A 56087-nucleotide genomic window follows, 5' to 3' on the forward strand; every position below is an offset into this window, starting at 1 on the left:
CGTGGCACCGACCCCGGCATTTCGAGGAGCTGGGCGATGAGGTGGTTGACCTGGTCGGCGATGGGTGCCGGGGCCTGGGGTCGGGGTGCGCCGTCCTCCGCTTCGCCGGCGTCGGCGGTGGGCGCCGTGGGCGCCGCAGGAGCCGGGAGCGTGCGTTCCTGCTCGATCCAGCGGGTGATCGCCTCAATGGTGACGATTTCTTCGAAGAGCTGGACGACGGTGATGTCGACGCCGAAGGTGTGCTGGATTTTGTCGGCGAGTTCGATGAGGACGAGGGAATCCGCGCCCAGATCGAGCAGCGGAACATCCCGTGGCACCGACCCCGGCATCTCAAGGAGCTTGCCGACCACCTCGTCAACCTGTTCCACAACCTGTTCCACGACGGTCATTGCAACAGTCCCCCTTTACTTGCGCGGTGCCCGGGCAGGGGCAACGATCGCGTGAACATTGGTGCCACTCATGCCGAACGCGCTGACGCCCAGAACCGGTTCGACGTCATCCGGCAGCGCGGTGTTCTCCTGTACCAGCGCGATGTTCAGTCCCGCCCAGTCCACCAGCGGGCTGGGAACTCCCTGCGACCGTGTGCCGGGAATCCTCGCGGTGCGCAGCACGCAGACGCCCACCAGGAGGGACAGCAGACCTGAGGCGGCCTCAAGATGGCCGAACCGCGGTTTGTTGGAGCCGATCAGCAGCGGCGCCGGGGAATTGCGGGTGGCCGTTTCGTACGCGGTGGCGAGTGCCTGTACCTCGATGGGGTCGCCGAGTTTCGTCCCCGTGCCGTGCGCCTCGACGTAGACGACCTCGTCGCTGCCGACGCCCGCCCGCTGCCGGGCCCGGGTCACCACGTCCTCCTGCGCGACCTTGTTCGGTACGGCCAGGCCGGCGGTGCGCCCGTCGTGGTTCGCCGCCGACGCGACGCGCGCGTAGCCTCCGCCGGCGGGGGCGGCACCGGTGGCCTCCGGTTCGAGTACGAACGCGATGACGCCCTCGCCCACCACGAACCCGGCGGCGTGGTCGGTGAACGCGTTGCAGCGTGACGCGGGGTCCATCGCACCGGTGGCCCGGCGCAGGGTGCGTCCCTTGTCGCTCCGCACCAGGTGCGACGCCACGACCAGGGCGCGGTCCACCTCGCCGTCCCGCAGCGCGGCGGCGGCGAGGTGCAGCGCCAGGAGCCCGGAGGAGCAGGTCGAGTCGAGCTGCATGCTGGGACCGTGCAGGTCGAACGCGTACGAGATGCGGCCGGCCGCCACCCCGCGGTTGTTCCCGACGCCGACCGAACTCAGGTTGGACTCCGGGACGTCCGCCAGATCGATCCCGGTGAGATGGTCCGACTCCGTCATGCCGACGTAGACACCGGTACGCGATCCCCGCAGGGACTCGGCGGGCAGCCCGGCGTCCTCGAACGCCCGGCGGGCCACGTCCAGCAGCAGCAGATGCTGCGGATCGGCGAATCGGGCCTGGCGCGGCGATATGGCGAACTGCACCGGGTCTATCAGAAGTTCGTGGTCGGCGAACGCCAGAGTGCTCTCCGGCGAGTCCGCCGGAGCGTAGAGAAGGTGCTCGAATTCCGCGAGGGAGCGCACATCGCCTGGAAGTGCGACACCCACGCCCGTAAGGTGCGCATAGGGCATGATCAGTCTTGGATCTTCCGACTCAAATATTCTGAAGCCGGCCGTTCATCCGCGTATCACCGCGCGGCTGACATAACGGGGCCGACTCTCGCCTGGTGCTTGACTGCCTTGCCCGTCACGCGTCTCGCGTCGGGCAATGAAGGGCGAAAGAATACCGTAACGTCGTGGCCAAGATCGCCGCCCCCGAATGAAACATCTGTAAAGAGATTTCCATCATCCAGCATGAGTGTTGCGGCGCCTCTCTGAGCATGTCAAGTCTCGCATGTCTCAACTCTCTGTGGTAAGAAGCGGTTCCGCTTGAGGGGGCGGTGGGTGGGCAGCGGGGTTGGCGGTCTCGCGGGACGCGCGCTCCGGGGATGGCAGGTCGCGGGCGCAACGAACGGCGGCGGCCGCCGAGTTCGCCGGCAGGCGTGCGGCCCGGCCGGCCGCCGTTCCGGTCGCTCTCGTCTGCGGCCGTGCTGCGAGGCGTCGTTGGGCCGTCGCACGCGTTGACGCCGGGGCTGGGGCGAGCCGGGTCGGCCCCGCGTCCTCCGCCGGCGGCGCGATGTGCCCTGCGGCCGCGGGACGTGGTGAGTTTCTTTTGGGTCCGCGCCCGGAGTTCGTCGCCAGGTCGGGCCGGCTTTGCGGCGGACGGCGGCCTGGACGGGCTCAGTTTCGAACCGTGGAGGGTGCATTGACCTGCGGTGACTTCATGCGGCCAATGGCAACTTTCCTGATTTGAGTTGAGCTTTCCGGGTGTTTAGGTTTGCTGTCATCACATGGCCCGCACGGTGGGCAGGGGGCGGCAGAGATGCGTGTGGCACTGTCGGTGGAATCAGGTGCTGCGGACGGCGAGATGCGTTCGCTGTTCGACTGGCTGTGCGAGGACTCGGCGGCGCGGCGGCACGGACGGCCGCAGTGGGAGGCGAGCACTCCGCACCGTCCCGACCTCATGGGCGGGGTTTTCGACGTCATCACCCTGGCACTCAACTCCGCCTTCAGCGCCGGGCAGTTGCTGTTGGCGATCGCCCAATGGCGGGCCGGTCGCCGGGGCGATGGACCGGCCGTGACGGTGACGTATCCGGACGGGGTCACCATCACCCTGAGCGGCCCGGCGCCGCAGAACGTCGAGGAACTGGTGTGCCGGCTGACCACCATGTCGCGGGGATGAGACGGGCATGACCGGTGCGCCTGATGCCGGGCCTTCCCGCGCGCTGCTCATCGGGGCGGGCGGTTACGCCGCGCTGCCCGCCCTGCCGGCGGCGGTGAACAACGCGCTCGCGTTGCGTGACGTGCTGATGTCGGACGCCGTGCTGGGGGTGCCTCCGGAGAACTGCCGGGTGGTGCTCGATCCCCGGGCGCGGCTCGTCCTTTCCGAGGCCGTGCGAGAGGCCGCGGCCGCGGCGCAGGACACGCTGCTCATCTACTATTCCGGCCATGGGATCGTCGATCCCGAGGTCGACGGGCTGCATCTGGCGGCGCACGACAGCGATACCGGGGAAATCGACCTCACGGCCTTGCCGTACGAGTGGATCAACCGGGTGCTGAAGGCCTCACCGGCCACGCGGCGCGTCATCATTCTGGACTGCTGCTTCAGCGGATTGGTGTTGCGGAATTACGGTGCTCTCGGTACCGATGGGACCTACATCCTCACGGCCACCTCGGCCAGCCTGCCCGCCCATTCCCCGGTTGGCGAGACACATTCGGCTTTCAGCGGTGCGCTGCTCCAGGTCCTGCGCGAGGGAATTCCCGGGGCCGGCCCCTGCCTGACGCTCGGCCGGATCTACCAGGCGATGTGCGAGATCCTGCGCGAGGCGGGCCGACCGCAACCGCGGTGCCTGGACGGGAACGGCGCGGGTTCGCTGCCCTTCGTCGGCAACCCGGCGCACGGAGCGGTCCGTTCGCCGCCGCTTCCTCCTGCGCCGCTTCCTCCTGCGCCGCCTCCGCCGCAGCCGTGGTGGCGGAAGGTGCTCCCGGTCGTCGCCGGGGCCGGTGAAGCCGCTGCGGGGGCGATGCGTCATCCCTTCGGGTCGGCCCGGCGTGCTGTCACGGTGGCCCTGTGCCTGGCGGCCGTGGTCGCTCTCGGCAGCCGGCTGTGGTGGCCGCACCACGTGGAGCGGGAGGTGCCGCCGAAGACTCCCGTGCGGGCGGCCGTGATGGAAGGCGACCCCCGAACGGCCGACCCGTGCGCGTTGCTCAGCCCCACGTCGTTGAGCCGCTTCGGCGACGCCTCGATCGACCCCGCCTACGGGGCGCCGGAGAGGTGCGACGTACTGGTGAAGGCGTCCGACGGTGAAGTGACCGACGTCAACGCGGAGTTCGCGCTGACCGACACGGCGCGGGCGCCGACCGGGGTGACGCGTTTCCAGCACGTCAGGGTCACCATGGAGACGGCTGACGGGAGCGAGTGCGACCGGGACATCGGGTTGCCCGGCGGCTTCCACATCGCGATCACCGCCAAGCAGGGCAAGGCCGCCGACCGGTGCGCACTCGCCGACGCCGTGACCGACCATGCGGTCGACCTGCTCAACGCGGGCCCGGTACCCCGGCGTTCGGCACCGTCGGCCGCCTCCCTCATGGCGAAGCCGGCCTGCTCCCTGCTGGACCGCACCGCGTTGGGCAAGGTCGCCTGGCTCGGCACGCCGCAGCCGGAGCCCGGTTTCGCGGGGTGGAGTTGTGCGTGGGACAGCGACACCGCCGGCGCCGGTGTCCAACTGCGCTTCGATCTGGGGCAGTTGGACGACCTGGGGCAGCCGACCGTGCTGGGCGGCCGCCGCGCCTACGTCCTGCCGGCGAACAACGGCCCCGACGACTGCGGCGTCGTGGTGGTCCACCGCGTCACGGACGCCGACGGCGGCGACAACGCGGAGACCGTGCGGCTTGATGTGTCGGCAGGGCGTTCGACGACCCAACTCTGCGACGCCGCCAAGGTGTTCGGGACCGCGGTGGCCGGGAAACTGGCGGACACCTGACGTCGGGCCCACTCCATGCCGGACATCCGCTCACGGGCCGGCCCCGGATGCACCGGGAACCGGCCCCGGATGTACCGGGAACCGGACGCCGTGAAGTCAGGGCGTGCGCCGGGACGTCCGGACTCCGACGGCGTCGATGGCCTGGCGGGACCACTCCCACTGGTCGCCGGGCGTGCGTTCGGCGAGGATGACGTGGTGCAGCCGGGCCCAGACCCGGCCCCGGCGCCACTCGGCGAAACGCCGGTAGACCGTCGGCCACGCCGGGCCGAAGACCGTCGGCAACTCCCGCCAGGTGCAGCCGGTGACGGACACGTACACGATCGCCGCGAGCACCTCGCGGTCACCGGTACGCCGTCGGCCACCGCCCTGCGGCCGCGTCACGACCGTCTGCGGCACCACCCGCCGGAACAGCTCCCACAACTCGTCCGGTACCAACCGCTCGGTAAGACCACTCATACGCGGTAGAACGACCGGGCGGACCAAAGGAAACGCCGGCGCGCCCGCCGTGTCGGCTCCCGTGCCAGAGGGGGTCTGCCCACCCGGGCAGACCCCCTCTGGCATGAAGCACCGTTCCTGTGACCGTTTCCGGTCAGGTCGTGCCGGTACCGCTAGACGACCTGGATGTTCTCCGCCTGCGGGCCCTTCTGGCCCTGCGTGACCTCGAACTGGACCTTCTGGCCCTCAAGCAGCTCGCGGAAGCCCTGGGCGTTGATGTTGGAGTAGTGGGCGAAGACGTCGGGGCCGCCGCCGTCCTGCTCGATGAAGCCGAAGCCCTTTTCGCTGTTGAACCACTTCACGGTGCCGGTTGCCATCAGTCCAGATCCCTTGTCCCAGTACCACGGTGCGACCACGCCGCACCGACCACAGCCGCCTCGCGCGGCTCCGGCGCAGAGAACATTCCCAGCCGAGCGAGCATCCGAACACCCGTCCTCACACAAGTGCCTCACGAGTTACCCGAACACGCCACAGGACAGGGGATCTTCACGGTGGAAACCGGTGGATACCGGCCAGGTGACCGCTTCGGGTCGAACGGGACTCGTCCACGTGACGTGCCTTCCCCGAGGCGGGACACCCCGCCGGCGCGGTGAACGGCGTCAGCCGCGGGTTCCGTCCGCGCTGACGGTGACCGTGCCGGACCCGCCCCCGCCCGACCGCCACTTCGCCAGGGCCGCGCGGGCCGACGGTGCGTACAGCGGGCTGAAGTGCGGGTTGATGGCCAGGGCCGCGGTGAGGTCGGACCGTGCCGCGGCGGCGTCGCCCAGGGCGTGTTCGATCATGCCGCGGTGGTAGTGGAACAGGGCGTTGCGGGTGCCCTGGGCGAGGGCCCGGTCGTCGGCCGTGAGCGCTTCGCCGTCGCGGCCGTTGGCGTGCAGGGCCCAGGCCAGGGCGTCGTAGGTCTCCAGGAAGGGGCGGCTCCTCAGACCCTGCCGGGCGATGCCGAGGGCCCGCCGGGCGTCGCCGTGGTCCGCCTCGAAGAGCGCAGCGTCGGAGTCGAGCGCCACGCCGTTGTCGGTGAAGAGCTTCTGCTCGGCCCGGAAGACCCGGTACTCCCGGCCGGCGTCACGGGTGCGGCCCAGTGACTGGTACAGCTCGCCGAGCTGGAGTACGTACTCGGGCTGCGGGACCCGTTCCACGGCGCGGGTCAGGTCGGTGATCGCCGCGCCCGTCCTGCCGAGGGCCGCCTCGGCCCTGGCCCGCGCCTGCCACAGGGCCGTGTAGCCGGGGGCGACGCGCAACCCGGCCTGCGCCTCGGCGAGTTCGGTCGCGGGATCGCCGTTGTTGAACGCCAGCTCCCCCAGGTAGTAGTGGGCGAACGCCTCGTCCGCGGGACCGGTGGAGTCCTGGAGCGCCCGCCGCATGTCGGTGCGGGCGGTGCCGGTGTCGCCGCGCAGTTCCGCGACGTAGGAGGCGCGCGACAGCGACGGCGATCCGGGCCTGAGGTCGACCATCGTCTGGACGGCGTCGGCGGCGTCGGAGTAACGGCCGAGCTGGGTGTAGGCGTCGGCGAGCGTGCCGTACAGCGAGGAGCTGTAGGGATCGACGGCGACGGCCCGCCGCGCCCAGCGCAGTGCCTGCCCGAAGTGGTGCCGGGCCGCCTCCAGCGCCGCCATCCCGCCCATGGCGGTGAAGTTGTCCGCCGGGTCCAGCTCCAGGGAACGCCGCAGCACCGCCTCGGCCGTGGGGTAGTAGGTCGGGTCGACGGTGTTCTTCGCCTGCTGGACGTAGTCCAGCCCGAGGGTGCCCAGGGCGACGGCGTCCCGCGGGTCCTGGCGCAGGTGCGTCTGGATGCCGCTGATGTCCTGGCCCAGCGGGTCCGCGGCGGTGATCGCGGCGCCGGTGTCGCGGGATGTGTCCGCGGTGCGGCCGGTGTGCGGTGCCGGCCGGGGCGCCAGGCCCGGAGCGCCGGCGAGGAACAGCCCCACGCCCAGCACGGCGCTGACGGCGGCGCAGAACAGCATGCGGCGCCGGCGCTGCGAGCGCCGGCGGGAAAACGTGGTCAATTCCCGCTCCGGTGGGGGAGTGCTGAGGGTGGTCCTGTCCCGTCGGTACGCCCGGTCGTGCCGGTGGCGTGGACGACGAGGTCGGCGCGGTATTCGGCTTGCCGCCGGTCGTAGGTCCCGCCGCAGGTGATGAGCCGCAACGACGGGGTGCCGGTGGCGGCGTACACCTCGTCGTCGGGGAAGGTGTCCTTGTCGTACTGCCGCAGGGCCCGCACGGTGAAGGTGGCACGGGTGCCGTCGGCGCGGTCGATGGATATCTCGTCGCCGGGGCGCAGGGTGGACAGGCCGTAGAAGGCGGCCGGGCCGGTGAGCGAGTCGACGTGGCCGACGATGATCGCGGCGCCCGGGCGCCGTGCGGGCGGTGAGCGGTGATCCCGTGAGCGGTGGTCCCGATGGCCGTGAGCGCTGAGCCGACCGCCGACCGGTGCGGTCCGGGCCCGGGGCCGGGCGTTCCGTGGGCCGCTTCGGTGGCCGTGTTGGGCTGCGGGGGTGACGGGAGCGGCCGGCCGGCGAACGGGGGCGGGGTACCGGGGTACCACTGCGTTCACCGGGGCGGGCGGTGCCGTCGATGCCGTACGGCGTCCTCCGCCGTCCCCCACCGCACCGACGCGGAGGCGTTCCATGCATGGCGGTCAGCTCGGACGGCGTGCGGCGGCCGTGGCCGGCATCGCGCTCTGGCTGCTCGGCGCGGCCCCCGGCGCCCAGGCCCACCCGCTCGGCAACTTCTCGGTCAACCACTACACCGGGTTCACCGTGCGGGCCGACCGCCTCGACGTGCTCGCCGTGACCGACACCGCCGAGATCCCGACGCTCCAGGCGGCGACCGCGGTCGACACGGACGGCGACGGGCGGCAGAGCGGGGCCGAACGCGCCGCGTGGGCCACGGCACGCTGCCGCGAGACGGCCGCGCGTCTGCGCGTCACCGGCGGGCGGCGGCAGAACCGTACCGTCCGGGCCGTCTGGACCGTTGATTCGGCCGTCTTCGCGTACCGGCCCGGCCAGGCGGGGTTGCGCACCAGCCGCCTGGAGTGCCGGCTGCGGTCCCCGCTGAGGCTGACCGGGAGCCCCCTGGAACTGCGGGTGGACACCGGTGCGGACCCGACGCGCGTCGGGTGGAACGAGATCACCGCGACGGGCGCGGGCGCCCGGCTGGCGGAGTCCACCGTGCCGCGGACCTCGGTCACCGACGAACTGCGCCGCTATCCGCGCGATCTGCTGTCCACGCCCCGCGGTGACACCCGCGCCCGCTTCACCGCGGTCGCCGGCGGCGGCGCGTCGGGTGCCGCCGGCGTGGCGGACGGGCCGGGCTCCGCCGACGGTCCGACCGGCCGGGTCGAAGCCCTGTCCCGGCGTCTGACGTCGCTCACCGGCGCCCGGCGCCTCACCGTGCCGGTGGGCCTGCTGGCCGTGCTGCTGTCGATCGTCCTGGGTGCCGGCCACGCGCTCCTGCCCGGTCACGGCAAGACGGTCATGGCCGCCTACCTGGCCGGCCGGCGCGGCAGGACGCGGGACGCCGTCACCGTCGGCGCCACCGTGACCGTCACGCACACGGCGGGAGTCCTCGTCGTCGGCCTGTGCCTGACGGTCTTCTCCTCGCTGGCCGGCGACAGCCTGCTGAACTGGCTGGCGGTGCTCAGCGGCGCGCTGGTCGCCGCGGTCGGCGTGACGCTGCTGACCGACGCGGCCCGGCGTTCACGCCGCCGCCCCGAGCCCCCAGGCGCCCCCGTCACCGGCCCGCCGCGTTCCGTCCCGGTGCCGTCCGGCGCGACGGGTCACGTCACGATCGGCCTCGGCGACCCCGGACCGGGCAACGGTCCGGGCTCGACGCCGGGCAACGGTGCAGGCTTGACGCCGCAGGAACACGCGCGCCTGACGCCTCCTGAGCACGTACGCCCGACGCGGCAGGAACACGCGCACGCGACGCCGCATGCGCACGATCACCTGACGCCGCAGGAGCGGCCGGCCGGTCATGCTCACGACCACGCCATCGGTCATCCGCACGCCCACCCCCACGGCCCGGCCGACCCCGACCTCTCCCTCCATCCCCACGACCCGACGCCAGCCGCCACCCGCCTCCACTCCCACGGCCCGGCCGACCCCCATCCCCACTCCCACGGCCCGGGCGAGCCGCACCGCCACGGGTTCCTCGGCGGTCACCGGCACCACCACACCCACGCGCCGACCGCGCCGGCCGCCTCGTCCCAGGCCCAGCCCTTCACCACGCGGGGGCTGGTCGGCCTCGGCGTCGCCGGCGGCCTCGTGCCCAGCCCGTCGGCCCTGGTCGTCCTTCTCGGAGCGATCGCGCTGGGCCGGACCGTCTTCGGCGCCTTCCTCGTGGTCGCCTACGGCCTCGGCATGGCGGCCACGCTCACCGCGGTCGGACTGCTCCTGGTGCGGCTCGGTGGCCGCGCCGAACGGCTCGGCGGCCGTTCGCTGGTCGCGCGGGTCCGCCGGCTCGCCCCCTGCACCGCGTTCCTCACCGCCACCCTCGTCCTCGTCGTCGGCCTGGGCATGATGGCCCGGAGCCTGCCGGCGGTCTGGTGACCACCCGGGAGTTCCCATGGCATACCGACCGTTCCTCACCCTCGTCGCGCTGTTCGGCGCCGTCGCCCTCGGCGGCTGCGCCGGACCGGGCGACGGCAACCTGGACGCGCAGCCCGGCAACCCCTACCCCAGCTGCCGGGTCCACCAACTCCAGCCCCCGGGCAGCCGGTACACCTCCGGTGCCCAGGCCGACCCGCGGTCCGTGCTGGAGATGCTGCACTACTACACGGTCAACGGCAGGAAGCCCTTCTGCGACGGGAAGGCGCCCACCGACTTCGACGACCGCTGGGCCGGCCTGTACGTGAAACTCGGCGGTCGGCCGGACAACGTGACCCTGCGTCAGGACGGGGTCGGGCGCGTCGCCGGGCCGTCCCACGCGGGCACGGATCACCTCTGACCCTTCCGCCGCGCGTCCGTCGTGCTGTCCGGGGGACCGGTGACCGCGGGGCGGCGGTGCCAGGAGCGCACCGCGTAGCACAGCGCGGACAGGGCGAAGAGCGCGGCGGTGATCAGCAGCCAGTGCTCCCAGAAGCGGTCGGCCGGCAGCCCGGTGGCCGCGGTGTAGTGGCCGACCAGGCGGAGGACCAGGGGGAACCAGACGAGCAGCAGCAGGCCGGACAGGAACACCGGGACCCGGACGTAGTTGACGGCCGTGCCACCGCCGGCACGCCGCCCGCCGCGGCGGCGGGTGACGCCCTGCAACGCGCGGTCCAGCACGCCGTAGACCGGCAGCAGGACCAGGTCGTGCAGGACGGCCGCGCCGACGAACCAGATGACGACGCCGAGCGTGTCGCCGTTCAGCAGCCGCACACCCGCGTAGCCGGCGAGGGCCCAGGAGCACAGTGTCAGCAGCAGGTGCAGCACGGAGGCGCCGTAGCGGCGGCGGAAGGCATTCACGCGGGCTCGCCGAAGCTGAGGCGGGTCACCCATTTGGTGTTGTGGACGCCGGGGGCGCCGGGGACGATGATCCGCGCGGGGTAGCCGTGGTCGCGCGACAGGACGCCGCCGTTGACGCGGACGGCGAGCAGGGAGCGGTCGTCGCGCGCCTGGGCGGCGGCCAGCACCACGGAGGAGAAGGGCCCGCCGCGCTGGACGGACTCCACCAGGACGTGCGGTGTGCGTTCGCGCAGCCCGACGAGGCCCGCCAGGTCGGTCAGCCGCACGCCGCTCCACAGCTGGTCGTCGGTGGACCAGCCCTCGACGCAGGCGATGGGCAGCGCCGCCCGGTGCCGGGGCAGCGCGAGCAACTCGTCGTAGGTCAGGACGGCCTGCCGGCCGCCGCCGCGCACGGTCAGCCGCCAGTGCGGCCCGATGTCGGCGTCGCGGATGCCGACGGCGGCGGCGGTCTTGTTGATCTGGAAGCCGTTCTCGCCCGGTCCCGGGTCCTGGCCGTGCGGGGCGAGCAGGGCCGTCGTGCGCAGCGGACCGCCGACGCTCTGTCCGACGGTGACCACCAGGAGGGCGGCGGACCCGGCGCCGACCATGCCGAGGGCGCCACGCCGCGACACCGTCGGCGGCGCGGGGGCCGGCGTGACGAGCCCCGAGTCGTCGGAGGCCGCGTACTCGCCCGCGGGGCCCGCTCGCACCGCCCGCAGCGCGCGGCCCAGCCGGAACGCCACGTGGACCACGAAGGCGCCGGCGAACACCCAGGCGCCGTAGAAGTGCAGGGTGTAGAACGAGCCCGGGAAGACGTAGTACAGCTGGATGTTGAGAATGCCGGTGACGAACTCGAAGATGACGCCGCCGACCAGGAGCAGCAGTGAGACACGCTCCAGCGCCTGGCCGGCCGAACGGACCGGCGGCCAGGCGAACAGCTTCGGGATGACCGACCACAGCTTGGCCAGCAGCACCGGCACCAGCACGATGCCCAGGGTGACGTGCACGCCCTGGGTGAGCCGGTACAGCCAGTACGGGGACGTCGGCCAGTCGAACAGGTAGAAGCCGAGCAGGCCCTTGTCGGGGGTCTGGTCGTTGAGGCGGGCCAGGTCCGGGTCGTAGGCCGCGTAGGACAGCAGGCCCGTCACGAACATCACCACGACGCCGCCCAGGAGCACCAGTCCGAGGACCGCCGTCAGCCACGGGCCGCGCAACGGGCTGCGCCAGAACTCCGGCCGTGCCGGGCCCGGTGGCGGCCGGTCGCCGCCGGGCCCGGGGCCGGCGGTCGGCCCACCGCTGTCGACCGGCTTGTCGGCTTCCCGCATGGGGCTCCCTCCCTCGGCGCTCCGCCCGGTACGGCGGACGGTTTGCGACGTTATGCGCCGAGGGGGCCCGTATGCCGCAGGAGACCGTCCGCACGGCCCGAGTTGAGCCGTTCGGCGGGCACGCGCTGGTCGGCCCGGCCGGAGCCGCCGCCCGTCGCCGCGCCGGTGCCGCGGTCGGGCTCCTCGGCCGGACGAACGCCAACGCGCCGGTGCGCCGGGCCGGTTGGGCGCCGGGGAGGGTTCAGGCCGCGTGGTGGGCCAGGAGGGTGTGGGGATCGGCGCCGTGTGCGACGTGGTCGGTGTGGACGGTGGCGGCGGTCAGGCGGGGGACGGCGTGGATCAGGGCGTGTTCCGCGGCGACGGCGCGTTCGTGGGCCTGGACGACGGTCAGGTGCGGGTCGACGACGATCTCGGCCTCGGCGCGCAGGGCGTGGCCGATCCACCGCATGCGCACGGTGCCGATGTCCAGCACGCCGTCGACGTCGCGCAGCGCGGTCTCGGCGGCGTCGACGAGGGCGGGGTCCACGGAGTCCATCAGGCGCCGGTAGACCTCGCGGGCGGCGTCCTTGAGGACCATGAGGATGGCGGCGGTGATCAGCAGTCCGACGATCGGATCGGCCAGCCGCCAGCCGATCGCCGCGCCGCCGACGCCGAGCAGGACCGCCAGCGAGGTGAACCCGTCGGTGCGGGCGTGCAGTCCGTCGGCGACCAGCGCGGCCGAGCCGATCCGCCGGCCGGTGCGGACGCGGAGGCGGGCCACCCATTCGTTGCCCGCGAAGCCGGCCACCGCGGCCAGGGCGACCGCGGGCAGGTGGGTGATGTCCCGCGGCGCGACGAGGCGTTCGACCGCCTGGTAGGCGCTGAACCCGGCGGAGGCGGCCATCACCAGCAGGATCGCGATGCCGGCCAGGTCCTCGGCCCGGCCGAACCCGTAGGTGTAGCGGCGGGTGGCCGCCCGCCGGCCCAGGACGAACGCGACGCCCAGCGGGACGGCCGTCAGCGTGTCGCCCGCGTTGTGCACGGTGTCGCCCAGCAGCGCCACCGAACCGGAGGCCGCCACGATCACCGCCTGCACGGCCGTGGTCAGGCCGAGGACGACCAGCGAGACCCACAGCGTGCGGATGCCCTCGCGGGAAGTCTCCAGCGCGGAGTCGACCTTGTCCATCGCCTCGTGACTGTGCGGCCTGAACAGGTGCGCGACCTGGTGCCGGAGCCGCCGCGCCGGTCCGGCGGCGTGCTCGTGGCGGGGGTGGCCGCTGCCGTGGCCGTGACTGTGGTGGCGATCGATGTGACCGCCGTCGCCACCGTCGTGGTCGGGGTCGTCGCTCCGGCCGCCGTGGCCGTGCCCGTGGGGCCGGACACCGTCGTGCCGGTGCCCGGCCCGGGTGTCCGGCTGTTCGTGGTGGTGGGACTGCTCGTTCACGGCGTGACACCTCTCGGCTCGGATCTCGGCTCGGAACTCGGTTCGGCGCTGGTTCGGCTGGACCTCCCGGAGCCATTGAAGCATCATGTGCGTATGGACGCACGCATGCACCTATCAGGTGCGCAAGGGTCGCAACAGCCAACAGATGGCGAGCGTCTCACCGTTGCCGTCGAGGTGCTGGGGCTGCTGGCCGACCGCACCCGGCTCGCCCTCGTACGACGGCTGGGGGAGGGCGAGGCCGACGTGACCACGCTGACGGAGGCGGTGCCCGGCGCGGCGCGCACGTCGGTCAGCCAGCACCTGGCCCGGCTGCGGCTGGCCGGCCTCGTGGTCACCCGTAAGGACGGCCGCCGGGTGATCTACGCCCTGCGCCTGGGCCACCTGCGCCGCCTCGCCGACGAGGCGCTGAACGTCGCCGACCACCACATCGGCCACCTCCCGGCCCACGATTGACGCGTCGGTGCGGTGGCGGTCCGGAGCCGGAGCCGGAGTCGGGGGATGGGGGACGGGACGGGGGATGGGACCGTGCGGGGCAAGTGCGTGAGTAAATCGGCCGGCCATCTTGTTTTGCAAGCGGTTGCAGTTCCTTGAGGTAATTCGCTGTAAAACAGAGGTCACTTACGTAACTAACGTTAATTTCTTTCACTTCGCGCTCAGGTCTTTTCGGGGCGCGTTCGTGCAACTACCGTTCTGCCCGCCCAAGGTCTCTCCCCCCACACTTGGAGTGCCATGTACCGCCCCCTCGCGCCCCGCGGCGCCCTCGCAGCGCTCCCGGCCCTGACCCTCGTCCTGGCCGGAGCCGCCGGCTGGTCGTCGGCCGGTGTCTCGTACGCGTCCGAGACACCGCACGGCGGCGTCAAGCCCGCAGCCGCCGGCGCCAGCCTTCCCTACGACGAGTACCGCGCCGCCGACCAGCAGACCAACGGCACTGTCCTCAGCGCGAGCACCACCTACCCGAGCCTCGCCTCCGAGTCGAACGGCCGCAGCGCGGTGCAGCTCACGTCGACCGGCCAGTACGTCGAGTTCACCCTGGCGCACGCCGCGAACTCGATCGTGGTCCGCTACTCCATCCCCGACAACAGCGACGGCTCGACGGCCACCGCGCCGCTCGCGGTGTACGCCGGCGACACCCACGTCAAGGACCTGTCGCTCACCACCAAGTACTCCTGGCTGTACGGCGACGGCTACAACGACACCCACTCGCCGAGCAGCGGCGACGCCCACCACTTCTACGACGAGGCGCGGGTCATGATCGGCGATCAGCCGGCCGGCACCGTGATCAAGCTCCAGAAGGACGCCGCGGACACCGCCGCCTCGTACACGATCGACACCGTGGACACCGAGCAGGTCGCCGCGGCCGCCACCATGCCGTCCGGCTACGCGTCGGTCACCGACTACGGCGTGACCCCGGACAGCGGCGCCGACGACACCTCGGCGATCAACAGCGCGCTCGCCTCGCTGTCCGGCACCGGAAAGGGCCTGTGGTTCCCGGCCGGCACCTACGACATCTCGGGCCAGATCAGCCTGCAGAACGTGTCGGTGAGCGGCGCCGGCGAGTGGTACTCCACGATCCAGTCGACGGCCGAGAACGGCTCCGGCGGCCTGTACGCCACCGGCGGCACCAACAAGATCTCCGACCTGTCGATCTTCGGCGACCAGACCAGCCGCAACAACAACTCCGGCGCGGCCGGCATCGAGGGCGTCTTCGCCTCCGGTTCTGCCATCTCCAACGTCTGGATCGAGCACACCAAGGTCGGCGTCTGGACCGACGCCGGCACCTCCGGCCTGGACGTCAGCGGCGTCCGCGCCCGCGACATCTTCGCCGACGGCATCCACTTCAACGGCGGCACCACGAACTCCACGGTCGAGCAGTCCGACGTCCGCAACACCGGTGACGACGGGCTCGCGCTCGACACCGAGGGCGGCGACGTCACCGGCTGCACGCTGTCCGACAACACCGTGCAGGACCCGATCCAGGCCAACGGCATAGGTGTCTACGGCGGCGGCGGCAACACCGTCACCGGCAACGCGGTCTCCGACGTCGTCGCCTACGGCGCCGGCATCACCGTCAGCACCCGGTTCGGCGCCGGGTTCGACGGCACCACGACCGTCAGCGACAACACCCTGACCCGCACCGGCTCGTACAACTCCGAGCTCGGCACCAACCTCGGCGGCCTGTGGATCTACGCCGACCAGTCCGACATCACCCAGCCGGTCGACGTCACCGGCAACACCATCACCGACAGCACCTACCAGGGCATCATGGTCAGCGGCACCAAGTCGGTCACCGCCCTGACGCTCGACAAGGACACCGTCGACGGCGCCGGCACCTACGGCATCGACATCGAGGGCGTCGGCGGTTCGCTGTCCGCCACCAACACCGCCGTCAGCAACGCCGCCTCCGGCGGTCTGAACAACGCCGGCAACAACTTCACCGTCAACAGCGGCTCCGGCGACACCGGCTTCTGATCCCGGGTCACCCGCCCGCACGCACCTACCACGGCCGGCCGCCGCCCCCGACATCCCGGGGCGGCGGCCGGCCGTCGCGTCGGCGGGGTGCGCGTCCGCAGTCCGAACGCCTGCGCCTGCGCAAGCCGGCCGCGGCGCCCCCGCGTCAGCTGCTCGCGGCGGCCTTCGCCTGCGCGGCCTGCCGGGCGAGGGCGGTGAACTCCTCGACGCCGAACGCCGTTCCCGCCAGGCCCCAGCCACCCTCGGCGGCCTCGGTCAGGATGACCCAGGTGCGTGCGGCGAGGGCGGGGTCTCCGGCGATCCCGGCGACGATGGCGGTCGCCTCGCGGACGATCTGCCGCTGGCCGTCCCGGTCGAGCGAACCGGGCGGTGTGACGATCTGAACGCGGACGGCCCGCGCCGAGGCGGTGTTCGCCGTCGAGATCGCGGTGGTCGGCAGGCGGTGGACGAACGCGGCCGTGTTGTCCAGGTGGAACGGGCCCGGCTCGGCGACGCCTTCCGCACGCAGGACCGCGTGGGTGAGCTCGTTGCCGAGCTTCTCGTCCGCGTCGGCGGGGAAGAGGTCGGCCGGTGCGTAGACGTCGATCATGGGCATGGTGATCTCCTTGCCAGGAACTATGACGGTCGTCATAGAACGTAAAGTATGAAGATCTACATAGTCAACGCGGTGTCAGAAACCGCGCGAGCACGAGGAGGACGGCGTGGCCGGTGAGGTGCGCAGGCAGATGATCGAGGGGGCCGTCCAGCTGCTGGCCCGGCGAGGGCTTCAGGGCACCTCGTTCTCCGAGGTGCTGGAGCTGACCGGGGCGCCGCGCGGGTCGGTCTACCACCACTTCCCCGGTGGCAAGGACGAACTCGTCGGCGCCGCGGTCGACACCGCCGTGGCCCAGGTCGTCGCGTTCCTCGACCGCAAGGAGGGCGCGCCGGCCGTCGAGGTCGCGGAGCACTTCTTCACCGCCTGGCGCCTGCTGCTCACCCGGTCCGGCTTCCAGGCGGGCTGCGCCTTGGTGGCCGTCGCCGTGGCCACCGACTCCCAGGAACTGCTGGACCGCACGGCTGCCGCCTTCGACGCCTGGCGGCTGCGGCTCGCCGAACTCCTCGAACGCGGCGGTCTCCCGCCGGCCGCCGCCACCAGCTTCGCCGCGGTGCTGCTCGCCGCCAGCGAGGGCGCGGTCGTCATCTGCCGGGCCCGGCGGAGCCTGGAACCCTTCGAGAAGGTCACCGCGCACCTGCTGGACCAGATCCGGGCGGCGTCGAACGGCACGGGCTGACCGGGCACACCGGCGGGCGGCCCCTCGGGACGCCATGCCTGTCACGTGTCCGCCTGCTGCGTGTCGCCTGTTACGTGTCCACCTGCTGCGTGTCCGCCTGTTACGTGTCCACCCGCTACGTGCCCGTCCCCGCCGGGCACGCCGTGCGGCTGCCCGCGACCCGCCTGCTCACGGTCGGGCGACCGCTCCGGCCGCGGAACCGCGCCGAGTGCCGCCGGAAGGTGCGAGCGCGCCCGGTCAGCTGCTCCGGCGGGCGTTGAGCCGGGCCGCCTGGCGGGTCAGGTGGTCGCGTTCGGCGAGGTTGGACGCCTCGCGGGCCGCCTCGGCGTACAGCCGCGCCGCCGTCGCCAGGTCGCCGTCGCGCTCGCGGAGGTACGCCGCCACCGCGGTGTACCGGGGCAGCGAGCCGTCCAGCGCGGCCAGCGCCGCCAGACCGGCACGCGGTCCGTCGGCCTCTCCCACGGCCACCGCGCGGTTGAGCCGGACGACCGGGCTGCCGGTCAGGCGCGCGAGCTCGTCGTACCACTCGACGATCTGCACCCAGTCGGTCTCCCCGGCGGTGGGCGCGTCGGCGTGCAGCGCCGCGATGGCGGCCTGGGCCTGGAACTCGCCCAGCCGGTCGCGGGCGAGAGCCGCCTGGAGGATGCCGACCCCCTCGGCGATCGCCCCGGTGTCCCACCGGCCGCGGTCCTGCTCGGCGAGCGGCACCAGACTGCCGTCGGGCGCGGTCCGGGCGGCACGCCGGGCGTGGTGGAGCAGCATGAGGGCGAGCAGGCCCGCCACCTCCGGGTGGTCGATCGCGGCCGCCAGCTGCCGGGTGAGCCGGATGGCCTCGGCGGCGAGGTCGACGTCGCCGGAGTAGCCCTCGTTGAACACCAGGTACAGGACGCGCAGCACGGTGGCGACGTCACCGGGCCGGTCGAACCGCACGCCGCAGACGGTGCGCTTGGCCCGGCTGATGCGCTGCGCCATGGTCGCCTCGGGCACCAGGTAGGCCCGGGCGATCTGGCGGGTGGTGAGCCCGCCGACGGCGCGCAGGGTGAGCGCGACCGCGGACGACGGCGTCAGCGACGGGTGGGCGCACAGGAAGTAGAGCTGGAGCGTGTCGTCCACCGAGGACGCGGGTCCCGGCGCCGGCTCCTCGTCGAGGAGGTCCTCACGCCGGCGGCGGGCGGTGTCCGCCCGGGTAGCGTCGAGGAACCGGCGCCAGGCCACGGTGACCAGCCAGCCCTTCAGGTCCCGCACGGGCTCTCCCGTACCCGCGGAGCCGGGGGAGCCGGCGGCCGGCCGGACGCGGACCGCCTCGACCAGCGCGTCCTGCACGGCGTCCTCGGCCGCCGCGAAGTCGGCTCCGCGACGCACGAGGATGCCGAGCACGCTCGGGGTGAGGCTCCGCAGCAGCGCCTCGTCCACCTCGGAGGTCACTCCGTGACGGTGGGCGGCGCGGTCAGGAACGGGCGCAGTTCGAGCCACTCGTGGATCGGCTTACCGCCCGCCCCGGGGGCCGCCGACAGCTCCCCGGCCAGTTCGACGGCGCGGTCGTGGCTGTCGACGTCGATCACCATCCAGCCGGCGATGAGGTCCTTGGTCTCGGCGAAGGGGCCGTCGGTGACCGGCGGGCGGCCCTCGCCGTCGTACCGGACGAACATCCCCTCCGGTGCGAGCGCCTGGCTGTCGACGAACTCGCCGGTCTCCTCGAGGCGGGCCGCGAAGTCGTTCATGTACCGCATGTGGGCCGAGATCTCCTGCGGCGTCCACCGGTCCATGGGCACGTTGTTCACCGCGGCCGGGGCGCCGCGGTAGTGCTTGAGCATCAAATACTTGGCCATCGTGGTTCTCCTCGGTGCCGTGCGACCCATTGTGGTCGCGTTCACCCCGGGGACGGAGCCGGTCACGGGTTCTCGACATCCCCGCCGGATTTTTTTGCCCCGCGTGGACGAACCGGGTGAACCGCCGCACCGCCGAGTGCCGCACCGCTGCACCGCGGCCCCGCACCGCCTCCGTCCCGTCCGACCACGAGGTCCGATGCCGTGTCCACCGGGCCACGCTCGAACGTCGTGGCCCAAGGACGCCCCGCCCCGCCCGCTCGCCGCCCGGCCCGGCGCGGCGACGACGGCGGCGGCGCCGGGAAAAGATGCCGGGGGATGAAAGCCGCGCAGAGGTCGGCGGAAAGGCCGCCGGACGCACGACCCGGGAATCGGCGCGGAACGCGGCACACGGCGCAACCTCGAACTCGACAACGTAGCGCGGCAGTTCAAAAAATGCGGTGACCGTGCACCGGAATCGCCATGCGGCCTGACGGTCAGGCGGTCGCGCCATGACTCTTCGGAATGCGGACGCCGATGCGTACCCACGGAAAGTCATCGCGGAGGCACAAGGCCGCCGGGAATGCGGATTCGGCCTGATGGGCGCGTTGTCCGACACGTCGTCCCGCCTGACGCGGAATGCGTTTCCCGCTGACCCGACGTCTCGCCGGGCAAGGATGGCCGACGGATCGCCGAGCGGATTCCGATGCCCCGGTGCGGTCGGCGCGACGGGGCGTCGGACAAGGGGAGCGCTGCGTTCCGGGCCGGGCGGGTGAATGCGTCGGGGGCGGGAGAATGATTGCGGGAATCGACGGTGTCGCGCCGGCGGCGGACGCCGTCCGCCTGTTGCCGGCGAAAACGGCCGGAGCGGAATTCCGGGTGGCCGCGAACGTGTCCGCCGCGGCGTCGGCGCGGGTGCTCAAGTGAGGGGGTCCGGGCTCCGAAGTCCGCTGTGCGCACCGCTCTTGACCAGGTGATTGGTTCAGTCCAATAGTGATCGGGACCCGAACTATCCGGCAGGGACGGGTTACGGGGAAACCGTCCCTGTATCTCCCCCTCAGGAGGAGCACGTGCGTTCCAGACGGTCCTTCCTCGCAACGGCCGCCGCCGGCGTCGCCGCGGCGGCCACCGCACCCCTGTGGTCCGGCGCCCTGGCGCCGCGCGCCTACGCCGCCGGCGCCTCGCTGCCGATCTCGTTGCACAACAACTCCGGGAACAACACGGTCTACGCGTACATCAGCGGCTCCGACAGCACCGGCTGGCCCGGCTTCGTCGGGGCCAACGGGCAGTTCCAGCGCCTGCCGAGCCCGTCGTCGGTGCTCACCCCCGTCGCCGACTACTCCATCCCGCTCGGCGCGTCGGGCTCCGCCACCAACTTCACCCTCGCCGAGTACGTCATCGGCGGCCGGGTGTGGTTCTCGGTCGGCCAGAAGATCCAGTTCTTCGTCAACCCGCCCGGCGGCAACGGCGGCGTCCCCGGCCTCGTCCAGCCCGGGTTCACCAGCTCCGACCCCAACTGGCAGACGGACTGGACGTTCTGCGAGTTCACGTACAACAGCGCCAACCTGTACGCGAACATCAGCTACGTCGACCTCGTCGCGCTGCCGATCTCGATGGCCACCACCGGCAGCAGCGGGAGCCAGTCGGTGAGCCCGCTGCCGTCCGGGGCGCTCGCCTCCATCGCCTCCGGGCTGCGCGCCCAGCACGCCGCCGACGGAGCGCCCTGGGACCAGCTGGTCGCCACCGACTCGGCCGGCAACGTGCTGCGGGTGCTGTCGCCCACGCACTCGCCCACCGACTTCGGCTCCTACTGGAACTCCTACCTCGACTCGGTGTGGACCCACTACGAGACCAACACGCTGACCATCGACGGCCAGGGCAGCATCGGCTCGTACTCGGGCACCGTCTCCGGCAACGTCCTGACCTTCGCCGGCCTCAACGACGACGGCGTGGCGTTCACCAAGCCCAGCGCCGCCGACATCTTCGGCTGCGCCAGCGGCCCGCTGTACAACTCCGGCGGGGACGCCCGCGGCGCCATCGCCGCCCGGCTCGGCGCCGCGCTCAACCGCAGCTCCCTGCTGGTCAGCGGCGGCTCCTCGCAGCCGAGCGGCGTCAACGCCTCGCAGTACTACCAGGGCGCCACCACCAACCACTACGCCCGGCTGGTGCACCAGTACGCGAACGTCGGCTACGCCTTCCCCTACGACGACGTCGGCCCGACCGGCGCCGCGCCGGTCGACGGCCACCTCCAGGACGGCGCGCCCACCTCCTGGACGATCACCCTGGGTGCCGGAGGCGGCGGTGGTACGACCCCGCCGCCCACCGGGGGAACCGGCGCGTACGCCACCATCCAGGCGGAGTCCTACAGCGCGCAGAGCGGCAGCCAGACCGAGAGCTGCTCGGACACCGGCGGCGGCCAGGACGTCGGCTTCCTGTCCGCGGGCGACTGGCTGAAGTACTCCGGGATCGACTTCGGCTCCACCTCGCCCAAGCAGTTCGTCGCCCGGCTCGCCTCCGGCGCCGCCACCGGGATCAGCGGCGCGGTCCAGGTCCACCTGGACAGCACGACCGGGACCAAGATCGCCGAGATCGACATCGGCAACAACGGCGGCTGGCAGAGCTGGCAGAGCGTCCCGGCGAACACGACGGGAACCACGACCGGCGTCCACGACGTCTACCTGGTCTTCGCCGGCTCCACCACGGACTTCGTGAACATCAACTGGTTCACCTTCACCAAGTGACCTGCACCAGGTGGACCGCTCCAGGTGACTTCCACCAGGTGACTTCCACCAGGTGAACGTGGCGGGCGGCGGCCTCCGGAGCCGCCGCCCGCCCGGATCGTCCGCACCGGCGCGCCCGCCCGCGCCGCCCGGACGCCTATGGACAGGTCGAGGATGTGACCCACGTCACACTCCCTGTCGTCATACGGATCGCCCGCCTCGCACGTTCAGTGGGTGAGAGTTCGCAAAAGGGCATGAAAGCGGCGATATCACGCGCTGACGGCCCGTCACCGAACCTGCCCGGGGAGCCCGTTACGGGCTCCGAACGATCGCCTGTTGCGCGCCGGCCGCCGTGCGGCCGCGTGTTCAGCGGGTGGAAAGGCGAAGAACAGATGATCCGGAACAGAAGAGACGTCATCGGCGCCGCGCTCGCCACCGTCGTGGCAGTGGCCGGACTCGGCCTGGCGGCCGCCCCCTCGGCCTGGGCGGCCGGCACGGCACCGCGGACGGCCGGGGACTTCACCGCCACCGGAGTGCGCATCCACTCCGACTCCTTCAGCGGATCGCCCGGCCTGGGCGAGGGCAACCGGGGGGACGGCCTCACGTTCTACCGGGCCACCGAGGGCGAGTACGTCGCGGACTGCGGCAACGACCAGTGGGCCCTGATCACGGACAACCGCACGCACGTCCACGGCTGGGTCAGCGTCTGCTTCATCCACGTCAACGGCTGACGGCGCGTCGACGACGGGCGCCGCGCACCGGCGCACCACTTCTCACCACCACGAGGGAACCGATGACCCATACCCATCCGTGCCGTCTCGCCATCTGGGCGGCGGCCGTCGTGACGGCGCCGGCCCTGGCGCTGGCCGTGCCGATCGCCGCCGGGGCGGCGCCGGCGGCCGATTCGTGCGGCGTGCTCTCCTCCGGCGCGTCGGCCGCCGCGCAGGCCGCGGTCCAGGCGGCGTGTTCGCAGCTCGGGGTCTGGTACACCTGGGGCGGCGGCCACGGCGCCACCCCGGGCGCGACCTTCGGCTACTACGACGGCAGCGACCCGGCCAGCAAGGACGACGGCAGCCGTCGCGGGTTCGACTGCTCGGGGCTGACCCGGTACGCGTACTACCGGGCGACCGGGCGCGACATCCTGGACGGCACCGCGAGCGACCAGCACAGCAGTCCGCTGGCGGTGCAGCGCTTCAGCGCCGGGCAGGGAGCCGGGCCGCTGCTGCCCGGCGACCTGATGTTCTGGGGCGGCGGCTACGTCCACCACGTGGCGATGTACATCGGCGCCGGCCAGATGGTCGAGGCGTACGAGTCCGGCACCCGCATCCGGCAGACCGCGGTACGCACCGGTGGCGACTACGCCGGGGCGATCCGGCTGGCCGCCTCGCCCGGCAACCCGCCCCCGCCGCCGGCCGGCGGCGGCGCCGTCTTCCAGACCTGGGGCACCGGCGTACGCACCCACAACGCGCCGTCCACCGGCGCCGGGGTGGTCGACGACTTCGCCGGCCCCACCCAGGTCGGGGTGATCTGCCAGGAGCACGCCCAGAAGGTGACGGCCGAGGGCTACACCAACGACGCGTGGTCGAAGCTGTCCGACGGCTCGTGGATCACCAACATCTACCTCAAGGGCCCGGCGTGGCTGGCCGGGGTGGCCGACTGCGGCGGGACCCCGCCGCCCTCCGGCGGCATCACCGAGTCGACCTGGGGCAGCGACGTACGCACCCACAGCGCCGCCAGCACCGACGCCGGCGTCGTCGACCTGTTCCCGGGCCCCACCCGGGTCGGGGTGGTCTGCCAGGAGCACGCGCAGAAGGTGTCGGCCGAGGGCTACACCAATGACGCGTGGTCGAAGCTGTCCGACGGTTCGTGGATCACCAACATCTACCTCAAGGGCGACGCCTGGCTGGCCGGCGTGCCCGGTTGCTGACGCCGCTTCGGGGGCAGGCGACGAAGGAGGCCGAGCGGTAACGCGGTCGCGGCGGTCCACGGCCGGGTACCCGTGGACCGCCCCGGTCCGTTTACGCTCGCGGGTGAGACCACCGGACCCGAGGGGGAAGAACCCATGAGCGACAGCGGTCAGGACGGCGTGGTCGTCTACTGGCGACCCATGTGCACCTACTGCCTGAAACTCCTGCTGCTCCTGCGGTTCACCCGCCTGCGGTACACCAAGGTGAACATCTGGAAGGACCCCGGGGCCGCGGCGTTCGTCCGCTCGGTGGCGGACGGGAACGAGACCGTGCCGACCGTCACCGTGGCCGGCCGGCCGATGGTCAACCCCTCCAAGCGGCACCTGATGGAAGCGGTCCGGACCCACGCGCCGCGGTCGCTCCGCTGACGGGGCGCGTCCCCGGCGGCACCCCGCCCCTGTGCCGGGCGGCATCCCGCTGGTGTCCCTGCCGGTGCGCGTCCACCTCCCGCGCCGGCCGGTCCGCTACGCTGCCTTGCCCGTTGCCACGTCAAGGGGCCCGCGTCCACCGCCTGTCGAGCGGTCGGCGGTTGACCGAATATCCGGCCGCGGGGCACAGGGGCCCGGCGGTGACCCGATGCTTGGAGTTGGTGCGGGCATGCTGAGCGAGACCGTGTTCCGGAGCGAGGACCTGGCGGTGGCCGACCGGTTCGACGCCTGGCGGGCGTGCATGAACGACACGCACGCGCCCCTGGATCTGAGCAGCGATCACGCGGCGGACTTCCGGGCGCACCAGCGGCTCATCCGGCTCGGTGAGGCGTCGGTGTGGCCGGCGACCTTCCAGCAGCTGATCTTCCGGCGCACGCCGAAACTGATCCGGCAGTCCGATCCGGAGGTCTACCACCTCTCCCTGCTGGTGAAGGGGGAGGCGCGCGTCTCGTGGGGCCGGCAGGGAGCCGCCTACAGCGCGTACGACTTCCATACCAACGACTCCGGCCGCCCCTACGAGATATGGACCGGCGCGCAGCCGATCACCTCCGTGGGCGTCGAAGTCCCCAAGGCCCTGCTGCCGTTGCCCCGCAACAAGGCCGGCCAGGTGCTCGGGCGCCGGATGTCGGGGCGGGAGGGGATCGGTGCCCTGCTGGCGCAGTTCCTGGCCCAGATGGCGGCGGACACCAGCGCCTACCGGCCCGCCGACGGCCCCCGGCTCGGCCTGGTCCTGACCGATCTGGTCACGGCGCTGTTCGCCCACACCCTCGACGCGGACTCCAGCCTGCCGCCGGAGACGCGCACCCGGACCCTGACGCTGCGGATCAAGTCGTTCATCCGCCGGCACCTGCACGACCCGGAACTGACACCGGCCGGCATCGCCGCCGCGCACCACATCTCGCGCAGCTACCTGCACCGGCTGTTCCAGGCCGAGGACACCACCGTGTCCGCCTACGTCCGCCACCAGCGCCTCGAAGCAGCCCGCCGCGACCTCGTCGACCCGGCCCTGCGGACCACGCCCGTCCACGTCATCGCGGCCCGCTGGGGGTTCCCCCGCGCGGCCGACTTCAGCCGTGCCTTCCGCGCCGCCTACGGCTCGACGCCCACCAGCCACCGCCACCAGGCGCCGCACCCCGGTACCGGGCCCGGCCGCTGACCCGCGGCGCCGAACGCCGACGCCCGCGGGGAGCGGACCGCCCCGCACCGCGTGTGTGCCTCCAGTGCACTGATTGCAAAGCATCCGTGTACCGAGTGACAACGACAAGGGCCGCGCCACCGGGCAGTGTTGGCGCAGGCGCTTCGGCAACGCGGGGCCTGCGGGCCCGACGGCCCGTGAACGAGGACACCGGGGCGGGAGCCCGGTGACCGGTGGTGAACGGGCGACGGCGCGGCCGGTGCCCGACAGTGCAGTGACACAAAGGGGAGAACCGTGGTCCGTCACAGAAGAGTCCTGGCCCTCGCCGCGAGCGCGGCACTGATCGTCCTCGGCCTGACCGAGCCGGCCGGCGCGGTGACGCCGGCCGCCGAGGGCAGCTTCCCGATCGAGCTGTCCGGCTGCCATGTGACGGAGGAGATCGAACTCCAGGGGTCCCCGGCCCACGACTACATGCGCTGGGAGACCACCAGCAACTCCACCGGTTGTGAGGCCGCCATCTACACCAACGGCGCCGAGGTCGAGCACCAGGACATCACCACGTCCGGGTACCACGTCAGCGGCTGGTACTACGACGGTCCCGGCGACACCGACCAGGTGTGCGTCTCCTCGGGCGACGCGGGGAAGTGCGGACCGGCCAACTGATCCACCGACTCCCGGGGCGGGGAGCCCCGGGTGGGGGGACGGCGGCAGGGGGGAGCGGCGGTGGCTCGGGGAGGTTCCCGGGTCGCCCGGCAGGTGCCGGGTGGTCCGGGGCGGGACCTCGCGGGCCGCGGCCGGCTTGCCGCCGGAAGGGACCGCGGGCGGGCGGCGCCGCCCGCCCGCGGTCCCGTCGCGCCGTTCCGCGGCACGCGCCGACCGGAAATGCCGTGCGCGCGGGGGCGCACGGTCCGGCAGCGCCGGTCGGCGGCGCTGCCCGGCACCGGGCGCGAGCGCGCCGATGCGACGACGAAGGGCTCCACCCTGGGGTGGAGCCCTTCGCCTTGCCGCCCGGACGGAGCCGGGTTCCGTCCGGGCCGGTCCGCCGGCCGCCGGTGCGGGTGTGACGAGACCGGCCGGCGGCCGTTCCGTGCGGGGGTTACGAGGCCGGGGTCGGCCAGGGACCGCAGAACGGGGTGCCGTCGACGCCGGAGTTGCCGCCGCCGTCGGTGACGGTGAAGTTGCCGCCCTCGCAGTTGTAGACGGGCGAGGAGGCGCCGACCCCGGTGGCGGTGACGCCGGTGAGGGTGGCCGCGCCGCCGGTCTGCTCCTGGAGGGCGAAGGTGCCGGTGCCGTTGATCGTCACGTTGTTGAGCGAGACACCGCTGATGGTGCCCTCGACCCACTGGACGGCTTCGTAGGGGCTCTGCTCGATCAGCGTGTCGGACACGTTGACCGGGCCGGTGATGGCGCCCTGGCTGCCGTCGAACCACAGCGCGCCGACGCCGAACTGCCAGTTCGGGTCGAGGTCGCCGTCCCGCACGAGGGTGTTGCCGGAGACGGTGGTGGTGCCCACGGGGGTGGAGGTGAAGCGCTGCGCGACGGTGATGCCGCCGCCCTGGTTGATCCCGGTGTCCTGCACGAGGTTGCCGGAGACGGTGTTGTCGTGGCCGCCGTAGATCGCGATGCCGTTGGCGAGCATCTGGAGCTGGACGGTGTTGTTGGAGATGGTGTCGTTGGCGTCGGCGCCCAGGCTGGAGTCGGCCCAGGTGGCGATGCCGTCGTCACCGGTGTTGCGGATGTCGCTGTTGGTGACCTTGGAGTTGGTCACGCCGCCGTGGAAGTTGATGCCGTCCGCGGTGGTGTCGCGGATCCGCATGCCGGAGAAGGTCAGGCCGTCCATCGGCCCGTCCATCCAGGCGCCGACCTTGTCGTGCTCGATCCAGATGTTCGAGACGGTCGAGCTGCTCATCGCGCCGCCGATCCCGTTGACCTGGGCGCTGTCGTCCCGCTCCTGGACGTTGCCGAAGATCGCGAAGTTCTGCAGGTGCACGTTGGTGCTCGGCGACGGAGCGGAGTTGCCGTAGAAGCCCGGCGCCGCACCGGTCACCGTCGAGTACCACATGCCGGCACCGGCGACGGTGACGTTGTTGACCGCGATGTGGCCGGGGATGTTGTACGTGCCCGGCGGAATCCACACCGTGCCGCCCGAACCCGCCGCCGCGATCGCCGCGTTGAACGCGCTGGTGGAGTCGGCCACGCCGCTGGAGTCCGCGCCCTTGTCGGTCACCGAAACCGAACCGGCCGGCTGCGACTGTGCCGCGCCGACCTGCTCGAAGTCCGCGAAGTCGATCGTGTACGAGGACGCGCTGTCCCCGGAGTCCACCTGGAGCTTGAAGGTGGTGCCCGCCGGGTACGTCGTGTCGAACAGCCGGTGCACCTCGTCGAAGAAGTGGTGCTGGCCGCCGCTGCTGGGGGTGTTGGTGAACGGGTAGCTGCCGTAGTACCAGCTGTAGGCGTTCGTCAGGCTGAAGTCGGACTGCTTCGTGCCGTTGACGTACAGCGACAGCGGAGCGTTGTACACCGAGCCGTCCGAGGAGTCCGGGATGCTGTACCGGAAGTCGATCGAGTTGGTGGCGACCGGCGTGGTGAACGTGACGTACTGCCCGCTGCCGTTGCCGCTCAGCGTCACCGCCTTGCGGCCCGACGCCTCGTCGGCCAGCTGGCCCTGGGCGTAACTCGGGCCGATGACCGACCCGTTGGTCGCGGAGCTCTCCGCCTGGACCTCGGAGTACGGCAGGGACGCGCCGCTGCCACCGGTGGCGGCGGCGGGGGTGGTGTCCGTCTGCACCGGCATGGCCGCGGCCGGCTGGATCGCCAGTCCGAGGACGCCTCCGGAGGCCAGCAGCGCGGTGCCGCCTCCCAGCGCGACCACACGCTTGAGACTTCTGAGGGACGTGAACACGTTCTCTCCTTTCCGCGCACAACGCCTGGCCCGTACCCGTCGGCATCCCGGTCAGGACTGGACGGAAACACGAACAGCACGGTCAGGAAAGGCGGTTGGGCGCTGCCCCTGCGCCTCAAGGGCTCAACGAGCCGGTGGGGGCGAGGTGGTGCAGGGACACGTGGGGACGGTGGGGGGTGACCGGGGGGTGGCGACGCAGTGGAACGTAGTCTCTTCGACACATGCTTGCAATATGCGTACCAAAGTTCGTGGAAAATTGACTGTTTGCAGCAAGAAGCCGCGCAAGAACGCAAGACCTTACTCAACCTGCGGCTTCGGCCCCTTGGGTGCCGCCGCCGCGGTCGACCCGCCAGGGCGGCCCTCCGAGGCAGGGGAGGGTCGGTCGCCGGCGTCCGGCACGGCGTACGGGAGGGACTGCCCGGCGCCGGCAGCCGTGCGCGCGGGGGCGTGGCGGCGAGGTGATCGACGCCACCGGAGTCCGGTCGGCGATCCGCGTCACCGGGCGTTCCGGCCGACCCCTGCGGAACGCCCCCCGGGCGGCCGTCGACGGGCACGGACCTCTCGCACCCGCTCCCCGGCGGTGGTCTCGTCTCTCTCGGCGGATTCATCGCGCCGGACTTCTCCGATCCGACGGCCGTCGAATTGCGCCGCCCGTGCGAGGAGCGTACCGAATCCCCTTTCTTCGGGAGGCTGTTCCTCCGCAAGGTGTTTTTCCGCCGGATCGCCTGAGCCGTCGCGCCCCGGTCGGCGGCGACAACTCCCGCCTTGCGCTGGGGAGTGTGCGCCGGGCGGAGGCTGGCGGGGGAAAGTCCATGCTTGACGGGCCGCACGCGGGTACGCCGGGCTGTCGTGGCTTCCCCGTTCCGCGAGGCGCCGAGGAATCGCACGGCTGAGTTGGCGGCGTCGGCCGGAGGCAACGGCATTGCCGCCGCGAGATCCTTCACCCGTTGGCGGTGCACCCTCGCGAACGGAATCCGAATAAACATCGTTCCCAACTCCCCGGAGGTCACTGGAAATACGGGAAGTGGCGCCCGGAACCGCAGGTCGCTTGCAGCGGCTGACCATGAGCTGCGTCGTTGGTGGGTGGGGAGGCGGGGCAGCGGTGTGTCGAGACGGGGGCGCGTTGCTGTCTTCGGAAACCGTTGACTGGTCGTTGACATCGGCAACGGCCTCGCGTCGCCAAACCGTTGACCTTCGCAACGACCAGTCAACGAATGTGCGAACCGGCACTGCCGCTCCTGCTCGACACGCCGGAACGAACACCGCTGGCCCGGTTCGTTCGCGGCCGGGCGCGCGTCCCGACGAGTCGTTGCGCGATCCCGTGTGGCGGTCGGGCCGCAGCACCTGCCGGTGGCGGGGGCGTCCGGAGGTCGCTTGTAGGCCGCGCAGGCAATACTGTACAGGTGAAACTGGACAGTTCAGGCTGCGGAAGTTAGCGTGCGGGCATGCGTGAGAACCCGGGCCTTTCGTCCTCGGCCGTTCAGGCGTCGCGCGAGGTCCGTGCGGTCATCAGCCGCTTGCGGCGCCGCATCCTGAACGCCGCCGAGGTGGAGGACATCACCTTGGGCCAGGCGTCCGTCATGGCCCGGCTGTCCGGCAAGGAGGGCGTCACGGCGAGCGAACTCGCCGCCGCCGAAGGCGTGCGGCACCAGTCGATGACGGCGACGGTCGCCGCGCTGGCCGGGATGGGGATGGTGGAGCGCAGCCCCGACCCGGATGACGGGCGGCGCCTGCTGATCACGCTGACCGCGGAGGGCCACCGCCGGGTGGAGGAGGGACGGCAGGCCCGCACGGAATGGCTCGCCGGCCAGTTGCAGGGCCAGTGCACGGAGGAGGAACGCCGGACCGTGATCGCCGCCATGGCCGTCCTGGAGCGGCTGACCCACGACTGATCCGACGACGGGCGCGGTGAATCCGACGACGGCAGCCGTGGTTCCGACGGCCGATGCCACGGGTCCGCGCCCGGCACCGGCGTGCTCCACCTCCCACTGAGCGTCCTCGACCGCACGCCCGGCCACCGCTCCGTGCCCGCCAGCACTGCCGGCCCACACCACGAGACGTCCCCCTACCGCGCCCTACCGCGTCCCACCGCGCCGCACCGCGCCCCCCGTACCCGAAAGGCATCACCATGTCCCGTACCGCCCTGCTGCTGATGGACCTCCAGCGCACCCACATCGCCCACCTGCCCGCCGACTACCTGCCCCGCGCCGTGCGCGCTCTTAACACGGCCCGCGCGGCCGGCGTCCCGGTCATCCACGTGGCCCTTCAGCTGCGGCGCGGTCACACGGACGTCCACCCCCGCAACAAGATCTTCGGCGCCCTTCCGCCGCACCTCTTCACGGCCGACGACCCCGGTGCCGCCATCCACCCCGACGTCGCCCCCGCCGACGGGGAGATCGTCGTGCACAAGAACCGCGTCAGCGCCTTCGCCGGCAACAACCTCCAGCAGATCCTGACCGCGCAGGACGTCGGCCACCTCGTCCTGGCCGGCCTGTCCACCGGTGGCATCGTCCTGTCCACCGCCCTCCAGGCCGCCGACCTCGACTACCGGGTCACCGTCCTGTCCGACGCCTGCGCGGACCCCAGCCCCGCCCTGCACGACACGCTGATCAACGAGGTCCTGGCCCGGCGCGGTGAGGTCGCCACCGTCGGCGAGTGGGAGCGGAGTCTCAGCCGAGACGGGCGGTGAGCAGGGCGATGTCGTCGTCGCGGTCCTCGCCGAACGCCAGCAGCAGGGCGTCGCACAGCGCTTCGGGGTCTGCGGGGCCGCGGGCGGCGGCGGACAGGAAGTCGGCGAGGCTGTCGTCGAGGTCCCGGGAGCGTTCCTCGACGAGGCCGTCGGTGATGAGGACGAGCCGGGTGCCGGGTGCGGTCTCGTGCGGTGTGGAGGGCGGGTGGGCGACGCCGAGCCCCAGCAGTGGGCCGTGCTCGTGCAGGAAGGCGGCCTTGCCGTCGGGACCGAGCATGAGCGGCGGTATGTGGCCGGCGTTGGCCACCTGGATCCGCCGCCCGCCGGGTTCGACGAGGATCAGGCACATCGTCACGGTGATGCCGGGCTGCGAGTAGGCCATCAGGTTCTCCAGCCGGTCGAGCACCTGGTGCGGGGCGTGGCCCTCCACGCCGTACGCGCGCAGGGCGTGCCGGATCTCGCCCATCACGGTGGCCGCGGCCAGCGAGTGGCCGGCCACGTCGCCGATGGCGAGCAGGGTGCCGCTGGCCGTCTCCAGCGCCTCGTAGAAGTCGCCGCCGATCTCCGCGTGGTCCGAGGCGGGCCGGTAGCGGAAGGCCAGGTCCAGGCCGGGAACGACCGGCAGCCGGGCGGGCAGGAAGGTGCGCTGGAGGGCGAGGGCGAGCGAGTGCTCGTCGTTGTAGGAGCGCAGGGCCTCCAGGGACAGGGCGCAGGCGTGGGCGAGTTGCTGGAAGAGTTCCTCATCCTCGGTGCCGCGGACCGCGTCGGCCGGAATGGCCAGGCAGGTGGGCGGCCGGCCGGCCTGGGTGCGCGCCAGGACCACCGCCACGTCGCCGTCCAGGTGGTCGTCGGGCAGCAGCGCCTTCCACCGGGCCCGCCGCACCCGCACGGTCGCGGCGCCGGTGGCCGACCCCAGCGGTGCGGCGAGCTGCTTCAGCAGGTCCGCGCCGGCCGGCAGTGACCGGGGTGTTTCCCCCGGGCCGGTGACCTGGCTGTGCACGGCCTGACCCTGCGGGCTGAGGAAGACCGCGCTGGCGGCGCACGACATCAGGGCGGCGGCCCCGCCGGTCGCCGCGGCGGTGAACGAGTGGAAGCCGATCGCCCGGTAGACGTCCAGCGTCGTGCGGTTCAACGTCGTCAGCCGGTCCGCCAGCCGCTCGGCCCGGCGCCGCACCCTCGCGTAGCGCAGGGAGGCCGTCACCGTCGCCAGCAGCTCGTCGCGGTCGATCGGCTGGTCGAGGTAGGCGTCGGCGCCCCGGCGCAGCCCCTCGGCGTGGTGCTCCGGGGTGATCGCGCAGGCCGACACGTGGATGACCGGCAGCCCGGCGGTCCCCGGGGCGCTCTTGATGCGTTCGCAGACCTCGAAACCGCTCATGTCGGGCAGCCGCACGTCGATGAGCGCGACCTCCGGCGGCGTGTGCTGGGCCGCCATCAGCGCCAGCCCCTGAGCGCCGTCGACCGCCTCGATCACGGTGTGGCCGCCGCGGCGCAGCCAACTGGCCAGCAGGTAGCGCGTGCTGTCGTCGTCGTCGATCACCAGCACGGTGGCGGGGGCGCTGTCGAGCGCGGCGTCATCGGTCACCGGTGGGTCTCCTTGGGGTCGGCACGCTGGGGACCGCGTCGGGGCCGGGGGCGGGCGGGGCCGGTTCGGGGGAGCGTTCCGGGGCGGGGGTATCGTCCGGCGGCCGAACGAGGGCGGCGGCCGGGCGGCCCGGCAGCTGGACCTCGACCCGGGTGCCGGCGCCCGGGGCGCTGGTCAGGGTGAGGCCGCCGCCGAGCAGTTCGGCCAGCGCGCGGGCGTACGGCAGGCCGATGCCGGTGCCCTGACGGCCGCGGTGGCGCGGGCCCGGCACCTGGTAGAACTCCTCGAAGACCCGGGTCACGTCCTGTTCGTGGATGCCGATCCCGGTGTCGGTGACGGTGAACGTCAGCCAGTGCTGCGGTCCGTCGGTCATGGTGTCGACGTCGAGGCGGATCTCGCCCTTCTCGGTGAACTTCACCGCGTTGGACAGCAGGTTGCGCAGGATGCGGGTGAGCAGCTCCTCGTCGGTGACGATCACCGGCAGCGTCGCGGGCTCCGGGGTCAGCAGGCGGACCCCGTCCGCCAGTCCCACGCCGTTGAAGGTCCCCCGCAATTGGCCGATCACCGAGCGCAGGTCGACCGGTCCCAGGTGCGGCTCCAGTTGTCCCGCCTCCGCCTTGGCGACGTCCAGCAGGTCGCTGACCAGTGCCAGCAGCGTGTGGCCGGACGCGGCGATCAGGCGGACCTGCTCGTGCTGCTCGGTGTGCAGCACGGGCGAGTCGGGGGCCAGCAGCAGCTGCGAAAGACCGACCACCGCGTTGGCCGGGGTGCGCAGTTCATGGCTGACGTTGGTCCAGAACCGGGTCTTGGCCTCGCCGGCCTCCCGCAACTGGCGTGATTTGTCCTCCAGTTCGGAGTGCAGGGCGACCACTCCGCTGTTGGTCTCCTCCAGTTCCTGCGACAGCTCCGCGTACAGCGCCATCACGCCCCGGTTGGTCTCCTCCAACTCCTCGTTGAGACGCCGCAGTTCCTCCCCCTGGGCCCGGGTCTCCTCCAGCGTCGCGATCAGGTCGCGGGTCTGGGCCCGCAGGTCGTCGGCGAGCGTCGTGTCGGCGGTGGGGCGCAACGCCTCCCGGACCCGTTCGTACCGGGCCTCCGCCGCGGGGCCGCCGGCCGGCACCGGCTGCCGCACCAGCAGGCGGTGCGGCGGCCCGGGCCGGTGGGCGACGTGCGGCACCAGGCGGGCGGCCAGCCGCAGCGACTCGGGACTGGGGGCCGGGCCGTCGGTCCACTCGAAGGCCACCGACAGCACGGCCGGATCACCGGGTTCCATGGTGAACGTCACCACGAGCCCGGCGCAGCCCAGCCGGTCGCGGCCCAGCTCGCTCAGGGCGGTCGCCAGCCGCACCTGGTCCTGGCGTTCCATGCCGAGCGCCTCGCCGGCCGCCTGCGCCTCGCGGCGCAGCGCGAAGACGTCCTGCGCCGAGGTCAGGTACTGGGTGAGCAGCGGATGGCCGTCCCGCTCCCGCACGCTCACCAGGCTCCCTTGACGACCACGATCCCGGCGTCGTCGCGGCGTACGGCCGCTTCCCGCAGCAGCTGTCCCGCCACCACGGCGGGGAGGTGCCCGAGCAGGCCGGGCAGCGCGCCGGGGGTCCACTTCTCCGTCAGGCCGTCGGAGTGCATGACGAGGGCGCCGCCCGCCGCGAGCGGATACTCGAAGGTCCGCAGGCCGCGCATCTGCTGGCCCACGATCCCCGGCGCCGATGTCAGGCCGCTGCGCGAGTCCGGGCCCACCAGGAACCCGCTGATGTTGCCGACACCGCAGTACAGCAGCCGCCCCCGCTCCGGCTCGATCCGCGCGACGGCGACCGCGCCGCCCCGCGTCCCGCGCAACGCCCGGTGGATGTCACCCATGACGGCCTCCGGATGCCGCCCGGAGGTCGTCCGGAACGCCTTGAGCGCCGCCTCGCCGGCCAGGGCGGCCTGCGGACCGTGGCCCAGCCCGTCGCACATCACGGCGAGCAGCGCGGGCCCGTCCGAGACCGCCGTTCCCGTCCCGTACGCGGCCGTGCCGCCGAGACGGGGTGACACCGCGCCGCCGAACCGTCCCGTAGCCGCCGCGCCCACGTGCCCGGCGCCCGCGCCGGGTCGCCCCGAAAGCGCTCCGCCGGACCGCTCCGGGGACCCGGCGCCGAAGCGGCCCCGCTCCGCGCCGCCGGCGTCCCCGGAGCCGGTCGCGCCGCCGTGGACCGGACCGGTCTCGCCGTCGGCCCCGTCCCGGCCGCCCGGGTCGACGCGGACGGCCCAGGCATCCCCGCAGGTGGTCTCCCCGCTGATCGGCCGGGTGATCCCGGCGGCCACCGAGGCGACGGCGTTCGCGCCGCCGACCGTACCGCGCGGCCAGAACTGGGCCGCCATGACCGTGCCGCGACCGGGCAGGGAGTGGATGTCGAACACGTCCGCGAGCCGGGCCACCGCGCCCAGCCCGATGCCCAGGGTGCCCGCCGTGGAGTTCCCGTCGGACATCGCCGCGTCCAGGTCGTCGATGCCGGGGCCGGCGTCGACCGTCACGAACTCCACCGCCGCCTGTCCCCGGCTGCGCAGCACCCGCAGCAGCAGCGAGCCGTCGACCGCGTGCCGCCGCAGGTTGGTCGCCGCCTCGCTGACCGCGAGCGCCACCTCCGAGGCCCGGTGCGCCGACAGGCCCACCCGGCGTGCCAGGGTGGCGGCCGCGCCGCGGGCCGAGGCCGCGACGGACTCGTCGTCGCGGAACCACGCGATGTCCTCGCAGTCGAGCACGGACAGCGCGTTCAGCGCGCCCACTTGATCACCGTGACCTTCGTGCCGCGCCCGGCCTCGGTGTCGAGCGCGAACTCGTCCACCAGGCGCCGCGCGCCGCTGAGTCCGAGCCCCAGACCGCCGCCGGACGTCCAGCCGTCGGTCATGGCCAGTTCGATGTCCGGGATGCCCGGACCGAAGTCCTCGAAGACGGCGGCGACACCGAGCCGCCCGCGACCGCGCACCAGCCCGGCGGTGCAGCTGCCGCCGCCGCCGTAGACCAGGGTGTTGCGGGCGAGTTCGCTGGCCGCGGTGATGAACTTCGTCTGGTCGACGAGCGACAGCTTGCAGCGCTGGGACAGCCCCCGCGCGAACTGCCGCACCCGCACGACGTCGTCGTTCATCACCACCGGCTGTGTCTGCGGCTCGTCATCCGCCGCCCAGGGAACGTTCACGTCCGCTCCGAACGGCCGGATCGCCGCAGCAGGGCCAACCCCTTCTCCAGGTTCAGCGCGGTACGCACCCCGCCCAGCGACAGACCCAGTTCGACGAGGGTGATGGCCACGGCGGGCCGCATGCCGACGACCACCGTCTCGGCGTCGAGCATCCGGGAGATGGCGGCGATGGTGGCGAGCATCCGGCCCACGAACGAGTCGACGATCTCGACGGCGGTGATGTCGATGACCACGCCCCGCGCGCCCTGGTCCACGATCTGCTGGGCGAGGTCCTCCTGGAGGTTGAGGACCGTCTGGTCGTCGAGGTCGACCTGGATGGAGACGAGCAGGACGTCGCCGATGCGCAATACGGGAACACGCTCGCTCACCGGCCGACGCCCCCGCCGCGCGTGATCTCGACACCCGACTTCTTCAGCGCAAGACGGAGCGCGTCCGCCAGGCTGGCCTTGGTCACGATGTCGCCGAACTCGATGCCCAGCGCCACGATGGTCTGCGCGATCTGCGGGCGGATGCCGGACACCGTGCACTCGGCGCCCATCAGGCGGGCGGCCACGATGGTCTTCAGCAGGTGCTGCGCGACCTGGGTGTCGACGGCCGGCACCCCGGTGATGTCGATGATCGCCTGCTCGGAACCGGTGTCCACCAGGGCCTGGAGCAGCTTCTCCATCACCACCTGGGTCCGGGCGGAGTCCAGTGTCCCGACGAGCGGCACCGCGATGACGCCGTCCCACAGCTTGATGACCGGGGTGGACAGCTCCAGCAGCTGGTCCGCCTGGCTGCTGATGATCTCCTCGCGGGTGCGGCTGTAGGTCTCGATGGTGAACAGGCCCAGGTCGTCCAGGAGTCGTCCCAGCCGCAGGTAGGCCCGGATGTCCTGGTCGGAACCGTCCTGGAGCACCGGCTCCAGCACGTGCTTGAGGGCGAAGACGCTGATCGCGGTCTCCGTCGGGGAGAAGCCCTGGCGCGCCCGGTTGCGGGACAGCTCGGTGAGCAGCGCCCGCACCTCGGACATCCCGTCCGCGTGCGCGTCGGCGACGCCGTCGCGCAGGGCCTCCACCAGCGCGGTGTACAGCTCGGTCAGCTCGCGGTCGAGCTCGTTCCTGCTGATCCGCCCCTTCAGGGAGCCCGCGACCCGGTCCACCCAGCCGGTCGCCAGCTCCTGACCGTCGGCCGTGAGCAGTTTCACCATCCCAGGAAAGGCATCCTGCTGCGTCATCCCGGTACTCCTTGCGCCTGAAAAAGTTGCATTCCGACAATCATCGGGAAGCGTACGGCATGCCGGGCCCCGCCCACCCCGTCCGGTCGGAAGAGTGACGTAACCGCACAGGGGAGGAGAATCCGCGGTCCGCCGGACGCACCCCGGGCGCCGAGATGGGTGCGACGGGTGCGACGGGTGCGGTGGTGTGGCGGCCGGGGCGGTTGCGGTGGATGCGGTGTGGTGGCCGGGGTGGCCGGGGTGGGCGCGGCGGCCGGAGCGGGGCGACCACCCCCGCCGTTGACGCGCCGCCCGGCGGGGAACGCGGTCCCGGCAGAATCCGGTCAGCCGGGGCCGACGAGCGTCCAGGGGGTGGGGGTGGCGAGCGCCTGGCGGGGTTTGCCGGCGGCCCAGCGGGCGACCGAGGCGGCGACCACCGCGCCCGGGTCGCGGACCGGGCGGGTGGGCTCGAACGGCTCCGCCATGCTGGTGTAGCTCTGGAACATCGCCAGCAGGTCGACCGCCTGCTGCTGCATGGGGGAGAGCCACTGCCGGGTCAGCGGCAGGTAGAACCGGTCCCAACTGTCGGTCGGCACCGTCGGAGGCGTGGCGATGGGCTCGGCGCCGTGTGCCGCCCGGTACTCGTTGACGGTCCGGCAGACGATGTCCACCATCGTCGACAGCCGCAGACTGTCGCGGCCCGCGGCGACCACCTCCGTGCACGGCGCGGCCGGCGGTGCCCCGAGCGCCGCGGACACGACGGCCTCGGCGACCTCGTCGACCGGCGCGATCTCCGCGTAGCCGTCCGGGTCGCCGATCACCACCGCGGCCAGCCCCGACACCAGGGCGGAGAACAGGGTGTACGGGCCGGAGAACCGCGCGATGCGGCCGTCGGCGCGGCGGCCGACGACCAGCGGGGGCCGGACGATGGTGAGGGGACCGCGGTGTTCGGTGCCGGCCACCTCCTCGCAGACCGCCTTCGACCACTCGTAACCGTTGCGGTAGCCCTCGAACTCCGCGCCGCGCAGGTCCGAGGCGTTGCGCCCGCCCGCCACGTAGGCGGTGGAGAGGTGCACCAGGTGGGTGTCCGGCCCCGCCAGCCCCAGCACCTCGCGCAGCGTGGTGACGTTGGCGTCGGCGGCCTCCGCGCGGGTCAGGGTCCAGCGGGTGGAGGCGGCGGTGTGCACGATGACGTCCCACCCGCCGGTCAGCCGTGGCGGCGCCGGCTGCCGGCCGATGTCCCAGGGCACCGCCACCCCGGCCGCCGGCCGCCGCGCGGTGGTGACCGGGACCGGGCCGGCGGCGAGCCCCAGCCGCGCGGTCACCTCGCTGCCGATGACACCGGACGCGCCGGTGACCAGGATGCGCACAACGTTCCCTTTCGTCGGATGCCCCGCCCGCGGGCCGCCGGAGGCTCAGCCCGCGGGCGTCAGCACGAGGCAGGAGTTCTGCCCGCCGAACCCGAAGGAGTTGGACAGCACCGGGGCCCGCGTGACGTACCGCGGGGTGCCCGCCACGACGTCGATCCGGTCGGCCACGTCGCTCGCGGTGAGGTTGGCGACCGGCGGCACCACGAGCCGTTCGGCGCAGCGCAGGGCGATCGCGGCCTCCAACGCCCCCGATCCTCCGATGAGATGACCGCTGACGCCCTTGACGGCGGTCACCGGCGGCGCCTGGCCGGCGAAGCAGCGGTGGATGGCGGTGGCCTCGGCGTCGTCGTTGAGGCGGGTTGACGTACCGTGCGCGCTGATCTGCCCGATGTCGCGCGGGGTGAGGCCGGCGTCCGCGATGGCGGCCGCCATGCAGGCCGCGGCGGCCACCCCGTCCGGGCCCGGCGCCACGATGTGGTGGGCGTCGGAGTTGGACGCGTAGCCGGCGATCTCGCCCAGCACGCGCGCGCCCCGGGCCAGCGCGGCCTCCCGGCGTTCCAGCACGAACAGCGCCGCGCCCTCCCCGATGACGAAACCGTCCCGTCCGGCGTCGAAGGGCCGGCTGGCGTGCTCCGGGTCGTCGACGCGGGTGGACAGCGCGCGCATGCGGGCGAAACCGCCGACGAGCACGTGGGTGATCGCCGCGTCGTAGCCGCCGGTGACCACCGCGTCGAGTTCGCCGTACCGCACCCGCCGCGCCGCCTCGCCGATGGCGGTCGTGCCGCTGGCGCAGGCGGTGCAGTACGTCAGGCACGAACCGTGGAAGCCGTACCGCAGGGCGACGCGCGCGGCGGCGGCGTTGGCCATGGTGGCGGGGACGGTGTGCACCGGCATGCGCAGCGGGGCGTCGCCGTAGTCCAGCGCGGTGTTCTCCATGAGCGACAGCCCGCCGATGCCGGTGCCGAGGTGGACCCCGACGCGGTCGGCCGGCAGCCCCTCGGGCAGGGCCGCCTCCCGCAGCGCGTCGGCCGCGGCGCACAGGGCGAGCGCGGTGGGCCGGTCGACCTGCCGCAGTTCCCGCCGGCTGACGTCGGCCTCCATGGCGAACGGCGGCACCTGGCAGCCGATCGGCACGGGGGCGTCCCGTTCGATCAGCCGGTCGACGATCGCGGCCGCCGACTTGGCGGCCAGCACGGCGTCGAACGCGTCGTCGAGGCTGTTGCCGGCCGACGTCCGCAGTCCGATGCCGGTGACCACGACCCGGACGCGGCCGGCGCCGGCGGTGCGGCTCACGCCGTGGCCACCCGTCCGCCGAGCAGTGCGACCGCCTGCCCCACGGTCCTGGCCCGGGCCAGCTCACCGGCGTCGATCCGCACCCCCAACACCTGCTCCAGGCGGGTGCCGACGGCCATCAACTCCAGGCTGTCGATGCCGTATTCGGCCTCCAGGTCGGTCTCGTCGCGCAAGGCGCCGGGTTCGACGCCCAGCACCTCGCAGATGGTGTCGCGGACCACGGCGGCCACGTCTTCGGGCGGTACTCGCATCGGTGACTCCAGGGGTGGGTGCGGTCAGACGGTGACGGCGGACCCGGCCAGGGTGAGGGCGCCGTCGAGGATGCCGAGTGCCTCGGCCAGCTGCGCGTGGGTCGTGGCCAGCGAGGGCAGCAGCCGGACCGTCGTGGGGCGGCTGAGGCAGGGGGAGACGACGAGCCCGGCGCTGGCCAGCTCCACCACGACCTCGCCGGCGGCGTGCGGTACGGCGAAGTCGACGCCCCACAGCAGTCCGCGGCCGGTGACGCCGCGCACGAGGCGGGAGTGCCGGGCGGCGAGGGTCCGCAGCCCGGCCTCGATCGCGGTCGCCAACCCGGCACCGTGCGCGGCGCGCTCCTCGATGGCGGTCAGGGCGGCGGGCAGCGCCGCGCAACTGAGCGGATGACCGCCGAAGGTCGCCGAGTGCAGGAACGGGTCGGCCGCCAGCGGCGCGTACAGCTGCGGCGTGCAGACCACGGCCGACAGCGGCACCACCCCGCCGCCCAGCGGTTTGCCGACCAGGACGGCGTCCACCGCCAGCCCCTCCGCGAGGGCCACCGACCGCTCACCGCAGCGGCGCAGCCCGCACTGGATCTCGTCGGCCACCGCGAACACCCCGTGCGCCCGTGCGTCCCGCGTCCAGCGCCGCAGGACCTCCGGCGCGATCGGCCGGGCGCCGTTCTCCCCCTGCACGGGTTCGAACACCACGGCGGCGACGTCGCCCCGGGCCGCCTCGCGGGCGACGGCACCGGGGTCGGCGGCGTCGATGTGCGTGACGTCCACCGCGCAGCCGCGCAGGCCGGCCCGGAAGAGCGGACTGTGCGTCAGGGCCAGGGCGCCCAGCGTCTTGCCGTGGAAGCCGCCGTTCACCGCCAGGACGCGATCGCGCCCCGACGCCAGCCGGGCCAGCTTGACCGACACCTCGACGGCGTCCGAACCGTTCAGCCCGAAGTACACCTTGGGCAGCACACCGCCGAAGTAGGCCGCCAGACACTCCGCCGCCGCGGCCGTGACCGGGTTGGCGAGACTGCGCGTGGAGGTCGGCATGACGTCGAGCTGGCGGCGCACCGCGGCCGTGACGCCGGGGTGGCGGTGGCCGAGCAGCGTGACGGCGTAGGACCCGAAGTCGAGCATGCTGCGACCGTCGGACAGCTGGACCCGGGCGCCCTGCGCGCCGGTCTCCACCGCACCCCGCCCGGCGAACCTCCCGGTGAGGGCGAGCTTGGCCGACTGGTGCGCGCGCAGCCGGCCGAAGACCACGTCGGCGTCGGCGTCCCGGGTGTCCGGGTGGGCGGGGTGGGCGGGGTGGGCGGGGCGGACGGAGGGGGCGGGATCGGGGGTGGCGGCGGCGGTACGGGTGTCGGGGCGGGTGGGGGAGTGGGTGCCGGGTTCGGGGCTGATGGCGGTGCCGGCGTCACGGTCGGCGGGGGAACGGGCGCCGGAGTCGGGGCTGACGGTGTCCGAGCCGGTGCCGGAGCTGACGGTGCCGGTGCCGGGGCTGACGGTGGCCGGGTCTGCCATGGCGGTGGCCTCCTGCGCGGCGCGGGCGGTGGGCGCGGGCGTCATCCGGTGCTGCCGACGAGTCGTTGTTCGAGTGCGGTGAGCATCTGGTGGGCGTTGTCGCGCAGCGCCTTGGCGGCCACCGGGTTGAGCATGTCGGCCAGCAGCGGGATGCCGATCTCGAAGTCGACGCTCAGCGTGACGACGCTGCCCCCGTCGTCGCCGTGGCGCACCCCCCAGTAACCGCTGAAGTCGGTCAGGTCTCCGCTGAGTTGGTGGAAGTCGAAGCGCATCGCCGCGTGGTCGAGCCGTTCGGACTCCGTCCACTCCAGGACGGACCCCTTGAGGTCCACCGACCAGGCGGTGGTGCGGGTGTCGGGTGCGGTGGTCGCGGTGATCCGCACCGCCCGGACGTTGTCCATGACGTGCGGGTAGCTCTCGACGTCCATGACGGCGGCCCAGCTGTCGGCCACCGGTGCGGCGATGCGCAGTTCCACCTCGACGTGCGGCATGCGGGGGTTCCTCTCGTACGGGTTGGGGAGCGGGTCGTTCGGGTGCCGGCGGGGCGGCCGGCCGGCGCTGCTCCGGCCGGCCGGTCAGGAGCGGGGCGCGAGCGCCTCGGCGTGGGCGGAGCGCAGCGCGGCCGGCAGCAGGGCGCGCAGCGCCGCCCGGGGCAGCGGACGCAGATGGGTCATGGCGTAGGACTGCTCCACCAGGACGCAGCCCATCTCCCGCTTCGGCTCGTACGCGGTCTGCGCGAAGCGGATGTGCTCGCGGCCCTCCGCGATCCCGAGCGCGATGGCCGCGTAGTGCAGGTTGTGGTAGAGCCGGGCGGCGTGCGCGAGCCGGTAGTCCATGCCGATCCGCGCGGCGACCATGCCGCGGCCGCGCAGGAAGCAGTGCAGGTAGCCCACCAGCCGCCGGCCCTCGAAGCAGGCGACGAGCCGCTCGTCGAGCCCGTCCGCCTCCTGGAGCGCCCGCAGGAACGAACCGTCGATGACGTCCAGCACCTGGTCCGCGCGGTCCATGACCTGCCGGTAGAGGCCGAGCATGTCGGGTAACAGCGGTCCGAACGCGGTCAGCGTCTCCATCCGCAGCCCGCTGCCTTCGAACACCCGGATGTTGCGCCGGGCATTGCGGCGCGGCTTGGCCGGCAACGCGGCCAGGTACGCGTCGAACGACCCGTGCCCCAGGGCGAGTTCGGTGTCCGGCAGCGCCGGGGCGAAGAAGAAGCCGTGGGCGTGCAGCGCCGGGCGCAGCGGCGTCAGGTCCCGCTCGCCGAAGTCCTTGAAGACCACCGTCCCCAGCCTGTGGCGGCGGGCGAAACCGAGCGCCGCCGCCACCAGGGCCTCCAGCGCCGGTCCGGACAGCGGCTCGCGGGCCAGCAGGTGGCCCTGGCCGATGAAGTGGCCGCAGAAGAGCATCGGAACGCCCAGCGTCCGCGGCGCCCACCGCACCACCGGAGCCAGCAGCCGCCGCTCGCGGGGACCGACCACGTTCTCCAGCCGCAGGGCGCGCTGCCCGCTCATCGGCAGTACGGCGCTGATCCGGGCGCCCTCGCGCAGCACCGCGTAGCCGAACCGGTCCACGCCGATCGCGCCGCGTTCCATCGCGTCGAACACCTGCCACGCCCACATCGGGTCGTCCGGCGGCGCCAGCTCCTGCCAGACGTCGACCGGGATGTCCCGGATGCCGGACAGCACCTCCACGGTGGGCCGCTCGTTGTGGGAATCCATCTCTTCTCACCTGTCCGGGTCGTCGACGAGCGGGGAGTCTGCGGGGGCGGCCGGGCCGCGGGGCGTCGGGTGGTCGGGGGCGGATGGCGAGGGTGCCGGGTGGTCGGGGTGTCGCGCGACGCGGCCGTCAGGTGATGCGCAGCGGCGCGCCGTCCAGCGCCGCGCACAGCGACTCGGCCATCCGGCCGCGCGATGGCGGGTGGAAGGCCAGCGCGTTGGCGGCGGAGGCCAGGTACGTACCGTCACCGGAGGTGATGAAGGCCATGCCGCCCAGCGCGTCCAGCGCCGTCCGGGTGGTCCGGGCGATGGCGTCCTGCGCGGCGTAACGGGCCACCAGGGCGTCCACCAGCAGCCGTTCGCCGTGCTCGCCGTCGGTCATCGCGCCGGCCACCGCCTCCAGCGCGAGCGTCGCGGCGCCCAGCTCGGTGACCATCGCGGCCCGCTCGGCCGCCGGCACGCCCCCCTTGGCCACGACCCGTTCGACCAGCGCGCCGGCCGCCCCCAGGTAGCCCGCGGTGATGAGGAGTTCGAACCACAGGAAGCCGGCGACGTTCAGCGGGTCGAGGACCGAGTCCGCGGTGACGTCGGTGCGGACCACCATCCGCTCGTCGAGGACGACGTCCGCCAGGACGACCTCGTCGCTCTCCGCACCGGCCAGCACCGGGTTGCCCCAGAACGGCCGCACCGACACCCCTTCGGTCCCGGCCGGCACGATGCCCACCGCCAGCCTGCCGACCCCGTCGGGGCCCGGGAGCACCAGCGAGACGGTGAGCAGGTCCATCGAACGGGCCAGGCTGCACGGCTTCTTGCTGCCGTTGAGCACCACCCGCCCGTCGCGCAGCCCGGCGCTGACGGCCGGCCGCAGGATCGACTGCCCGGTGCGGCCCTCGGAGAAGCCGGAGGCCAGCAGCAGCCCGTCGCCCGCGATCGCCTCCAGCAGCATCCACTCCAGCCCGGACCCGTGCGCGGCCGCCGCCACCAGCCCGGCCACCGAGAAATGGTGCATGGCCGTCGCGGCGGCCAGCGAAGGACTGCGCGCGCCGATCGCCCGCTGCACGCGCACCGCCTGGAGCGGCGTGGCACCGCGGCCGGCGTTGCCGGCCGGTACCACCAGCGCCGGGCCGCCCGCCTCGCGGAACAGCTTGATCCCCGGCCCCGACGGGCTCTCCAGCTGGTCGAGCGGGTGGGCGGCGAGGGCGGCGTCGAGGCCGGGCATGAAGGCGTCGAGCTGCTGGCGTTCCGCGTCGAGGAGGCTCATGCCGCGGCCACCGCCCGGACGGTGACCGGCAGCCGGTCGAAGGACCGCAGCGTGACGCTGTCGCGGCGCACCGGCGGCCCGGCCGGGGACAGACCGGGGAAGCGTTCGAACAGCCGCCGGACCAGTACGGACGCCTCCAGCCGCGCGAGCGCCGCGCCCATGCAGAAGTGCGGTCCCGCGGCGAAGCTCAGCAGCCGGGTGCCGGTGCGCCGCACGTCGAAGCGGTCCGGGTCGGCGAACTCCTGCGGATCACGGTTGGCGGCCGACAGCACGGTGGTCACGCTCGCGCCCCGCGGCACCTCCACCCCCCGGATCCGCGTCGCCCGCCGCGCGACCCGCTCGGTCATGTGGACCGGCCCGTCCCAGCGCAGTGACTCCTCGACGCTCCCCGGGACCGCTCCGGGATCGGCGAGCAGCAGGCCGAGCTGGTCGGGGTGCCGCAGCAGGGCGTGGACGGTCAGTCCCAGCAGGCTCGTGGTGGTCTCGAAGCCGGCGACGAACACCAGGAGCAGCAGGTCGGCGAGTTCGGCCCGGGAGGTGTCCTCGTCGCCGGCCTCCAGCAGCGCCGACGTCAGGTCGTCCGCCGGACGGCGCTCCCGGTGCGCCAGCAACTCCAGGAAGTAGGACCGCAGTTCGCCCACCGCGCGGTCGGTGCGCACCCAGTCCTCCGGGGAGCGGACCGGCTCCAGCAGCCGGGTGGCGTCCTGCCCGAGCTGCGAGAACCCCGGCTGGTCGGCGGCCGGCACGCCGATCAGGTCCCCGACGACCGACACCGGCAGCGGCAGGCCCACCAGTTCCTGGAAGTCGGCGGCCGAGCCGTGCGACGCCGCGTCCGCGAGCCCGTCCAGCAGCCGGTCGGTGGTCGCCAGGACGGCCGGCTCCAGGGCCGCGACCCGGCGCGGGGTGAAACCGCGGCCCACCAGTCTGCGCAGCCGGCTGTGGTCCGCGTCGTTGGCCAGCAGCAGCGACGAGTAGAAGAACTCCGCCGAGGGGTGCTCGCGCCACTCGGGGTGGCGGTCCTGGCACCACTGCGCGTCGGGGGTGGCGAAGGACGGGTCGCTGAGCACCGACTGGCAGTCGGCGTAGGAGGTCAGGAAGACCATGTCGAGGTCGCCGTCGTAGTAGGCCGGGGCGATCTCCCGCAGTCTCGCCAGAGCCGGGAACGGATTCTCCCGCCCCTCGGGGGTGAAGATCGAGAACAGCACGTCCTGGGCTTTCATCGAGCGATCCCCTTACGGCGCGGGCGGGTTCGGGTCGGCTGGTCCGGTGACGATCGGCGGCGTTGCGGAGCGGAGGGCGCGCGGCCGGCGCACCCCGAGGCGCCCCCGGAGGACGACCTCGCGTCAGGCGCCCGGTGCTCCGGGACGCACCGGGACCCGCGCGGGCGTGACGACTGGTAATCGGCACCCTCGCACCTGCGACGTTGAAACCGGCGACCACCCGCTGACGCGGCCTGACGATTCGTCCGGGGGGATGACGGACGGGCGGGCGACGGCGAACATGCGGGGGGACGGCGAACAGGTGGGGCGTGGCGGGGTGGTCGCGGGGCGTGGCCTGCTGTGGCGTGGGCCGGTGGCTCCGGGCCTCCGGCGGGTTCGGCGATCCCGATGCCTTCGATGGCTGAGGGGCTCCGACGGATTCGGGGCTGCGGAGTTCTGGCGGGTTCGGGGCTCCGGTAATTCCGGTGGCTCCGGTGGCTCCGGGCGATCCCGACGCCTGCGGCGACCCGGGTGACTCCGGCGGCGGCCGGTGCGGCACGGCACCCCGTGTTTGCCGGAGTGGCAACGGAACTCGCGGGGTTCCGGCGGCCGGCGCATCATCGGTGCCGGAGCGGTCGGTCGGCGTCCCGCCGGGGGCGGCCGGTGGCGTGCCGGCGTACGGCGGACCCACGGACCAGGAGGACTCATGTCGCGCGACACCCGGGCAGCGGATGCCACCCACCGTCTCGTCCCGTCACCCGCCGGGCGGATCCACCTGGTGGAGCAGGGCAGCGGACCGCTGGTGCTGCTGGTGCACGGGTTCCCCGAGTCCTGGTACTCCTGGCGCCATCAGCTGCACGCGCTGGCCGCGGCCGGATACCGCGCGGTCGCCGTCGACGTCCGCGGCTACGGGCGTTCCTCCCGGCCGCAGGCGCCGGACGCCTACCGGATGCTCGACCTCGTGGAGGACAACGTCGCCGTGGTCCACGCCCTCGGTGAGCGGACCGCGGTGATCGTCGGGCACGACTGGGGTTCGGCCATCGCCGCGAACTCCGCCCTGGTCAGGCCGGACGTCTTCCGCGCCGTCGGACTGCTGAGCGTTCCCTACACCCCGCGCGGCGGGCCGCGGCCCAGCGAGATCTTCGCCCGGATGGGCGGCGACGAGGAGTTCTACGTCTCCTACTTCCAGGAGCCGGGCCGCGCCGAGGCCGAGATCGAGCCGGACGTCCGCGGCTGGCTCGCCGGCTTCTACGCGGCGCTGTCCGCCGACACCATGGCCGCGCCCGGCGCGCCCGACCCGCACTTCGTGGGCCCGGGCGGAACGCTGCGTGACCGGTTTCCGGCCGGCCGGCTGCCCGGCTGGCTCAGCGAGGACGAACTCGACGTCTACGCCGGGGAGTTCGAACGCACCGGCCTGACCGGAGCGCTCAACCGCTACCGGAACATGGACCGCGACTGGCAGGACCTCGCCGCGTTCGACGGCTCGCCCGTCACCCAGCCCTCCCTGTTCGTCGGCGGAGCCCTCGACGCCTCCACCACCTGGCTGGCCGACGCGATCCGGGCCTACCCCGCCACGCTGCCCGGCCTGGTCTCCTCGCACCTCCTCGACGGCTGCGGCCACTGGATCCAGCAGGAACGCCGTGACGAGGTCAACGAGATCCTCACCGGCTGGCTCTCCGCGCTGCCGACCGGCACGACCGCCTGACGGGGTCCGTTCGGCGGTGCTGTCGGGGCGGTCGCTCCGGTGGGGTGGGCGGGGCTGCGCGGGTCGGCGGGGCCGCGCGGTTCGGTGGTTCCGCCGCTGTCGTGCAGCCGAACGGTGCGGTGCCTACCCCGGGGGTCCTGGTACGGCGGCGGAGTCCCGGTACGGCGGAGGGGCTCTGACACGGTGGAGTGGCCTCGGCACGGCGAAGGGCCCGCCCCGCCGAGGAGTGGCGGGACGGGCCCCGGTGCGGTGTCCGGTGCGGGCGGCGGGTCGCGGTCGCGGTGCGCCCGGTCCGCCCGCCCGGTGCGTCAGCGGTCAGTGGTCAGCGACCCGTGGTCGGCCGTCGGTCGTCGGCCGTCAGAGCGTCCACTGCTCGTTGGCCCCGCCGTTGCAGGGCCACAGTTCCAGGCCCGAACCGTTGGGGTTGGTGGTGCCGGTGACGTCCAGGCACATCCCGGACTGCACGCCGGTGATGGTGCCGTTGCTGTTGATGTTCCACTGCTGGTTGGTCTGGCCGTTGCAGTCGAACATCTCGACCGCCGTGCCGGCCGTCGTCTGGTTGTTGTAGGCGTCGAAGCACTTGCCCTCCAGCACCAGGGTCTTGGCCGAGGCGTTGGAGACGACGTTCTGGTTGGCGTGGCCGTTGCAGTCCCACACCTCCAGCTGGGTGGTGTTGTAGGTGGTGCCCTGCGGGGAGTCGACGCAGCGGCCGGACAGCTTGCTGACCATCGGGGCGCCGATCGTGCCGTGCCCGGCGGCCGGGGTGACGCGCAGCAGGCGGGACCCGTGGCTGGGCAGCGACGCGGTGAAGGAGCCGCTGGAGGAGCCGAGGTCGGTGTGGCTCCACAGGTCGCGGACCGCCGCGCTGCCGGTGAAGCCCAGGTCGGACCAGTTGGCGGTGACGTTGGCAGTGGAACCGCTCAGGTTGAACAGGCCGACGGTGTACGTGCCGTCACCGTTGTCGGCCCACCAGGTCTGCTGCTGCGCGCCCTGCACCACCGGGTGGGCGGGGTGGCCGGCCCGGTCGACGCCAAGCACCTCGTCGTTGGTCAGCAGCGCCAGGTCACCGGAGTCCATGTGGGTCAGGTCGGTGCCGAGGGTCAGCGGGGCCGACGAGATGGCCCACAAGGTCATCTGGGTCTGGCGCTCGTCGGGGGTCAGGCCGGTGCTGGTGCCGTTGCCGACCTCGATGGAGTCCGGGTCGCCCCAGCCGCCGGGGCCGTCGTAGCGCACCCAGGCCGGCAGGTCGTTGAATCGCTGGGAGACGTTCGACCAGTTGGTCAGGGTGCTGCAGTAGCACTCGACGTCGCCGTCGATGCGCCAGCCGTTGGCGTTCGTCTCCCAGGTCGTCCCGTTCTTGACGTCCAGGGAGTTCGACAGCTGGAAGTGAATGGTCCGCCCGGACTGCTTGAGCGCCGTCGACCACGCCTGGACGTCGGCGATGTCGGAGTCCCCGACGCCGTCCATCTTCAGGTAGTCGACGCCGTAGGAGGCGAGCAGGTCGGCCCACGAGTTGACGTACGCCTGCGCCGCGGCCGGGTTCTTGGAGTAGTCGATGTAGTACATCGCGCCGTTGCCGAAGTTGTAGTTCGCCTCGTAGCTGCTGGTGTTGGAGACGATGTCGCGCGCGTGGTACGAGGTGCCCTGGATCGGGGTGTTCTGGTTGTACGCCGCCACCGGGATGCCCGGCGTCAGGTACATGCCGAACTTCTCACCCAGACCGTGCACGTAGTTGGCCACCGACGCCATGCCGTCCGGGAACCGGCTGGTGTCGACCACCCAGCGCCCGTAGGAGTCGACGTTGGTCGAGGGGTTGAGGTAGTAGAAGTCGTCGATGTTGACGTAGGTGTACCCGTGGCTGACCAGGCCGGTCGACGACATCGCGGCGGCCTGCGCCTCGATGTTCGCCTCCGTCGGGTTGTTGCGGATGAAGCTCCAGCTGCTCCATCCCTCCTGCGGGGTCGCGGCGGCGCCGTTGCCCTCGTCCGGGGTCACCGCGGCGGCGGTGCTCGCGGCCGGGGTCGCCGCAGTGCTGGTGCCGGCGGCCTGGGCGGTGGGCGCGGTCGCCACGCCCGCTCCGTACAGGAAGGAGACGAGCAGGGCGGCCACGGCGAGCACGCACAGCCGGCCTCTCTGCCGGGGGCCGCCTCTGTACCGGAGCCATTGCTGTATCGAGGAAGTCATGAACACTCCTTGCATGGCGCATGCGGGTGAGGGGAGGGGCGCGGGAATGCCCGACGACCCCCGAGCGAACGTGTTGCATAGTGATTGCCCTTGAGTAAACGAGTCAAGACATATGACAGAAAGTCAAAGATCCAAACACAAAGCACCAGCATGGCGGTTACTCGCCCACCACGCCACGGGCCGCACCGACGAGCGCCGGCCCCTGCGGCCAGGCCTTCGCGGCCCGCGCGGACCCGGTACGGATCGGCCCATTCTCCGCGCGGTCGCCGAAAGAGAACGGTTCGGCCCGGACGCCGACGTCGACCGGCGGCCTGCCCGGTGAGCGCCCCGCCGCGCCGATATCGACCGGCGGCCTGCCCGGAGCGCGGCCTGCGGGAACCGTGTCGCCGCCCGCCGGGTGAGCGGGGCCCGGACCCCGGTGCCGGAAACCGTCGTCGGCCACGCCGCACGACGGTTCGGCGGGCTGCCGCCCCTGTTGCGCGCGTCGGCTCCGGCGCCGCCGCCTCCACCCCGCGCGCGCCGGTTCCGGGAGCCGGTTCTCGCGTCGGCTCCGGCGCCCGGTCCACCGCGACGTGCGCGGCAGCGTCATACCGTCCGGGTCAACTACGTGCCCTGGCAATGTAGTTACGTGCAGGGCACTACCATCGGAATGACTCTGCGTGTCCCGGCCGGGGCGCCCGCGTGATTGGAGACGACATGGCCGACGAGTCCATGGCCTGGGCGATGAGGCCGCCGCGCCCGCCCAAGGAACTGTCCGACAAGAAGGCGCACAGCGCCCGGATGTACGACGTCTACCTGGGCGGGAAGACCAACTACCCGGCGGACCGCCAGGCGGCGGAGCAGGTCAAGACGGTCTGGCCGACGGTGCAGATAGCGGCGCGGGCCAACCGCTCCTTCATGCACCGCGCCACCGGAGTGCTGGCCCGCGACCACGGCATACGCCAGTGGCTGGACATCGGCACCGGCATCCCCACCGAACCGAACCTCCACCAGGTCGCCCAGAGCATCCTCCCGCAGGCCCACGTGGTGTACGCCGACCACGACGAGATCGTGCTCGCCTACGCCCGCGCGCTCATGGACAGCACCCCCGAGGGCCGGACCGCCTACGTCCAGGGCGACCTGCGCCACCCCCAGGACATCCTGACCGCGCCGGACCTGCTGGACACCCTCGATCTGGACCAGCCGGTCGCGCTGAGTCTCAACGCGGTGCTGCACTTCATGACGGACGACGACCGGCCCTACGACATCGTGGCCACCCTGCTGGACGCGCTCCCCTCCGGCAGCGCCATCGCGCTCTCCCACTGCACGCCGGAGTTCGAGCCCGAGACCTGGGCCGGTATCGCCGACATCTACAACAACGGCGGCACTCCGGTGCAGTTCCGCACCAAGCCCGAGTTCGAGCGGTTCTTCGACGGCCTGGACCTGCTGGAGCCGGGTATCACCGTGTGCCATCGCTGGCGCCCGGACGGCGGCCCCGAGTCCGAACTGACCGACGGCGCCGTCAGCCTCTGGGGCGGCGTCGCGCTCAAGCCGTAACCCGGCCACGGTTCCCCCGGCCGTAGGCGTACGGCCGGGGCCGCGCCGGGGTGGCGCCGCGCTCAAGCCGTGATCCGGCCACCCCCGCGAGCCGCGCCGGCCCGCACCGTCCGCAGCCGTTCCGCCCTCTCCGCCCCACCTCCGGCCCCGCGTCCGCCCGCACCACCGCGTCCGCCTCCGCCCGCGTCCCCCGTGCCCACCCCGCGCCCACCCGTCCCGCCGAAGGCGCCGTCACCGGGGCGGGGGCCGGACGGGCGGCGCCGGACAGTACGTGGGGATCAAAACCGTCGAGCCGGGTAGGCCCACCAGCAGGACAAGGCTGACGAACGGAGATCGCCATGGCGGAATTTCTGACCGATATCAAGGTCATCAGGGAGCGGGCGCGCCAGGAGATCGGCAAGGGGCCCATCACCGACGCCTACGGTGCCGACCTGCAACGCGTGCTCCAGGTCCTCAACGAGGCGCTGGCCACGGAGATCGTCTGCACCCTCCGTTACAAGCGGCACTACTACACGGCGACCGGCCTGTACTCCGAGCCGGTGGCCGCGGAGTTCCTGGAACACGCCGGCGAGGAGCAGGAGCACGCCGACCGGCTCGCCGAGCGCATCGTCCAGCTCGGCGGTGAACCGGACTTCAACCCCGACACCCTCACCAGCCGCTCGCACGCCGAGTACGACGCGAGCGCCGGGCTGGTGGAGATGATCAAGGAGGACCTGGTGGCCGAACGGGTCGCCATCGCCTCCTACACCGAGATCGTCCAGTGGCTGGGCACGGGCGACCCCACCACCCGCCGGGTCTTCGAGGACCTCCTGGCCCAGGAGGAGGAACACGCCGACGACCTGCGCGGCCTGCTGGAACGACTCCCGAGCGACCTCGGCGGCAGCTGACCCCGAACCCCGCCGCGCCCCCGGCCCTCCCGCGTGGCAGGGGCAGCGGTGACCACGACCCGGGCAGCGGTGATCCACGGCCCGGGTGGCGATGAGGGCGGCGACGTCGGTCGGCACCCCGGTCCGGATCCGCGACGCGGTACGGCGACGCGGACCCGCGAAGCGGCACGCGAACCCCAACCCGCGCCCGGCGACGTGGCCCCGGGACCCGGACCCGTGACGCGTCACGGCGACCCGGTCCCGGAGTCGTAAAACATGGCACGGTGACGCGGACCGGCCGGCCGTTGGGGCGGCCCGGCGTTGAAGCGGCTGTGGTCCGGGGAGCGTTCGTCAGGGCTGGTCGCCGGCCGGCAGGCCCACCCCTCCCAGGACGGTGAGGTCCGTGCGGTGCGGTGGGGCCGACAGCAGGGCGAGGACGTCGGCGGGGGCGGGGGCGCCGGCCGGCGGGGGAGCGGCGAGGGCGGCCCGGGCGTCGTCCTCGGCCCGCCAGACCTCGGTGACGCGCACGGTGTCGGGGTCGGCGGCGTCCTGGCCGATCAGGTAGATCTCGCAGCCGGCGCAGCCGCGCAGCCCCTCCGCGACCCGCAGCAGCAGGGCGGCGAGTTCGCCTCCCCGGCCGGGGAGTGCGGTCATGGTCATCAGCCGGCCGATCATGACGCCGCCAGGGTGGAGATGCAGAACGGGTGGCCGGCCGGGTCCAGCAGGACCCGCCACCGGTCCGGGTCCGGCTGGCCCGGCGGCTCGACGGCGCCCAGCGCCAGCAGCCGGGCCTGCGCGGCGTCGAGGTCGTCCACACCCAGGTCGAGGTGGGCCTGCTTCTCCCGGGAGGGATCGGGCCAGGTCGGACGCTGGTAACCGGCCAGCCGGCAGAAGCCCAGCGCGGGCGAGCCCGGCCGGCCGAGCAGGACGAAGTCGTCGCCGGAGTGCAGGACCGGCAGGCCGAGCGCTTCGCCGTAGAAGCGGGCCAGGACGGCGGGGTCCGGGCAGTCGAAGGTGACGGCCGCGTAGCGGATCGCGGGGACGGGCGCCGTCGCGGTGTTCGTGGTCGTGGTGCTCATGGGGAAGACGTTAGGACGCGACCAGGACAGATCCGGTCCTGGTCATGGAGGACACTTCGGAAGGTGATCAGCACCTCCGCCCGCCTCCTGCGCCTGGTCTCGTTGCTGTCCGCGCGGCCGGCGTGGACCTGCGCCGAGCTGGCCGCGCGGATGGACGTCACCGAACGCACGGTCCGCCGGGACGTCGCCCGGCTGCGCGAACTCGGCTACGGCGTCGAGTCCGACCCCGGCCCGTGGGGCGGCTACCGCCTCGGCGGCGGGTCCCGGGTGCCGCCGCTGATCCTGGACGACGAGGAGGCGCTCGCCGTCGCCGTCGCCCTGCGGGAGGCGGCGCTCAGCGGTGTCCTGGGCGGTGACCAGGCCGCGCTGTCGGCACTGCTGAAACTGCGCCAGGCGCTGCCGCCCCGGATCGCGGACCGGCTGGGCGCGATGGACGCCGCGTTCGTGCACGTCCCGCGGTCCGGCGAGCGGCAGATCGCGTCCGGCACGTTGCTGGAGCTGGCCTGCGCCTGCCGCCTGGGCGAGCGCGCCCACCTGTCGTACCGCGACCGGGAGGGGAAGGCCACCACCCGGGACGTCGACCCGTACCGCCTGGTGCGCAGCGGCCGCCGCTGGTACTTCGTGGCCCGCGACGTGGCCCGGGGCGAATGGCGGACGTTCCGGGCCGACCGGGTGGAGCGGATCCGCCCGACCGGCCGGGCCGCCGAACTCCTCGACCCGCCCGATCCGGTGCTGCTCGTCTCCCGTTCGATCGCGACCGGCCGGTACCCGCTGTACACGACGGTCCGTCTGCCGCTGCCCCTGGACGAGGCCCTGCGGCGGGTCCCGCCGACGGTCGGCTCCCACCGCCCGGACGGGCCCGACGCGACCACCGTCGAGATCGGCGGCCCCGACGCCGACGGCCTCGCCCGCTACCTCCTCGGCCTGGGCACCGCACTGCGTGTGCTGTCGCCCGACTCCGTACGGGAGGCGCTGCTGCGCCGGCTCCGGGAGATGGCGGCGCAGAACGAGTAGCCGCGGCGCCGTCGGCCGGGGTGCCCCGGCCGACGGCACCGCGCGGTGCCGTCAGCAGTGGTTGGGCACGTTGCCGTTCTCGTTTCCGTGCAGCGCGCCGCCCCACACGTAACCGAACCCGCCGGCCCGCAGGGCCAGCTTCACCCAGTGGTCGGTGGTGACCGGCGGGTCGTAGAAGGTCTGGGTCTTGCCCGTCGTCCAGCAGACGCCGGGGTAGGAGGAACCGGCGTACGCGGTGCTGAGGTTGGTGGAGTCGTTGGTGGGCTGCGACCAGACGCCGGCGGTGTGCCACATGGTCACGGTGGTGGTGTCGGGCCGCTGGGGTGCGGCGTTCGCCGGGACCGCGCTGGTGACGGTCGCCAGCGCGGCGGCCGCGAGGATTCCCGCGATGACATGGTGGTTGGGCATGTGATCCCCCTTGATGCGTTGTGGGTTGGCTGTCGCCTTGCATACGTATTGCGGTGGTTCGCCGTATGACGCCATCCTGTGTGACCTGCGTCACATCACCTGGAGGGTCGATCGCTCCTGCGCGGCGTCGCAGTCCGGTACCGGGGTGGTGTTGCGCGTACGCACCCCCGGCAGCCAGCCGCGGACACCGGCCGCCGTGGCCACCAGGTACCAGCGCCGGGAGGTGATCCCGCTCTCGTCCAGCACCAGGGTGCCGTCGGTGACCACGCAGGTCACCCCGAGCCGGTCACCGTGCCACACCTCGCCGGCCCCGTTGCCGGCGGCCGCGTACCGGCCGTGCGGGTCGCGGGCCAGCCGCAGCGCGCACTCCATCGTGCGCAGCGCACGGCAGGGCGCCTCCGCGTTGTAGACGGTGAGCGTCGGCGCCGGCCGGACGGCGGCCTGCGAGCCGGGCGGCCGGATCAGCAGCCGGCAGCCGATCGCCAGGACGCAGACCGCCACCACCGCGGCCACCACCCACCCCGCGGTCCGGTGCCGCTGCCCCGGCCCGCCCGCCGCGGCCGGCGCCGCGGTGACGCGTTCGAACAGCCCGGCGGGGACCGTGATCTCCCGGTCCGCCGCCAGCAGCCGCTCGCGCAGGGCGGCGGTGTCGGTCAGGTCGTCGGACGACCATCCGCTGCGCATGTTCCCCTCCCGTTCCCGGCGTTCGGATTCCCGGCGCTCGAAAGGCGGCGTTCCGTCAGCACGCCGCGCAGCTTGTCCAGCGATCGCGCCCGGGTGCGCGAGACCGTGCCGCGGTGCAGGCCGAGGATCTCGGCGGCCTGGTCGATGGTGTAGCCGTCGAGGTCGACCAGCAGCACGACGGCGGCCTGCCGCACCGACAGCCGGCTCAGCAGCCGCACGACCTCCAGCTCCGCCGAGCGCCGCTCGATCTCCATCCCCCAACCGCCCCCGCCGCCGACCGGTGGCGCCTGAGCCTCCGGCTCCGCGAGCGGCACCTGCCGCCGCTCGCGCCGGAAGCCGTCGCGCACCACGCTGGTCAGGGCGGCGAACGCGTAGGCGTACGGCTCCGGGTGCGCCAGGAAGCGCTCGGGCCGGGCCGCCAGCTTCAGGTACGTCTCGTGCACGGCGTCCTGCGCCGTCTGCCCCGCCAGCAGGGAGGCCCGCCGGTACAACCGCGGCAGCAGCCCGCAGAACCGCTCGTCGAACGTGGCCGCGGGAGTGGCGTCCTGCCGCTTCTCCACGGGCGTCCCTCCCCCCATCCGGTCTGTGACAAGGACCCGCACGGCACCGGACCACCGGTCACCGAACGGACGATCCGTGCCGTTCCGTCAGCGTGCCGGACGAACCCGGCGACGGGGTGCCGGACGAAGCCGGTGTCCCCGGGACGGCGGAGCGGCCGTCCGGCGCCGCGCGCCCCCGGACGGCCTCGCGCGCGCCCCGCCTGAACCGCGCGCCCCCGAATGGCGGGGCGCCCGGAGCTCGCGGGGCGGGGCCGATGCCGGTGACCGGGCGGGCGCCGCCGAGCTCCCCGACGCCGGTCAGGCCAAGGCGTCCGACCGCCGTCGTACAGGCGGCGGCGGGGGCGGGACGGGTCGGGGCCCGGCGTCGGGGGAGCGCTTGACGCGGTGTCACACGGTTTCCACAAGATGGCGTCCTACGGTCTTTCGTGTACGAACCGACGCACGGGCAGGGGGAACGCCTGCCCAAGGAGGATCGACACGATGAAGATCACTCGCAAGCTCGGCCGGCGCGGCACCGTGGTGACCGGGATCGTCCTCACCGGCGCGCTGGTCGCCGGCGGAGCGACCGCCTTCGCCGCCACCTCGGACTCCGGCTCCGCCGCGAAGACCCCGGCCGCCGGCCAGCAACAGGCCAAGACCGCCAAGCACCCCACCGCCCGCCAGCGCAAGCTCCGGCGCGCCCTGCGCCGCGCCGCCCTGCGCGGCGTACACGGCCAGGTCACGGTGCACGGCAAGAAGGGCACCTACGTCGTGCGCGAATGGCAGCGCGGCAAGGTCACCGCGGTCGACGGCTCGAAGCTGACCGTCAAGAGCACGGACGGCACCAGCTGGACCTGGACGGTGGACAAGGGCGCCAAGGTCACCCGGGC

General features: G+C 73.1%; 53 protein-coding genes (1 of these 53 running past the window's edge). 20 read left to right on the forward strand and 33 right to left on the reverse strand.

Annotated features, from left to right (window positions below):
- Nucleotides 1-389: acyl carrier protein (locus tag POF43_RS17280; protein ID WP_282704633.1), on the reverse strand; the 389-nt coding region annotated here is incomplete at its 3' end.
- Between the two features lie 15 nt (nt 390-404).
- On the reverse strand, nt 405-1607 hold the full coding sequence (locus tag POF43_RS17285) for a beta-ketoacyl [acyl carrier protein] synthase domain-containing protein (RefSeq protein ID WP_271323092.1): 1203 nt from the start codon (nt 1605-1607) through the stop codon (nt 405-407).
- Nucleotides 1608-2421: 814 nt separating this feature from the next.
- Between POF43_RS17285 and POF43_RS17290 the strand changes: the two genes are divergently transcribed.
- Both POF43_RS17290 and POF43_RS17295 read left to right on the forward strand, forming a co-directional pair.
- Nucleotides 2422-2781: an effector-associated constant component EACC1 gene (locus tag POF43_RS17290; protein WP_271323093.1), complete on the forward strand. Its 360-nt coding sequence runs from the start codon at nt 2422-2424 to the stop codon at nt 2779-2781.
- 7 nt (nt 2782-2788) lie between these two features.
- A complete protein-coding gene (locus POF43_RS17295) occupies nt 2789-4582 on the forward strand; it encodes a caspase, EACC1-associated type (RefSeq protein ID WP_271323094.1) in 1794 nt (597 codons plus the stop codon).
- A 96-nt stretch (nt 4583-4678) separates the two neighbouring features.
- On the opposite strand, the gene POF43_RS17300 is transcribed toward POF43_RS17295, so the two are convergent.
- The 4 genes from POF43_RS17300 to POF43_RS17315 all read right to left on the reverse strand — a co-directional run bounded on the left by POF43_RS17300 (nt 4679) and on the right by POF43_RS17315 (nt 7631).
- A complete protein-coding gene (locus tag POF43_RS17300) occupies nt 4679-5038 on the reverse strand; it encodes a transposase (protein ID WP_271313508.1) in 360 nt (119 codons plus the stop codon).
- Nucleotides 5039-5190: 152 nt separating this feature from the next.
- On the reverse strand, nt 5191-5394 hold the full coding sequence (locus tag POF43_RS17305) for a cold-shock protein (protein WP_271313509.1): 204 nt from the start codon (nt 5392-5394) through the stop codon (nt 5191-5193).
- Nucleotides 5395-5676: 282 nt separating this feature from the next.
- Nucleotides 5677-7083: a tetratricopeptide repeat protein gene (locus POF43_RS17310; RefSeq protein WP_271323095.1), complete on the reverse strand. Its 1407-nt coding sequence runs from the start codon at nt 7081-7083 to the stop codon at nt 5677-5679.
- Nucleotides 7080-7631, reverse strand: coding sequence for a sortase domain-containing protein (locus tag POF43_RS17315; RefSeq protein WP_282704634.1), 552 nt, complete (start codon nt 7629-7631; stop codon nt 7080-7082). The genes POF43_RS17310 and POF43_RS17315 overlap by 4 nt, the downstream gene beginning before the upstream one ends.
- A 73-nt stretch (nt 7632-7704) precedes the next feature.
- Here POF43_RS17315 and POF43_RS17320 point away from each other — a divergent pair, with 73 nt between their 5' ends.
- Entirely contained in the window at nt 7705-9627 is a 1923-nt protein-coding gene (locus tag POF43_RS17320; protein ID WP_282704635.1) for a HoxN/HupN/NixA family nickel/cobalt transporter, read from the forward strand.
- Between the two features lie 16 nt (nt 9628-9643).
- Complete coding sequence (locus POF43_RS17325) at nt 9644-10024, forward strand: hypothetical protein (RefSeq protein ID WP_271325140.1); 381 nt, start codon at nt 9644-9646, stop codon at nt 10022-10024.
- On the opposite strand, the gene POF43_RS17330 is transcribed toward POF43_RS17325, so the two are convergent.
- The 3 genes from POF43_RS17330 to POF43_RS17340 all read right to left on the reverse strand — a co-directional run bounded on the left by POF43_RS17330 (nt 10015) and on the right by POF43_RS17340 (nt 13251).
- Nucleotides 10015-10524, reverse strand: a complete 510-nt coding sequence (locus tag POF43_RS17330; RefSeq protein ID WP_372516054.1) for a hypothetical protein — start codon at nt 10522-10524, stop codon at nt 10015-10017. The genes POF43_RS17325 and POF43_RS17330 overlap by 10 nt on opposite strands.
- Nucleotides 10521-11828, reverse strand: a complete 1308-nt coding sequence (locus tag POF43_RS17335) for a molybdopterin-dependent oxidoreductase (protein ID WP_271325142.1) — start codon at nt 11826-11828, stop codon at nt 10521-10523. The genes POF43_RS17330 and POF43_RS17335 overlap by 4 nt, the downstream gene beginning before the upstream one ends.
- Before the next feature lie 241 nt (nt 11829-12069).
- Nucleotides 12070-13251: a cation diffusion facilitator family transporter gene (locus POF43_RS17340; RefSeq protein WP_372516055.1), complete on the reverse strand. Its 1182-nt coding sequence runs from the start codon at nt 13249-13251 to the stop codon at nt 12070-12072.
- Nucleotides 13252-13344: 93 nt separating this feature from the next.
- Between POF43_RS17340 and POF43_RS17345 the strand changes: the two genes are divergently transcribed.
- Nucleotides 13345-13704 carry an ArsR/SmtB family transcription factor gene (locus POF43_RS17345; protein ID WP_271325143.1) on the forward strand — a complete coding sequence of 120 codons (360 nt, stop codon included), beginning with the start codon at nt 13345-13347 and terminating at the stop codon, nt 13702-13704.
- A 276-nt stretch (nt 13705-13980) separates the two neighbouring features.
- Nucleotides 13981-15720 (forward strand): right-handed parallel beta-helix repeat-containing protein, encoded by a 1740-nt coding sequence (locus POF43_RS17350; RefSeq protein WP_271316674.1) that lies wholly within the window; start codon nt 13981-13983, stop codon nt 15718-15720.
- 145 nt (nt 15721-15865) lie between these two features.
- Here the strand turns inward: POF43_RS17350 and POF43_RS17355 are convergent, their stop codons facing one another.
- Nucleotides 15866-16351, reverse strand: a complete 486-nt coding sequence (locus tag POF43_RS17355; RefSeq protein ID WP_271323639.1) for a tautomerase family protein — start codon at nt 16349-16351, stop codon at nt 15866-15868.
- A gap of 70 nt (nt 16352-16421) precedes the next feature.
- Here POF43_RS17355 and POF43_RS17360 point away from each other — a divergent pair, with 70 nt between their 5' ends.
- Nucleotides 16422-16991, forward strand: coding sequence for a TetR/AcrR family transcriptional regulator (locus tag POF43_RS17360; protein ID WP_271323640.1), 570 nt, complete (start codon nt 16422-16424; stop codon nt 16989-16991).
- 237 nt (nt 16992-17228) lie between these two features.
- Here the strand turns inward: POF43_RS17360 and POF43_RS17365 are convergent, their stop codons facing one another.
- Nucleotides 17229-18404: an RNA polymerase sigma factor gene (locus POF43_RS17365; protein ID WP_271323645.1), complete on the reverse strand. Its 1176-nt coding sequence runs from the start codon at nt 18402-18404 to the stop codon at nt 17229-17231.
- 8 nt (nt 18405-18412) lie between these two features.
- A complete protein-coding gene (locus POF43_RS17370) occupies nt 18413-18820 on the reverse strand; it encodes a YciI family protein (RefSeq protein ID WP_271318066.1) in 408 nt (135 codons plus the stop codon).
- Nucleotides 18821-19866: 1046 nt separating this feature from the next.
- Here POF43_RS17370 and POF43_RS17375 point away from each other — a divergent pair.
- From POF43_RS17375 to POF43_RS17400, 6 genes are all read left to right on the forward strand, one after another.
- Nucleotides 19867-21537, forward strand: a complete 1671-nt coding sequence (locus POF43_RS17375) for a beta-1,3-glucanase family protein (RefSeq protein ID WP_271323641.1) — start codon at nt 19867-19869, stop codon at nt 21535-21537.
- 371 nt (nt 21538-21908) lie between these two features.
- On the forward strand, nt 21909-22247 hold the full coding sequence (locus POF43_RS17380; protein WP_271323642.1) for a hypothetical protein: 339 nt from the start codon (nt 21909-21911) through the stop codon (nt 22245-22247).
- A 62-nt stretch (nt 22248-22309) separates the two neighbouring features.
- A complete protein-coding gene (locus POF43_RS17385; RefSeq protein ID WP_271323643.1) occupies nt 22310-23443 on the forward strand; it encodes a C40 family peptidase in 1134 nt (377 codons plus the stop codon).
- A 135-nt stretch (nt 23444-23578) separates the two neighbouring features.
- Entirely contained in the window at nt 23579-23851 is a 273-nt protein-coding gene (locus POF43_RS17390; protein ID WP_271316757.1) for a glutaredoxin domain-containing protein, read from the forward strand.
- A gap of 229 nt (nt 23852-24080) precedes the next feature.
- Nucleotides 24081-25067, forward strand: coding sequence for an AraC-like ligand-binding domain-containing protein (locus POF43_RS17395; RefSeq protein ID WP_271316756.1), 987 nt, complete (start codon nt 24081-24083; stop codon nt 25065-25067).
- A gap of 273 nt (nt 25068-25340) precedes the next feature.
- Complete coding sequence (locus POF43_RS17400; protein ID WP_271323644.1) at nt 25341-25709, forward strand: hypothetical protein; 369 nt, start codon at nt 25341-25343, stop codon at nt 25707-25709.
- Between the two features lie 433 nt (nt 25710-26142).
- On the opposite strand, the gene POF43_RS17405 is transcribed toward POF43_RS17400, so the two are convergent.
- Complete coding sequence (locus tag POF43_RS17405) at nt 26143-27948, reverse strand: glycosyl hydrolase family 28-related protein (RefSeq protein ID WP_282704636.1); 1806 nt, start codon at nt 27946-27948, stop codon at nt 26143-26145.
- Between the two features lie 1445 nt (nt 27949-29393).
- On the opposite strand from POF43_RS17405, the gene POF43_RS17410 reads away from it, so the two are divergent.
- A complete protein-coding gene (locus tag POF43_RS17410; RefSeq protein ID WP_271325457.1) occupies nt 29394-29840 on the forward strand; it encodes a MarR family winged helix-turn-helix transcriptional regulator in 447 nt (148 codons plus the stop codon).
- A gap of 236 nt (nt 29841-30076) precedes the next feature.
- Nucleotides 30077-30637: a cysteine hydrolase family protein gene (locus POF43_RS17415; protein ID WP_271325456.1), complete on the forward strand. Its 561-nt coding sequence runs from the start codon at nt 30077-30079 to the stop codon at nt 30635-30637.
- Here the strand turns inward: POF43_RS17415 and POF43_RS17420 are convergent.
- From POF43_RS17420 to POF43_RS17485, 14 genes are all read right to left on the reverse strand, one after another.
- Nucleotides 30618-32219 (reverse strand): SpoIIE family protein phosphatase, encoded by a 1602-nt coding sequence (locus POF43_RS17420; protein WP_282704637.1) that lies wholly within the window; start codon nt 32217-32219, stop codon nt 30618-30620. The genes POF43_RS17415 and POF43_RS17420 overlap by 20 nt on opposite strands.
- Nucleotides 32209-33696, reverse strand: a complete 1488-nt coding sequence (locus POF43_RS17425; protein ID WP_282704638.1) for a sensor histidine kinase — start codon at nt 33694-33696, stop codon at nt 32209-32211. The genes POF43_RS17420 and POF43_RS17425 overlap by 11 nt, the downstream gene beginning before the upstream one ends.
- Nucleotides 33693-34985: an ATP-binding SpoIIE family protein phosphatase gene (locus POF43_RS17430; RefSeq protein WP_271325169.1), complete on the reverse strand. Its 1293-nt coding sequence runs from the start codon at nt 34983-34985 to the stop codon at nt 33693-33695. The genes POF43_RS17425 and POF43_RS17430 overlap by 4 nt, the downstream gene beginning before the upstream one ends.
- Nucleotides 34973-35344, reverse strand: a complete 372-nt coding sequence (locus POF43_RS17435; protein WP_271315918.1) for an ATP-binding protein — start codon at nt 35342-35344, stop codon at nt 34973-34975. Before POF43_RS17435 ends, POF43_RS17430 begins: the two co-directional genes overlap by 13 nt.
- A gap of 47 nt (nt 35345-35391) precedes the next feature.
- The gene (locus POF43_RS17440) at nt 35392-35763 is read right to left on the reverse strand and encodes an STAS domain-containing protein (RefSeq protein WP_271315913.1); all 372 of its coding nucleotides are present in this window, start codon (nt 35761-35763) and stop codon (nt 35392-35394) included.
- On the reverse strand, nt 35760-36611 hold the full coding sequence (locus POF43_RS17445) for an STAS domain-containing protein (RefSeq protein WP_271315914.1): 852 nt from the start codon (nt 36609-36611) through the stop codon (nt 35760-35762). The genes POF43_RS17440 and POF43_RS17445 overlap by 4 nt, the downstream gene beginning before the upstream one ends.
- Before the next feature lie 323 nt (nt 36612-36934).
- On the reverse strand, nt 36935-37960 hold the full coding sequence (locus tag POF43_RS17450; protein WP_282704639.1) for an SDR family oxidoreductase: 1026 nt from the start codon (nt 37958-37960) through the stop codon (nt 36935-36937).
- A gap of 45 nt (nt 37961-38005) precedes the next feature.
- On the reverse strand, nt 38006-39253 hold the full coding sequence (locus tag POF43_RS17455; RefSeq protein WP_271325345.1) for a beta-ketoacyl-[acyl-carrier-protein] synthase family protein: 1248 nt from the start codon (nt 39251-39253) through the stop codon (nt 38006-38008).
- Entirely contained in the window at nt 39250-39504 is a 255-nt protein-coding gene (locus POF43_RS17460) for an acyl carrier protein (RefSeq protein WP_271315917.1), read from the reverse strand. The genes POF43_RS17455 and POF43_RS17460 overlap by 4 nt, the downstream gene beginning before the upstream one ends.
- Before the next feature lie 24 nt (nt 39505-39528).
- Nucleotides 39529-41055: an aspartate aminotransferase family protein gene (locus tag POF43_RS17465; RefSeq protein ID WP_282704640.1), complete on the reverse strand. Its 1527-nt coding sequence runs from the start codon at nt 41053-41055 to the stop codon at nt 39529-39531.
- Nucleotides 41052-41501, reverse strand: coding sequence for a type II toxin-antitoxin system RatA family toxin (locus tag POF43_RS17470; protein ID WP_271324637.1), 450 nt, complete (start codon nt 41499-41501; stop codon nt 41052-41054). The genes POF43_RS17465 and POF43_RS17470 overlap by 4 nt, the downstream gene beginning before the upstream one ends.
- Nucleotides 41502-41585: 84 nt before the next feature.
- Nucleotides 41586-42725: a GNAT family N-acetyltransferase gene (locus POF43_RS17475; protein ID WP_271324638.1), complete on the reverse strand. Its 1140-nt coding sequence runs from the start codon at nt 42723-42725 to the stop codon at nt 41586-41588.
- 127 nt (nt 42726-42852) lie between these two features.
- Nucleotides 42853-43983 (reverse strand): acyl-CoA dehydrogenase family protein, encoded by a 1131-nt coding sequence (locus POF43_RS17480; protein WP_282704641.1) that lies wholly within the window; start codon nt 43981-43983, stop codon nt 42853-42855.
- Nucleotides 43980-45203, reverse strand: a complete 1224-nt coding sequence (locus tag POF43_RS17485) for a cytochrome P450 (protein WP_271325609.1) — start codon at nt 45201-45203, stop codon at nt 43980-43982. The genes POF43_RS17480 and POF43_RS17485 overlap by 4 nt, the downstream gene beginning before the upstream one ends.
- 685 nt (nt 45204-45888) lie before the next feature.
- Here POF43_RS17485 and POF43_RS17490 point away from each other — a divergent pair.
- On the forward strand, nt 45889-46887 hold the full coding sequence (locus tag POF43_RS17490; protein ID WP_271325976.1) for an alpha/beta fold hydrolase: 999 nt from the start codon (nt 45889-45891) through the stop codon (nt 46885-46887).
- A 357-nt stretch (nt 46888-47244) separates the two neighbouring features.
- Here the strand turns inward: POF43_RS17490 and POF43_RS17495 are convergent, their stop codons facing one another.
- Nucleotides 47245-49071 (reverse strand): glycoside hydrolase family 27 protein, encoded by a 1827-nt coding sequence (locus tag POF43_RS17495; protein ID WP_271325352.1) that lies wholly within the window; start codon nt 49069-49071, stop codon nt 47245-47247.
- A 696-nt stretch (nt 49072-49767) separates the two neighbouring features.
- On the opposite strand from POF43_RS17495, the gene POF43_RS17500 reads away from it, so the two are divergent.
- Nucleotides 49768-50607: an SAM-dependent methyltransferase gene (locus tag POF43_RS17500; RefSeq protein ID WP_372516056.1), complete on the forward strand. Its 840-nt coding sequence runs from the start codon at nt 49768-49770 to the stop codon at nt 50605-50607.
- Between the two features lie 338 nt (nt 50608-50945).
- Nucleotides 50946-51494 (forward strand): ferritin-like domain-containing protein, encoded by a 549-nt coding sequence (locus POF43_RS17505; protein WP_271326119.1) that lies wholly within the window; start codon nt 50946-50948, stop codon nt 51492-51494.
- A gap of 330 nt (nt 51495-51824) precedes the next feature.
- On the opposite strand, the gene POF43_RS17510 is transcribed toward POF43_RS17505, so the two are convergent.
- Together POF43_RS17510 and POF43_RS17515 are read right to left on the reverse strand one after the other, a co-directional pair.
- The gene (locus POF43_RS17510) at nt 51825-52133 is read right to left on the reverse strand and encodes a putative quinol monooxygenase (protein ID WP_282704642.1); all 309 of its coding nucleotides are present in this window, start codon (nt 52131-52133) and stop codon (nt 51825-51827) included.
- Nucleotides 52134-52144: 11 nt separating this feature from the next.
- The gene (locus POF43_RS17515) at nt 52145-52552 is read right to left on the reverse strand and encodes a VOC family protein (RefSeq protein ID WP_271325399.1); all 408 of its coding nucleotides are present in this window, start codon (nt 52550-52552) and stop codon (nt 52145-52147) included.
- Nucleotides 52553-52615: 63 nt separating this feature from the next.
- On the opposite strand from POF43_RS17515, the gene POF43_RS17520 reads away from it, so the two are divergent.
- Nucleotides 52616-53566 (forward strand): helix-turn-helix transcriptional regulator, encoded by a 951-nt coding sequence (locus tag POF43_RS17520; RefSeq protein ID WP_271317756.1) that lies wholly within the window; start codon nt 52616-52618, stop codon nt 53564-53566.
- A gap of 51 nt (nt 53567-53617) precedes the next feature.
- Here POF43_RS17520 and POF43_RS17525 read toward each other — a convergent pair whose 3' ends face one another.
- The 3 genes from POF43_RS17525 to POF43_RS17535 form a co-directional block, all read right to left on the reverse strand.
- Nucleotides 53618-53974 (reverse strand): hypothetical protein, encoded by a 357-nt coding sequence (locus tag POF43_RS17525; protein WP_271317755.1) that lies wholly within the window; start codon nt 53972-53974, stop codon nt 53618-53620.
- A gap of 90 nt (nt 53975-54064) precedes the next feature.
- Nucleotides 54065-54658: a hypothetical protein gene (locus POF43_RS17530; RefSeq protein WP_271325400.1), complete on the reverse strand. Its 594-nt coding sequence runs from the start codon at nt 54656-54658 to the stop codon at nt 54065-54067.
- Nucleotides 54628-55218: an RNA polymerase sigma factor gene (locus POF43_RS17535; RefSeq protein WP_271325401.1), complete on the reverse strand. Its 591-nt coding sequence runs from the start codon at nt 55216-55218 to the stop codon at nt 54628-54630. Before POF43_RS17535 ends, POF43_RS17530 begins: the two co-directional genes overlap by 31 nt.
- A 480-nt stretch (nt 55219-55698) precedes the next feature.
- On the opposite strand from POF43_RS17535, the gene POF43_RS17540 reads away from it, so the two are divergent.
- Nucleotides 55699-56087, forward strand: partial view of a fasciclin domain-containing protein gene (locus POF43_RS17540; protein ID WP_271318623.1) — the 5' portion only. 166 nt of this gene lie beyond the right edge of the window; only the first 389 of its 555 coding nucleotides appear in the window; its start codon is at nt 55699-55701; its stop codon lies beyond the right edge, outside the window.

Source organism: Streptantibioticus silvisoli (assembly GCF_027947535.2).
In the GTDB taxonomy this organism is placed as follows: domain Bacteria; phylum Actinomycetota; class Actinomycetes; order Streptomycetales; family Streptomycetaceae; genus Streptantibioticus_C; species Streptantibioticus_C silvisoli.

Excerpts from the sequence above, each read along its gene's own strand:
- POF43_RS17290 (WP_271323093.1), top strand. The coding sequence starts at position 2,422 with ATGCGTGTGGCACTGTCGGTGGAATCAGGTGCTGCGGACGGCGAGATG.
- POF43_RS17295 (WP_271323094.1), top strand. The coding sequence starts at position 2,789 with ATGACCGGTGCGCCTGATGCCGGGCCTTCCCGCGCGCTGCTCATCGGG.
- POF43_RS17300 (WP_271313508.1), bottom strand. The coding sequence starts at position 5,038 with ATGAGTGGTCTTACCGAGCGGTTGGTACCGGACGAGTTGTGGGAGCTG.
- POF43_RS17305 (WP_271313509.1), bottom strand. The coding sequence starts at position 5,394 with ATGGCAACCGGCACCGTGAAGTGGTTCAACAGCGAAAAGGGCTTCGGC.
- POF43_RS17320 (WP_282704635.1), top strand. The coding sequence starts at position 7,705 with ATGCATGGCGGTCAGCTCGGACGGCGTGCGGCGGCCGTGGCCGGCATC.
- POF43_RS17325 (WP_271325140.1), top strand. The coding sequence starts at position 9,644 with ATGGCATACCGACCGTTCCTCACCCTCGTCGCGCTGTTCGGCGCCGTC.
- POF43_RS17335 (WP_271325142.1), bottom strand. The coding sequence starts at position 11,828 with ATGCGGGAAGCCGACAAGCCGGTCGACAGCGGTGGGCCGACCGCCGGC.
- POF43_RS17345 (WP_271325143.1), top strand. The coding sequence starts at position 13,345 with ATGGACGCACGCATGCACCTATCAGGTGCGCAAGGGTCGCAACAGCCA.
- POF43_RS17350 (WP_271316674.1), top strand. The coding sequence starts at position 13,981 with ATGTACCGCCCCCTCGCGCCCCGCGGCGCCCTCGCAGCGCTCCCGGCC.
- POF43_RS17355 (WP_271323639.1), bottom strand. The coding sequence starts at position 16,351 with ATGACGACCGTCATAGTTCCTGGCAAGGAGATCACCATGCCCATGATC.
- POF43_RS17370 (WP_271318066.1), bottom strand. The coding sequence starts at position 18,820 with ATGGCCAAGTATTTGATGCTCAAGCACTACCGCGGCGCCCCGGCCGCG.
- POF43_RS17380 (WP_271323642.1), top strand. The coding sequence starts at position 21,909 with ATGATCCGGAACAGAAGAGACGTCATCGGCGCCGCGCTCGCCACCGTC.
- POF43_RS17385 (WP_271323643.1), top strand. The coding sequence starts at position 22,310 with ATGACCCATACCCATCCGTGCCGTCTCGCCATCTGGGCGGCGGCCGTC.
- POF43_RS17390 (WP_271316757.1), top strand. The coding sequence starts at position 23,579 with ATGAGCGACAGCGGTCAGGACGGCGTGGTCGTCTACTGGCGACCCATG.
- POF43_RS17395 (WP_271316756.1), top strand. The coding sequence starts at position 24,081 with ATGCTGAGCGAGACCGTGTTCCGGAGCGAGGACCTGGCGGTGGCCGAC.
- POF43_RS17410 (WP_271325457.1), top strand. The coding sequence starts at position 29,394 with ATGCGTGAGAACCCGGGCCTTTCGTCCTCGGCCGTTCAGGCGTCGCGC.
- POF43_RS17415 (WP_271325456.1), top strand. The coding sequence starts at position 30,077 with ATGTCCCGTACCGCCCTGCTGCTGATGGACCTCCAGCGCACCCACATC.
- POF43_RS17435 (WP_271315918.1), bottom strand. The coding sequence starts at position 35,344 with ATGAACGACGACGTCGTGCGGGTGCGGCAGTTCGCGCGGGGGCTGTCC.
- POF43_RS17445 (WP_271315914.1), bottom strand. The coding sequence starts at position 36,611 with ATGACGCAGCAGGATGCCTTTCCTGGGATGGTGAAACTGCTCACGGCC.
- POF43_RS17460 (WP_271315917.1), bottom strand. The coding sequence starts at position 39,504 with ATGCGAGTACCGCCCGAAGACGTGGCCGCCGTGGTCCGCGACACCATC.
- POF43_RS17465 (WP_282704640.1), bottom strand. The coding sequence starts at position 41,055 with ATGACGCCCGCGCCCACCGCCCGCGCCGCGCAGGAGGCCACCGCCATG.
- POF43_RS17470 (WP_271324637.1), bottom strand. The coding sequence starts at position 41,501 with ATGCCGCACGTCGAGGTGGAACTGCGCATCGCCGCACCGGTGGCCGAC.
- POF43_RS17475 (WP_271324638.1), bottom strand. The coding sequence starts at position 42,725 with ATGGATTCCCACAACGAGCGGCCCACCGTGGAGGTGCTGTCCGGCATC.
- POF43_RS17480 (WP_282704641.1), bottom strand. The coding sequence starts at position 43,983 with ATGAGCCTCCTCGACGCGGAACGCCAGCAGCTCGACGCCTTCATGCCC.
- POF43_RS17485 (WP_271325609.1), bottom strand. The coding sequence starts at position 45,203 with ATGAAAGCCCAGGACGTGCTGTTCTCGATCTTCACCCCCGAGGGGCGG.
- POF43_RS17490 (WP_271325976.1), top strand. The coding sequence starts at position 45,889 with ATGTCGCGCGACACCCGGGCAGCGGATGCCACCCACCGTCTCGTCCCG.
- POF43_RS17495 (WP_271325352.1), bottom strand. The coding sequence starts at position 49,071 with ATGACTTCCTCGATACAGCAATGGCTCCGGTACAGAGGCGGCCCCCGG.
- POF43_RS17500 (WP_372516056.1), top strand. The coding sequence starts at position 49,768 with ATGGCCGACGAGTCCATGGCCTGGGCGATGAGGCCGCCGCGCCCGCCC.
- POF43_RS17505 (WP_271326119.1), top strand. The coding sequence starts at position 50,946 with ATGGCGGAATTTCTGACCGATATCAAGGTCATCAGGGAGCGGGCGCGC.
- POF43_RS17510 (WP_282704642.1), bottom strand. The coding sequence starts at position 52,133 with ATGACCATGACCGCACTCCCCGGCCGGGGAGGCGAACTCGCCGCCCTG.
- POF43_RS17515 (WP_271325399.1), bottom strand. The coding sequence starts at position 52,552 with ATGAGCACCACGACCACGAACACCGCGACGGCGCCCGTCCCCGCGATC.
- POF43_RS17525 (WP_271317755.1), bottom strand. The coding sequence starts at position 53,974 with ATGCCCAACCACCATGTCATCGCGGGAATCCTCGCGGCCGCCGCGCTG.
- POF43_RS17530 (WP_271325400.1), bottom strand. The coding sequence starts at position 54,658 with ATGCGCAGCGGATGGTCGTCCGACGACCTGACCGACACCGCCGCCCTG.